Source organism: Serinicoccus shuyuelongi (genome assembly GCF_045032955.1).
GTDB lineage: Bacteria > Actinomycetota > Actinomycetes > Actinomycetales > Dermatophilaceae > Ornithinicoccus.
The window spans coordinates 170151-227821 of record NZ_JBJFZU010000011.1 but is presented as its reverse complement, the minus strand read 5'-3'; the positions used below and the strand labels follow the sequence as shown (position 1 = coordinate 227821).

The window sequence follows — 57671 nt, the reverse complement described above, 5'->3', positions numbered from 1 at the left end:
CTGGCGGCGGCCGAGGGGCTGGACCCGTCCACGATGAGTCGGCGCCTGGCCTCGCTCGAGGAGCGCGGGTTCATCCGCCGCAGCCCCGACCCCGACGACCGCCGGGCGCAGGTGCTCAGCCTGACCGACGCCGGCGAGGACGCCCTGCGGACCGAGCGTCGACGCCGGGTCGGGTCCGTCACCGACGCGTTGGCCGACTGGCCGCCGGAGGAGCAGGAGGAGCTGGCCCGGCTCCTCGGCCGGCTCGCCGACTCGCTCGAGGCCGCTCCCCGGCCGCGGTCCCCCGGCTGACGCCGCGCCGGACCCGCCCCCATCGCTCACCCTGCCCGACCCTGACAAGGAACTCCGTGACCACCGAGGTATCGACACCCAGCACCACCAGCAGCAGCACCCGCGACACCGGTCAGCCCGCCTCGACCGAGACGGCCGCCCCGCTCGCCTACCGGATGAGCGCCGCCGACCGACGGGTCTTCATCGGCCTCATGCTCGGCATGTTCGTGGCGTCCATCAGCCAGACCATCGTCGGGCCGGCGATGCCGCAGATCGTCGCCGACCTCGGCGGGATGCAGCACTACTCCTGGGTCGCCACCGCCGCCTTCCTCACCTCGGCGGTCACCGTCCCGGTCGTCGGCAAGCTGTCCGACCTCTACGGACGCAAGACCTTCTACGTCGGCGGGCTGGTCCTCTTCATGGCCGGCTCGGTCCTGGCCGGCCTGGCCCCCAACTTCTGGGTGCTGGTGGCGGGGCGGGCGATCCAGGGCGCCGGGATGGGCACCCTGATGCCGTTGTCCCAGACGATCATCGGCGACATCATCCCGCCGCGCGCCCGCGGGAAGTACCAGGGCCTGATGGGCGCCGTCTTCGGGGTCACCTCGGTCGCCGGCCCGCTGGTCGGCGGGGTGGTCACCGACAACGCCGGCTGGCGCTGGCTCTTCTTCGCGGCGCTGCCCATCGGTCTGGTCGTGCTGTGGTTCATCACCCGGTTCATGCACCTGCCGCACCAGCAGCGCAAGGCCCGGATCGACGTCGCCGGCATCGTGACGCTGACCGTCTCGATGGTGTCCATCCTGCTCGCCACCAGCTGGGGAGGCACCACCTACCCGTGGTCCTCGGCGCCGATCCTGGGCCTGTATGCCTTCGGAGCGGTCGTCCTCGCCGCCTTCGTCGCGGTGGAGCTGCGCGCCGAGGAGCCGCTGCTGCCGCTGCGCCTGTTCCGCAACAGCGTGTTCACCTGGTCCAACATCGCCTCGCTCGGGCTGGCGATGGTGATGTTCGGCTCGATCATCTACATCCCCGTCTTCGCCCAGGGCGTCCTCGGGGTGGGGGCCACCGAGTCCGGCCTGATCCTGATGCCGATGATGCTCGGGCTGATCGTGATGGGCATCGTCACCGGGTTGCTGGTGACCAAGACCGGCCACTACAAGCCGTTCATGCTGACCGGCGTGGTGCTGCTCGCCGTCGGCGTGTGGCTGATCACCCGGATCGACGCCGACGGCACCCCGACCCAGCTCTTCGCCGCGATGGTCGTGGTCGGGGTGGGCCTCGGGATGGCGATGCAGCAGTACACGCTGGTCATCCAGAACGTCGTGCGGCGCCGCGACCTGGGGGTCGCCACCTCGACCAGCCAGTTCAGCCGCAACATCGGCTCCACGGTGGGGATCGCGATCTACGGCTCGGTGATGACCGCCGGCCTGGGCGCCGCGATCGCCTCGCACCTGCCCGCGTCGATGCGGGACCAGGCGAGCCAGCAGGCGGAGGGCCTGGACGTGGGATCGGTGCTCGACCCCTCGGCCATGGTCGGGCTGTCCCCGGTGGTGGAGCAGGCCCTGCGCGAGGGCCTGGCCGAGCGTCTGCACGACGCCTTCATGGTGGGGCTGCCCATCCTGGCCGTGGTGTTCGTCGCGACGGCGATGATCAAGCACGTGCCGCTGCGGGAGACCCTCGAGGACCCCGAGGACGACTGACCCCCACCGCACCGCACCCCGCCCCCGGCCAGACCGGGGTGCGGGGTGCGGTGTGCGAGGAGAGAGCCGGTGCGGCAGGGGGTCGCCGCTGCCGGTGGGGGCTGACCGGCTACAGGTTGCTGACGATCTCCGCGTCCTCGCGCAGCTGCTCCACCAGCGCGTTCGCGGCCGCGTTCTCGTTCTCCGACTGCAGCTGCTGGGCGATCTGCTCCTCGACCTCCTCGAAGGCGGGGATCGCGGGCTGCTCCGGGCTGCCGGTCGCCGCCGCGCCGTCCTCACCCTCGGGGGCGGCCGCCTCCTGCTGCGCGACGATCTCGTCGTAGTAGGCGCGGACCTCCTCGTCGGTGGGCTCCTCGACGTCGGCCTCCTCGGCGATCAGCTTCTCGATCGAGACCTGCAGGCCGACCTCCTCGCGGACGGTCTCCTCGTCCATCCCCTGGGCGTCCAGCGCCGAGATGAACTCGTCGGTGGAGCCGAGGCCGTTGCTGGTCGCCAGCTCCTCGAGCAGGGTGTCGACCTCGTCCTCGCTGGCCTCGTGGCCGCCCTCCTCAGCCGCCTGCTCCAGCAGCGTGCCATCCACCAGGGTGTCCAGGGTGGCGGTCGACAGCTGCTCCTGGTCGACCGGCTGCCCGCCCATCTGGGCCTGGGCCGCCTGGGCCTCGAAGGCCTGGGTGAACTCGTCCTTGGTGATCTCCTGGCCGTTGACCTCGGCCACCGGGTCGGGCACGTCGGAGAGGTCCGCCCCGCCGGCCGTCCCGCCCTCCTCGCCGGCACCGGCGTCGCTGCTGACGGCCGCGTCGTCCGGCGCGGACGAGCTGCCGGCCTCGTCGGAGGTGCCGGTGCTGCAACCGGCGACGCCGGTCAGCGCGGCGGTCATGCTCGCTACCACGAGCCACTTCCTGGTGGACATCGTCAAACTCCAGACGCGTCGGGTGTGTGCGGAAGCGGTGGAACGTAGCACGCCCCGGTGGTCACGACACCCTGCCGACGTCCAGACTCCACCCAGGTCCGGGCCCGGGTCGGGCATCCCGGCCGGCACTAGGGTCCTGACATGCCCGGTGACCTGCACCTCCCGACAGCCCTGGTCGTCCTCCTCGTGGTGGCGCTGCTGCACGTGGGGTGGTGGTGGCGCCGGCGCCGGGCCGCGCGTGGCTTCCTGTCGGAGTCGGACCGGATCACCTACGAGACCCTGCGCTCCGGGGCCCAGGCGGGACGCTTCCTGCGGGCGGGCTTCACCGAGGACAACGCCGGTCGGGCGGCCCGGCACCTGCGCCAGATGCTGGGGGGCAGCGCTCTCGGCCTCTGCGACAGCCAGAGCCTGCTGGCCTGGGCAGGGCACGGCGAGCACCACGGGCCGCAGCTCCTCGAGCATGCCCGCCGGGTGCTCGAGGGGGGCGATGTGGTCGTGCTGTCCCGCGCCGACCTGGCCTGCCCCGCCCCCGAGTGCCTGGTCCGGGCCGGGGTGGTGGCCCCGCTCGTGGTGGACGACCGGGTGATCGGCGCGCTCGCGGCATACTCCCCGCGCCCCTCGGCCGGACTGGCGCGCGCGGCGGAGCAGGTCGCCACCTGGGTGAGCGGCCAGCTGGAGCTCGGCGAGCTGGACCGGGAGCGCACCCGGACGATGGAGGCGGAGCTGCGCAGCCTGCGGGCGCAGATCAGCCCGCACTTCATCTACAACTCGCTCGGCGCGATCGCCTCCTTCGTCCGCACCGACCCGGACCGCGCCCGCGAGCTGCTGCTGGAGTTCGCCGACTTCACCCGGTATGCCCTGCGCCGGGGCGGCGCGTACACCACCCTCGCCGACGAGCTGCGCAACATCGAGCGCTACCTGGTGCTGGAGCAGGCCCGCTTCGGCGACCGGCTGCGGGTCAACCTGCTGGTGGCGCCCGAGGTGCTGCCGGTGGCGGTGCCCTACCTCGCCGTCCAGCCGCTGGTCGAGAACGCGGTGCGGCACGGGCTGGCCAACAAGGAGGGCGTCGGCACCATCACCATCACCGCCACCGACCTGGGGGACCTGGCCGAGATCGCGATCGAGGACGACGGTGTCGGGTCGGACCCCGAGCTGGTGCGGCGCGCCCTGGACGGTGACCTCGGGGCCGGAGGAGGAGAGAACGACCCGGTCGGTCTGGGCAACGTCGACGCCCGGCTGCGCCAGGTCTACGGGGACGACCACGGCCTGGTCGTGGAGACCGCTCCGGGGCTGGGCACCAAGGTCACCTTCCGGGTGCCGAAGTACGCGCCCGGTGTGCACGTCGGCGACTGATCCCGCCCCTACCATGTGCTCATGCGCGCGCTCGTCGTCGACGACGAACCGCCGGCCCTCTCCGAGCTGACCTACCTGCTGGAGCAGGACGGGCGGTTCCGGGCGGTGCTCGGCGCCGGGTCGGCCACCGACGCGCTCCGGATCCTCGAGTCCGACGCCCTGGAGGCGGTCTTCGTGGACATCTCGATGCCCGGCCTGGACGGTATGCAGCTGGCCCGGGTCGTCGCCCGCTTCGCCCGCCCCCCGCTGGTGGTCTTCGTCACCGCCCACGAGCAGCACGCCGTGGACGCCTTCGCGATCCAGGCGGTGGACTACGTGATGAAGCCGGTCTCGCCGGCCCGCCTGGGGCTCGCGGTGGACCGGCTGGCGGCGGCGCTCGCCGCCCGTGTCGCCCCGGCCGAGCCGGGGGAGGCGGTCCCCCCGTCGGTGGCCGCGGCCGGGGACGGCGAGGACGAGCGCATCGCGGTGGAGCTGGGCGGCGTCACCCGGTTCATCCGCCGCTCCTCGATCCGGTACGTGCGGGCGCAGGGCGACTACGTGCGGTTGTTCACCGGCTCCGCCTCGCACCTGCTGCGGGTGCCGCTGAGCACGCTGGAGGAGCGCTGGTCGGACGCCGGCTTCGTCCGTATCCACCGCTCGACCCTGGTCAACCTCGCCCACGTCGGGCAGGTCCGGCACGGCCAGGGCCGGCTGAGCCTGGTGCTGGCGCCGGACGGTCCGGAGCTCGCCGTCGCCCGCCGGCACGTCCGCCCGGTGCGCGAGCGGGTGCTGGCGGCCGGCCGGTGAGCCTCGCCGACCCTCCTCGCGGTCCCGCCGCCGACTCACCCGGCGCACCAGGTGCTCGCGGCGCACCAGGTGGGCGGGTCCGGGTCACCTCCTCCCGGCGGGGCGCGACGACCGCCCGCCCCCGCCCGCTGGCGGACTCGCTGGTGCAGCAGACCGGCGCCGGCGAGCTCTACCTGCGCGGCCTGCTGCGGGCCCAGCTCCGGCTGGCGCTGGAGGTGCTCGGCGTCCTGGTCCTGGTGCTCGGCGGGCTGCCCCTGCTGTATGCCTTCGTCCCGGCCGTCCGGGAGGCCTCCTGGGCGGGGGTGCCGCTGGCCTGGCCGCTGCTCGCCGTGGGGCTCTACCCGGTGATGGTGCTGCTGGCCCTCCGGTACACCGGGAGGGCCACCCGCCTGGAGTCCCGGCTCTCCGCCGCAGCCCGGGAGCGCTGAGCCGTGGGCCCCTCGTCGTGACCCCCACCCTGGCCGGTGGCGCGGTGCTGCTGGTCTGCGCCATCACCGTCGCGCTCAGCGTGTTCGTGCTGCGCCTGTCCCGGCGCACCAGCGACTTCTACGTCGCGGGCCGGGCCGTGTCGCCGGCCCGCAACGCCGCCGCGATCGGCGGGGAGTACCTGTCCGCAGCCAGCTTCCTGGGGGTTGCCGGCCTCATCTACGACCAGGGCGTCGAGGCGCTCTGGTACCCGATCGGCTACACCGTCGGCTACCTGGTGCTGCTGGTGCTGGTCGCGGCCCCGTTGCGGCGCTCCGGGGCATACACCCTGCCGGACTTCGCCGAGGCACGGCTGGAGTCGCGGTTCGTGCGCCACCTGTGCTCGGTGCTGGTCGTCTTCATCGGGTGGCTCTACCTGATCCCGCAGTTCCAGGGGGCGGGGTTCACGCTGCGGCTGGTGGCGGGGGCACCGCTGTGGCTCGGGCCGCTGGTGGTGCTGGTCGTGGTGGTGCTCTCCGTGGCGGCCGGGGGTATGCGCTCGATCACGCTGGTGCAGGCGGTGCAGTACTGGGTGAAGCTGTCCGCGCTGGCGATCCCGGCCGGGGTGCTGGTCGGTGTCTGGTGGAGCACCCAGGGGCCCGGGCTGCAGGTCCCGGACGCCTGGCTGTTCCCGGCCACCCCGCACCGGGAGGACACCTACGAGCTGTACCGGACGATGTCGCTGGTGCTGGCCCTGGCGCTGGGGACCACCGGGCTGCCGCACGTGGTGGTCCGCTACTACACGAACCCGGACGGCGCCGCGGCCCGGCACACGACCGTCCGGGTGCTCTCGCTGCTGGCCGTCTTCTACGTGGTCACCGTCGTCTACGCGGTGCTGGGGCGGGCCTACCTGCCGACCCTGGAGGGTGGGGTGCGTCCGGACACGGTGGTGCTCCGGCTGCCCGCCGAGGTGGTCCCGGGGCTGGGTGCCGAGGTGCTGGTCGCGGCCCTGGCCGGCGGCGCCTTCGCGGCCTTCCTGTCCACCTCCTCCGGGCTCTCCCTCGCCGTCACCGGGGTGCTCAACCAGGACGTGGTGCGCCCGTTGCTGGCCCGCGCCTCGCACGGCGACCACTCCGAGGTCGCCGGCTTCCGGATGGCGGCGGTGATCTCGGTGGTCGTGCCCTACGCCCTGGTCGGGGTGTTCCCCGAGGTGCCGCTGGCGGCCTTCGTCACGCTCGCCTTCGTGGTCGCCGCCTCCACCTTCTTCCCGCTGCTGGCGCTGGGTGTCTGGTGGCCGCGGCTGTCCGTGCAGGGGGCCGCGGCCGGGCTGGTCACCGGCGCCGTGCTGGCCATCGGCGCGGTCGGGGTCACGGTGCTGACCGACGGCGACGCGGGGTGGCCCGCCGCCCTGCTGGCCCAGCCGGCGGCCTGGATCGTCCCGTCGGTCTGCCTGGTGATGGTGGCGGTGTCGCTGCGCACGCCGCACGGCATACCGCGGTCGGCGGGGCGCACCCTGGTGCGGCTGCACACCCCGGAGGACCTGACCGGGCACCGGTGAACGGCCGCTCGTCGCCTGCTCCCGACCGCTCGCCGCAGTCCCCGACCGCCCGTCGCACCCGCCCCTGCGAGGTCGCCGGGGGCACGGCATACTCGGTGGGACGACCCCCGAGCGAGGAGCAACGATGTCCAACGAGGGACTGTCCAACCTGCTGCACGAGGAGCGGACCTTCGCCCCCGGCGAGGAGTTCGTGGCCCAGGCGAACGCCACGGCCGAGCTCTTCGAGCAGGCCGAGGCCGACCGCGAGGGCTTCTGGGCCGACCAGGCCAGGAAGTACCTGCAGTGGGACACCGACTTCGACCAGGTGCTCGACTGGTCGCAGGCGCCCTTCGCGAAGTGGTTCGTCGGTGGCCGTCTGAACGCCTGCGTCAACGCCGTCGACCGGCACGTCGAGGCCGGTCACGGTGACCGGGTCGCCATCCACTGGGTGGGCGAGCCGGCGGACGACACCCGCGACATCACGTATGCCGAGCTGCACCAGCAGGTGCAGCGGGCCGCGAACGCGCTCGCCGACCTCGGTGTCGGGGAGGGTGACACGGTCGCCATCTACCTGCCCATGGTCCCCGAGGCAGCCGTCGCGATGCTGGCCTGTGCCCGCCTGGGCGCGCCGCACTCGGTGGTCTTCGGCGGATTCTCCTCGGACGCCCTGCGCAGCCGGATCGCCGACGCCGGCTCGAAGGTCGTCATCACCGCCGACGGCGGCTACCGCCGGGGCAAGCCCTCCGGGCTCAAGTCGGTCGTCGACGGTGCCCTGGACAGCGGCGACCACCCGGTCGAGAAGGTGCTCGTCGTCCGCCGCACCGGCCAGGACGTGGAGTGGGACGGCGACCGCGACGTGTGGTGGCACGAGGCCCTGGAGTCCGCCGACGCGACGCACGAGGCGCAGTCCTTCGACGCCGAGCACCCGCTGTTCATCCTCTACACCTCGGGGACGACCGGGAAGCCCAAGGGCATCTTCCACGCCACCGGTGGCTACCTGCTGCAGACGGCCTACACCTCGCACATCGTGCACGACATCCACCCCGAGAAGGACGTCTACTGGTGCACCGCCGACATCGGCTGGGTGACCGGGCACTCCTACATCGTCTACGGGCCGATGGCCCTGGGTGCCACCCAGGTGATGTACGAGGGCACCCCCGACACCCCGCACCAGGGCCGGTTCTGGGAGATCGTGCAGGACAAGAAGGTCTCGATCCTCTACACCGCCCCGACCGCGATCCGGACCTTCATGAAGTGGGGCAAGGAGATCCCGGAGAAGTACGACCTGTCCAGCCTGAAGCTGCTCGGCTCGGTGGGTGAGCCGATCAACCCCGAGGCGTGGATGTGGTACCGGGAGCACATCGGTGGGGGCAGCTGCCCGATCGTCGACACCTGGTGGCAGACCGAGACCGGCGCCATCATGATCTCCCCGGTCCCGGGCGTCACCCCGACGCGTCCCGGTTCGGCCCAGCACCCGATCCCGGGGATCAGCGCCGCGGTGGTGGACGACACCGGCCAGCCGGTGGCCAAGGGCGGCGGCGGCTACCTGGTCCTCACCGAGCCGTGGCCCTCGATGCTGCGCGGCATCTGGGGGGACCCGGAGCGCTACCGGGAGACCTACTGGAGCCGGTTCGAGAACCTCTACTTCGCCGGGGACGGTGCCAAGCTGGACGAGGACGGCAACATCTGGGTGCTGGGCCGGGTGGACGACGTGATGAACGTCTCCGGCCACCGGCTCTCGACCGCCGAGATCGAGTCGGCGCTGGTCAGCCACCCCAAGGTCGCGGAGGCCGCGGTCGTCGGGGCGGCAGACGAGACCACCGGCCAGGCGATCTGCGCGTTCGTCATCCTGCGCCAGGAGGCCGTCGCGGAGGCGGACGAGCAGGGTGAGGGCGGCGATCTCGTCGCCGAGCTGCGCCAGCACGTGGCCAAGGAGATCGGCGCCATCGCCAAGCCCCGTCAGATCATGGTGGTCGCCGAGCTGCCCAAGACGCGGTCCGGCAAGATCATGCGTCGCCTGCTCAAGGACGTCGCCGAGCACCGCGAGGTCGGGGACGTCACCACCCTCGCCGACTCCTCGGTGATGGACCTCATCAGCAAGGGGATGGACGACGGCTGAGCGTCAGCGGCTCTCCCAGGCGTCCGGCTGCCGCAGCAGCTCGGACACCGCGGCGGGCCAGTTCCCCGCGCGCAGCTGCGCCAGCGTCGTGCCGTCCAGGACCTGGCGCAGCGCCGCGCGGGTGGCGACCCACAGGGTCGGCAGGTGCTGCGCCTCGCCGGTGTAGGTGGTGTCGTGCGGGCGGAGCCCGCGGACCTCGGCCAGCGGGCCGTCCACCGCCCGGATGATGTCGCCCACCCGGATCTCGGCCTCGGGCCGGGCCAGCAGGTAGCCGCCGCGGGCGCCGCGCCGGGAGGTGATCAGCCCGGCCTTGCGCAGGTCGGCGACGATGGCCTCGAGGAACTTGCGGGGCAGGTCCTGGGCCTGGGCGAGGCTCTCGACGGAGACCGGCTCGCCGCGCGGGTCGACGTAGCTGCCGGTCCGCCCCTCGACCACGGTGGAGCTGGCCGCCAGCGTCAGCATGGTGCGGACGGCATACTCCGACCGCGCCGTGATGTCCATCCGCCCAGTGTGACGCACCGCGCTGCGGCACGGTCGCTTGACCAAAAGCATACTAAGAAGGCAGGATAAACAGGATATCGGGCGGATCGGCTGCCCGACCCGGTCCCGTGCGGAGTTCCCCTCATGCGTCAGCTCATCCTGCTCGGCCTCGTCGGCCTGGCCGCCCAGCTCGTGGACGGCGGCCTGGGCATGGCCTACGGCGTCACCACGACGACCCTGCTCCTGGTGCTCGGCACCAACCCCGCGGCCGCCTCGGCGACCGTCCACCTGGCCGAGATCGGCACCACCCTGGCCTCGGGGGTGTCCCACTGGAAGTTCGGCAACGTCGACTGGCGGGTGGTGCTGCGGGTCGGGGTCCCCGGTGCCGTCGGGGCCTTCGCCGGCGCCACCGTGCTGAGCAATCTGGAGACCGACGTCGCCCGCCCGCTGACCAGCACCATCCTGCTCGTGCTGGGCGTCTACCTGCTCGTCCGGTTCACCCGCTCCGGGGTGCGCACCGAACGGCTCGGCCAGCCCCTGCGCAAGCGTTTCCTCGCCCCGCTGGGCCTCTTCGCGGGCTTCCTCGACGCCAGCGGCGGGGGTGGTTGGGGTCCGGTCGGCACCCCGGCGCTGCTGGCCAGCGGCCGGATGGAGCCGCGCAAGGTCGTCGGGTCGATCGACGCCTCCGAGTTCCTGGTGGCGATCGCCGCCAGCGGTGGCTTCCTGCTGGCCCTGGGCAGCCAGGGCATCAACCCCTCGTGGGTGCTGGCGCTGCTGGTCGGCGGCGTCATCGCGGCCCCGGTCGCCGCCTATCTGGTGCGCATCGTGCCGGCCCGGATCCTCGGCGTCGCGGTGGGTGGGCTCATCGTCCTCACCAACTCGCGCACCCTGCTGACCAGCGACATGGTGGGCGCCGGCGAGCTGACCCGCACCGTGGTCTACAGCGTGCTGGTGGCGGTCTGGGTCGGGGCGGTGACGTATGCCGTCACGGCGCACCAGAAGGAGCGCCGGGCAGCTGCGCCCGAGCCCGAGCGGGTCGCACCGCCCGGATGAGCCGGGCTCAGCCCCCGAGGATCCGCTCGATGCTCCCCTGCAGCTGGGTGGCGGCGAGCCAGGCGAAGAGCGCCGCGCAGATGCCCATCAGGACGTTCACCACCGGGCCGTTGCGCCACTGCTCGGGGGTCCGCGAGGTGTTCAGGATCCACAGCAGGGTCACCGCCAGGAACGGCATGAAGAAGGCCCCCAGCACGCCGTAGGCCAGGATCAGCCAGACCGGCTGCCCGAAGAAGAGCATGATCATCGGCGGGAACGTCAGCCACAGGATGTACGCCTTGTACCAGGTGCCGCCGAGCCGGGTGCTGGGGTGGTCGGCCGGCAGCTTGCGCGCGTGCCCGACGAAGTCGGCGAACATCATCGAGACGCCGTTCCACACGCCGACCAGCGAGGACATGGCCGCCGACCAGAAGCCGACGAGGAAGATCGTGCCGGCCCAGTCGCCGTACCGCTCCTGCAGGACGTCCGAGAGGTCGAGCAGGCCCTGGTCGCCGGTCTGCACCGCGATGCCGGCGGAGTAGAGCAGCTCGGCGCCGACGATGAGGGTGGCGATGACGAAGATGCCGGTGACCGTGTAGGCGACGCCGTTGTCCAGGCGCATCACGCGCATGTGCCCGGGGGTGGTCCAGCCCTTCTCCCGGATCCAGTAGCCGTAGGCGGCCAGGGTGATGGTGCCGCCGACACCGCCCGCCACGGACAGCACGTTGACCAGGCCGCCCTCGGGGATCGAGGGCGCCAGCCCGGAGAGCAGCTCGGGGATGTTCGGCAGGGTGAGGGCCGCCGCGATCACCATCGTCACGAACATGATCCCGACCAGCGCCGCGCAGACCTTCTCGAAGAGGGAGTAGTGGCCGAACCACACCAGCGCCAGACCGATGAGGCCGGAGATGATGCCCCAGACGGTCACCGACAGGCCGGGGAAGAGGCTGTGCAGGGGGAGTCCGGTGCCGGCCATCGCCGCCGCGCCGTAGACGAAGCCCCAGATGACGATGTACGGGGCGAAGTACCAGGTCGTCCACTTCCCCAGGGTGGCCCATCCCTCGTAGATGGTCCGTCCGGTGGCCAGCGTGTAGCGCCCGGCGCCCTCCACCAGGACCACTTTCATCAGGCAGCCGACGACGACGGCCCACAGCAGCGCGTAGCCGTACTTCTGGCCGGCGATGACGGTGGCGACGAGGTCCGCGGCACCGACCCCGGTGGCGGCGACGATGAGGCCGGGCCCGACGAGGGTCCAGCCTTGCCGGTCGGGTTCGGTGGTGGTGCTCGGTGACGAAGACATGAGGGGTGTCCTACCACAGGGCACGGCGGGTGTGCGGGAGGTGGCGCTCCCGCTCAGGGCGATGCCGGGCCGGTCGGCCCGGGTGCTCAGTGCTGCTCGGGGAGCAGCTGTCGCCAGGGTCTGGACAGCCGGAACTGCCGGCCGCTGACCTCGGTGAGCGCGATCTCGACCACCACGTGCCGCTCGTCCCCCAGCCAGGGGCGGAGCCGGAGGTTGTCGGCGTCCACGGCAGCGCGTCCCTCCAGGATGCGCGCCCGTCCGCGACCGATCACGCTCCAGGCGGTCTCGCTGTCGTCGTCGACCTCGTCGATCTCGAAGGCGACGTCCCCGTGCATCACGACCCCCAGCAGCTTGGACCCCTCGATGGTGCGCAGCAGGATCCGGGAGCCGTCCGAGGCGTAGTTCACCGGCACGATGTGCACCTCGTCGGTGAGGTGGTAGGCGAGACGGCCGAACTCGTGGTCCCGCAGCCGCTGCCAGCAGTCGTCGGTGGAGAGGATCTGCATCGGCTCGCTCATGGCGACCTCCTGGGATGGGTCCGTACCACAGATTCTACTACTAATTGTCGTACATGCGTGTCCCGGTTGTGCGGGCCGAGGGAGGTCCTAGACTGACAAGACCCAAGGACGGGAGGCGCGGACGTGCCGCGAGGTCAGCGAGAGCGGGGACGGGCACCACAGGGTGCTCCGGCGCCCAGATCGCCACGGGCCGAGTCGGTCCGCAGGATCGCCACCGAGCGGGCGCCCGAGCGCGGGTCGCTGCTGGAGATCCTGCACGCGGTGATGGCCGAGCACGGGTGGGTCGCGGACGAGGACGTCCTCCAGGTCGCCGACGTGCTGAACCTCTCGGTGGCCGAGGTGCACGGGGTGGTCAGCTTCTACCACGACTTCCGTCGTACCCCGCCGCCCGCGCACGAGGTCGCGGTATGCCGCGCGGAGGCCTGCCAGGCCGTCGGTGCGGCCGCCCTGTACGCCGCCGCGCAGCAGCGGTTCGGGAAGCGGGTGGACGTCGGGGTGCGGGAGATCTTCTGCTTCGGCAACTGCGCCCTGGGCCCCACGGCCAGCCTCGACGGGGTGCTCCGTGGGCGGGTCACCGAGGCCGACCTGGCCCACGCCGAGCAGGAGTGGTCCCGGTGACGGTGGCCACGAGCGTCGTCTGGGTGCCCTGTGACTCCTCCGCCCGCGCGGTCGGGGCGGACGAGGTCGCGGCCGCGCTGGCGGCATACCCGGACGTGCGGGTGCGCCGCAACGGCTCCCGCGGGATGCTCTGGCGGGAGCCGCTGGTGGAGGTCGAGACGGACAAGGGCCGGATCGGGTATGCCGGTGTCACGGCGGCCGCGGTCGTCGACCTGGTGCGGGCCGGGATGCTGGACGGGGAGCCGGTCGAGCAGGGTGGCCAGGCCGTCGAGTTCGTCGGGGTCGTCGACGACGACCCGTGGCTGGCCCGGCAGCAACGGGTCAGCCTGGCCCGGCTGGGGCTGGCCGAACCGACCGACATCGAGGCCTACGAGGCAGGCGGCGGCTGGGCCGGGCTGCGCCGCAGCCTGCAGCTGGACCCGGCCGACGTGGTCGAGGAGCTGGTCACCTCCGGGCTGCGCGGCCGCGGCGGCGCCGGCTTCCCGACCGGCATCAAGTGGCGCACCGTGCTGCAGGCCCGGGAGCAGGGCGCCGAGCAGATCTACGTCGCCTGCAACCTGGACGAGGGCGACTCCGGCACCTTCGCCGACCGGATGCTGTCCGAGGGGGACCCGTTCACCCTGCTCGAGGGGATGGCGATCGCGGCGACCACGGTGGGCGCCACCCAGGGCTACATCTACTGCCGCAGCGAGTACCCGGACGCCGTCGCGACCCTGCGCCAGGCGATCGCGGTGGCGACCCGGCACGGCTGGCTCGGCGACGACGTGGCAGGCAGCGGCCGGGCCTTCCACCTGCAGGTGCGGGTGGGGGCCGGGGCCTACATCTGCGGCGAGGAGACCTCGATGCTGGAGTCCCTCGAGGGGCGCCGCGGGGAGGTGCGGGCCAAGCCGCCGATCCCCGCGCTCGAGGGTCTGTGGGGCTGTCCGACGGTCGTCAACAACCTGCTCACCTTCGCGGCGGTGCCGATGGTGCTGGCGCAGGGCGGCGAGGCGTATGCCGCCCGCGGCCTGGGCAGGTCGCGCGGCACCCAGATCTTCCAGCTGGCCGGCAACATCGCCCGCGGCGGGGTCTTCGAGGCCGACCTCGGGATCAGCCTGCGGGAGCTGGTCCACGACATCGGCGGCGGCACCCGCAGCGGTGCCCCGGTGCGGGCGGTGCAGGTCGGCGGCCCGCTGGGGGCCTACCTGCCGGACGACCGGCTCGAGGTCCCGATGGGCTACGAGGAGCTCGCCGAGGCGGGCGCGATGCTCGGCCACGGCGGGATCGTCGTCTTCGACGAGTCGGTCGACATGGCCGCGATGGCCCGGTTCGCGATGGAGTTCTGCTCGGTCGAGTCGTGCGGCAAGTGCACCCCGTGCCGGGTCGGGTCCACCCGCGGGGTCGAGACGATCGACCGGATCTGCGCCACCCCGTCCTCCGCGCCCGGGCGCGACCAGCTGTTCGTGCTGCTGGAGGACCTCTGCGAGACCATGACCACCGGGTCGCTGTGCGCGATGGGCGGGCTGACCCCGATGCCGGTCCGCAGCGCCATCAGCCACTTCCCGGAGGACTTCGAGAGGAGCCCGTGATGAAGCCGATCTTCACGCCCGAGCAGGCCGCCGCCCACGGGGGCATGCTGATGGACCCGACCGGAGCGGCCTACGAGCCGGAGCCGGACTACGGCACGCCCGCGGTCGAGGGGGCCGGGAGCGGGACGGTGACGCTGACCATCGACGACCGCGAGGTGAGCGTCCCGGCCGGGACCTCGCTGCTGCGGGCCGCCCGCGAGGCCGGCGTGCAGATCCCCAGCCTGTGCGCCACCGACAGCCTCAAGGCCTTCGGCTCGTGCCGGCTCTGCCTGGTGGAGGTCGAGGGCGGCAAGGGTGCCCCGGCCTCGTGCACCACCCCGTGCGCCGAGGGGGCGGTGGTGCGCACCGACACCGAGCAGGTGCGCCGGCTGCGGCGCGGGGTGATGGAGCTCTACCTGTCCGACCACCCGAGCGACTGCGCCGGCTGCGAGCGCGGGAGCTGCCAGATGCAGACGCTCGCCCGGCAGACCGGGGTCGAGCAGGTGCGCTACGGCCTGCCGGGTGGGCGGGGAGAGACCCCCACGCACACCCATGTCGACGGCGGTGCCGCCAAGGACACCTCCAACCCCTACTTCGACTACGACCCGCAGGCGTGCATCGTCTGCTCCCGCTGCGTGCGGGCCTGCTCCGACGTGCAGGGCACCTTCGCGCTGACCGTGGAGGGCCGCGGCTTCGACTCCCGGATCGCCCCGGGGCCGGGCGACTTCTTCTCCTCCGAGTGCGTCTCCTGCGGCGCCTGCGTGCAGGCCTGCCCCACCGACGCGCTCGCCGAGAAGTCCCTGGTCAGCCTGGGTATGCCGAAGCGCGTCGTGGAGACCACCTGCGCCTACTGCGGGGTCGGCTGCACCTTCCGTGCCGAGGTCACCGACACCCGCGCCGCTGACGGCACCCAGAAGACCGACGTGGTCCGCATGATCCCGCTGAAGGCGGGCAAGGCCAACGACGGGCACAGCTGCGTCAAGGGACGCTTCGCCTACGGCTACGCCAACCACGAGGACCGCCAGCTGTCCCCGATGGTCCGCGACTCGATCGACGACGAGTGGCGCGAGGTCGGCTGGTCGGAGGCGATCGACCGGGTCGCCCGCGGCTTCCTGGACATCCGGGAGCGCCACGGGGTGGGCTCGATCGGCGGCATCTCCTCCTCCCGGTGCACCAACGAGGAGGTCTACGTCGTCCAGAAGATGGTGCGGGCGGCATTCGGCAACAACAACATCGACACCTGCGCCCGGGTCTGCCACAGCCCCACGGGCTACGGGCTGAACCAGACCTTCGGCACCTCCGCCGGCACCCAGGACTTCGCCTCCGTCGAGGAGACCGACGTGGTGCTGCTGATCGGTGCCAACCCCACCGACGCGCACCCGGTCTTCGCGTCCCGGATGAAGCAGCGGCTGCGTCAGGGCGCCCAGATCGTCGTCGCCGACCCGCGCCGGATCGACCTGGTGCGCTCCCCGCACGTGGAGGCGGCATACCACCTGCCGCTGCTGCCCGGCTCGAACGTCGCCTTCGTCAACGCGCTCGCCCACGTGGTCGTCACCGAGGGGCTGCACGACACGGAGTTCCTGGCCCGGCGCTGCGAGGACGTGCAGGCATACCTGGAGTTCATCGCGGACCCGGAGAACAGCCCGGAGGCCACGGCGGCGGCCACCGGTCTGGACCCCGAGCAGGTGCGGTCCGCGGCCCGGCTCTTCGCGGCCGCCCCGAACGGGTCGATCTACTACGGGCTGGGCGTCACCGAGCACAGCCAGGGCTCGACGATGGTGATGGGGATGGCCAACCTGGCCATGATCACCGGCAACATCGGCCGGGCCGGGGTCGGCGTGAACCCGCTGCGCGGCCAGAACAACGTGCAGGGCTCCTGCGACATGGGGTCCTTCCCGCACGAGCTGCCCGGCTACCGGCACATCTCGCTGCCGGCGGTGCGCTCGATCTTCGAGGACCTGTGGGGCGTCACCCTGGACCCGGAGCCCGGACTGCGGATCCCGAACATGTTCGACGCCGCGATCGGGGGCAGCTTCAAGGGACTCTTCGTGCACGGCGAGGACATCGCCCAGTCCGACCCGAACCTGCACCACGTGCGGTCGGCGCTGCGCTCGATGGAGCTGGTCGTCGTCCAGGACCTGTTCCTCAACGAGACCGCGCGGTACGCCCACGTCTTCCTGCCCGGCAGCAGCTTCCTGGAGAAGGACGGCACCTTCACCAACGCCGAGCGGCGCCTCGGCCGGGTGCGACCGGTGATGCCGAGCGTCGTCGGCAAGGACGAGTGGCAGATCGTCTGCGACATCGCCACATCGATGGGCTACCCGATGGGGTATGCCTCCGCGGCGGAGATCATGGATGAGATCGCGGCCACCACGCCCACCTTCGCCGGGGTGAGCTTCGCCCGGCTGGACGCCGAGGGGTCCATGCAGTGGCCGGTGGACGACGCCGCACCGCAGGGCACCCCGACGATGCACGTGGACGAGTTCGTGCGCGGCAAGGGCCGGCTGGTGCCGACCGTCTTCGTGCCGACCACCGAGACTACGAACCGTCGCTTCCCGCTGATCCTCACCACCGGGCGGATCCTGTCCCAGTACAACGTGGGTGCCCAGACGCGGCGCACCGCGAACTCGACATGGCACGAGCAGGACGTGCTGGAGATCCACCCGGCGGACGCCGAGCTGCGGGGCATCCACGACGGGGACCGGGTCGAGCTGGCCAGCCGGGTCGGGGCGACGTCGCTGACGGCGGTGGTCTCGGAGCGGATGCAGCCCGGCGTCGTCTACACGACCTTCCACCACCCGGTGACCGGCGCCAACGTGGTCACCACCGAGAACTCGGACTGGGCGACCAACTGCCCGGAGTACAAGGTCACCGCGGTCCAGGTGGCGGTGCAGAACGCCGGGCCGCCGGAGGACCGGGTGGAGCTGCCCGCCGACCTGCGGATGGGCAACGACATCGCCCGGGCGATGGCGCATCTGCCGCCGGAGCGGGCCGCCGAGGAGATCGCCACCCACCTGCGCAAGTTCTGGGACCCCCGGATGCGGGCCGGCATCGTCGCCCGGGTGCAGCGCGGCGAGCAGATGGACCCGTTGCTGCGGGCCGGTGTCGAGTTCTACCGGCAGGGTGAGATCGACCGGGCCGAGGTCGCCGAGCCCTCCGGTGGCTGAGTCGTCAGCCGTGGGTCGGTCGACCTGCGGCACGCCTACCCGGGCCCAGCACCACTCGTAGGCACCCGTCGTCCTGATGTCGTGCTGCACGGCCGCAGCAGGACGACTACTGCGTACGGGTGGTGGGCTCGACGGCCGGGACCGCCTCCGCCGGGGCAGCCGTGGCGCGGCGGTGCCAGGCCCACAGCAGTGCACCGAGCACGGCGAAGCCGGCGCTGGTCAGCGCCGTCGTCAGCAGGCTGCCGGTGACCAGCGGCACGATGGCCCCGGCCAGCAGGGCGTTGAAGACGAGCGTGGCGAAGGAGGCCATCGAGGCCGCCGACCCGCGGTCGTGCGGGAAGAGGTCGAGCATGGCCAGCTGCAGCACCGGGAAGGCGACGCCGATCGCGATCCCGGTGGCGGCCGGACCGAGCACCACCCAGGGCAGGCTGGGCACCAGCGCGGCCAGCCCGACGTTGAGGCCCGCGGCGACCAGCAGGCCCACCATCACCACGTCCAGCATCCGGTCGGTGTCCACCCGGCCCGCGAGCCGGTTGGTCAGCATCGATCCGATGACCATGCCGCCGATCATCGGCACGAAGAGCATCCAGAAGTCCTGCTCGCCCTTGCCCAGCAGGTCGACGACGACGATCGGGGCGGCCACGACGTAGAGGAAGTAGGACGCGAAGGTGAACGCCGAGCAGAAGGCCAGCCGCTCGAAGCGACCGGAGCGGGCGACCCGCCACAGGCCCTCCACGACGGTGCCGACCCGGAGCGGGCGCCGGTCCTCGGGCGGCAGCGTCTCGGGCAGCACGGTCGCGGTGAGCAGCGCGGCCAGCAACCCGTAGCCGGCGACGAACCAGAACACCCAGTGCCACGGCCCGAAACGCAGGATCTCGCCGCCGATGACCGGCGCGATCGCCGGTGCCACGGCGAAGATCATCATCACCCGGGCCATCAGCCGCTGCGCCTCGGCGCCGGAGAAGAGGTCGCGGATGACGGCCCGGCTGACGATCGTCGCGGCCCCGGCGAACAGGCCCTGCGCAGCACGGGCCACCAGCAGCACCGTCAGCGACGGCGCCAGCGCGCACACGACGGAGGCGACGACATACCCCAGGAGCCCGCCGATCATCACCGGCTTGCGGCCCAGGGCGTCCGAGATCGGCCCGTGGAAGATGCTCATCACCGCGAAGCTGAGCAGGTAGACGCTGGTGATCTGCTGCAGCGCCGCGGTGTCCGCGTCGAAGTCGCGGCCGATCGCCTCGAACCCCGGGAAGATGGTGTCGATCGTGAACGGCCCGATCATCGCCAGCGAGGCCAGCGTCGTGGTGAGCAGCAGGGTCGCTCGGGTGGGGGTGACGATGCCGGCGCGGGGAGTCTTCGGCGGGTTCGACGTCACCGGCTCACGGTAGCCCGGCGCCGGTGGGGGGTGCTCGTCGGACAGGACATCCCGGCTCCCCGGACTACCATCGACAGCGGGCCCGGCCCCGTGCCCCACCCGAGAAGTCCAGCAGAAGGAGCCACGCTTGAGCGTCACCGGCATGGGAGCGATCCCGATCGAGGGTGGGTATGCCTTCCGCGTGTGGGCACCCCACGCCACCGCGGTGCACGTGGTCGGGGACGCGAACGACTGGGACGCCGACCGGTGCCCGATGGAGCACGAGGGCAACGGCAACTGGTACGCCGAGCTGCCCGGGGCGCAGATGTGGCAGCAGTACCAGTACGTCGTGACAGCCGGGGAGGAGCGCGTCCACCGGATCGACCCCCGCGCCCTGGCGGTGACCAACTCGGTCGGCAACGGCCTGCTCTACGACCACGGTGCCTTCGACTGGGAGGGTGACGACTTCACCCCACCCCGGCAGCACGAGATGGTCATCTACGAGACCCACATCGGCAGCTTCGTCGACACCCCCGACGGTGGACCGGCCGACCTGAACGACCTGTCCGGCAAGCTCGACTACCTGGTCGGCCTGGGCGTCAACGCGATCGAGCTGATGCCGCTGATGGAGTTCGCGGGTGACTACTCCTGGGGGTACAACCCGGCGCACATCTTCGCCGTCGAGTCGACCTACGGCGGCCCGGACGCGCTGAAGTCCTTCGTCCGGGAGGCGCACAAGCGTGGCCTCGCGGTCATCGTGGACGTGGTCTACAACCACTTCGGTCCCTCGGACCTGCCGACCTGGCAGTTCGACGGCTGGTCCGAGAACGGCAAGGGCGGGATCTACTTCTACAACGACCACCGCTCGGCCACCCCGTGGGGCGACACCCGGCCGGACTACGGACGCCCGGAGGTCCGCGACTTCATCCTCGACAACGCGCGGATGTGGCTGGCGGACTACCACTGCGACGGGCTCCGTCTCGACATGACGCCCTACATGCGGCGGGTGGAGGGCACCCACGGCGACGAGATCCCCGAGGGCTGGGAGATGATGCGCCAGGTCGGGGAGATGGTGCGCACCGAGTTCCCCCGGCACCTGGTGATCGCCGAGGACCTGCACAACGAGGCCGCCGTGACCTCCACCGAGGAAGGTGGGGCTGCCATGCACGCCCAGTGGGACAGCCAGTTCGTGCACCCCGTGCGCGAGGCCCTGATCACGATCGACGACGCGAACCGGTCCGTGCCGGCCGTCTCCGCCGCGCTCACCCACCAGTACCAGAACCCGTTCGACCGGGTGGTCTACACCGAGTCGCACGACGAGGTCTCCAACGGCAAGGCGCGGATCACCTCCGAGGTCGAGGGGGAGAACCCGAGCGGCTGGGACGCGCAGAAGCGGGCGACCCTGGGTGCCGCCCTGGTGCTGACCGCCGCGGGTATGCCGATGCTCTTCCAGGGGCAGGAGTTCCTGGAGGACGAGTGGTTCCGGGACACGGTGCCGCTGGACTGGGACCGCGCCTGGGCGTTCCGCGACATCACCCAGATGTTCCGCGACCTGATCCGGATGCGGCTCAACCTGGACGGGCGCACCGCCGGGCTGAGCGGGCCGCACACCACCGTCGTCGTCGAGGACGACGAGGAGAAGCTGCTGGCCTACGTGCGGTCCTCCGGCGACGGTCAGCACGTGCTGGTCGCGATGAACCTGTCGGCGCAGGCCGTGCAGCAGGAGGCCGAGCTCCCGGCGGGGGTGTGGCAGCTGCAGTTCAACAGCGACGCCCAGGCCTACAGCCAGCTGTTCGGGGACCACCCCAGCGGTGACATCGACGCCACCGACGGGACCGGGGTGCTGGACGTCGGGCCGTACTCGGTGGTGGTGTACACGCCCGCCTGAGCGGGCACGCCCCGGGGAACATCCGGCCTGTCGGCTGGGCGACGGTCACCCGGTGGGTCGGCGGATCAGTCTCCCGGTGTCGGGGCGCATGCCGTTCTCCAGCCCCCAGCGGACCGCCTGCGAGCGTCGGGTGACCCCCATCTTGCGGTAGGCGGTGCGGATGTAGGTCTTGACCGAGTTGATCGACAGGTAGGTGCGCAGGGCGATGTCCTGGTTGGTCAGCCCCTGCGTGATGAGGGCGACGATCTCGGACTCGCGGGCGGACAGGCCGTGGGCCCTGCCCGGCCAGTCGCCGGGGGCGTGCCCGGGCTCCGGGACCCGGAAGCTCGTCTGCGGGGCGACCACGACCTCACCGGCCGCGACCCGCTCGAGGGCGCTCACCAGCTCGGCTCCGCTGATGGACTTGCCGAAGTAGCCGCGGCACCCCTTGGCCAGGGCCGTCTCCACCAGTGTCGGCTCGACGTTCCAGGTGTAGACGACCACCGCACCGGGGTCATCGCTGGCGAGCACGTCGTCGAACTCCTCGCCATGGACCTGCGGCTCGGAGAAGGTGTCGTAGAGGGTGACGTCGACCGGGCTCGCGACCTCTACCTGGGCACCCAGCTCGACGACCGCGATGCGGTGGTCGAAGGGGGCGAGCATGGCCTCCAGGCCGCGAACCACGACCTCGTAGTCGTTGATCAGGGCGACGCGGAGCGGCTTGCCGGTGTCCATGCGTGTTGAGGCTATCGGCGCCGCCGCCTCGAGGCCAGGTGAAGTGACGTGCACCATACTGATCACCACCCCAAAGGATGTGGTCGCCTGTCAGTTGAACGGTCTACTATTCAGCCCGTGCCAGGGACCCTCGCCGTGCTGACGATGACGCGCGCGCACCACGATGCGCTGCTCGGCCAGGTGGATGGGCTCTCCGTCGGGTCGGTGCCCCCTGACCTGCACGTCGTGATCTCCATGGGGGATCGCGACCTCACCCGCGGACGACTGCCCCTCGGCACGGACAGATGGCGCACGGTGGTCCGGCCCGTCCCCACGGACCGCCGTGCGCTCCCGTACGCGGCGGCGCGCAACCTGGCCGCCGAGATCGCGATCGAGGAGGGCGCGCAGATCCTCGTCTTCCTCGGCGGGGGCGTGCTCCCCGGCCCGCGGACCCTGGAGCGCTACGTCACCGCGGCGACCGAGGGCGCCGCGGCTGCCGGCACCAGCGGGCCCGTCGTGTGGTCCGGGCCGATGCTCGACCTGCCCCCCGTGGAGAACCCGGCGGTCGGCTACCCGTTGCGGACCCTGCACGAGCTGGGCAGGCGCACCCCGGGTGCCCCCGACCTGGCGCCGGGCCAGTACCGGCGGGACGACCGGTGGCACCTCTTCTCCCCGGACGTCTTCGCGATGAGCGCCGAGGACTTCACCGCGGTCGGCGGGTTCTGCCCCGACTACACCGGCCCCGGGCTGGAGGCCTTCGACTTCGGGACCGTGGTCTCCGGGCACGGCGGGTCGCTGGTCTGGGTCGGCGGGACCGAGGTCTACCGCCAGCCGGAGGACCGGCTCAGCCCCGAGCAGGAGGTCAAGCACGCCCTCGCGCACACGAAGGTCTGGCGGGAGCGCTGGGGCGCCGAGCCGGGGAGCCCCTGGTTGACCCGACTGGTCGGCGAGGGTCTGCTGCGCCAGGACCGCAGCGGGCGGATCGCCGCCGGCTGAGCCGGGCCAGGCACACTGGTGCCATGAGCGCACCGGCACCACGGGTCGAGCCCGGCCCACCGCTGACCTCCGCCCAGGTCTCGCGCTACTCCCGCCACCTGCTGGTCCCCGGGATGGGCCTGGAGGCCCAGCGCCGGTTGCTGGCCGCACGGGTGGCCGTGGTGGGCGCCGGCGGGCTGGGCAGCCCGGTGATCGCCTACCTGGCGGCAGCCGGGGTCGGGCACCTGACGGTCATCGACGACGACGTCGTCGACGTCACCAACCTGCAGCGGCAGGTCATCCACCGCAGCGACGCGGTCGGGACCGCCAAGGGTGAGTCGGCCGCCGGCTTCGCGCGGGGGCTGAACCCGGACGTGACGGTGGCCGTGCGGCATACCCGGATCGACGCGGACAACGCGACCGAGCTGCTGGCCGGGCACGACGTCGTGCTCGACGGGGCCGACAACTTCCCCACCCGGTATGCCGTCTCGGACGCCTGCGTCGAGCTCGGTATCCCGATGGTGTGGGCCGCGGTGCTGCGCTTCGACGCGCAGGTGGCGACCTTCGTGCCGGGCGTGCCGGACGCCGTGTCGCTGCGCGACCTCTTCCCGGTCCCGCCGCGACCCGAGCACGTGCCCAGCTGCTCCGAGGCCGGGGTGCTGGGTGCCCTGGTCGGGCAGGTGGGCTCGATCATGGCGGCCGAGGCGGTCAAGCTGATCTGTGGGTTCGGGGAGCCGCTGGTCGGGAGGGTGCTGCTGATCGACTCGCTCACCCAGCGGACGCGGGAGATCCCCCTGCGCCCGGCGGGTGCGGTGCTGGCGCCGGTGGAACGGGAACCGGTGCGCGACGTCGTCCCGCTGCGCGAGCTGTCGCCCACGGACGTCCGCGACCTGCTCGCCGGCTCACCTCCCCCGCCCACCGGCCCTTCCCCTTCCCCACCGAGCGTCGCCCGTGGTTGCTCTCAGGGCGACCAGACGTCGTCTGTGGTTGCTCCGCCGGTCCTCCTGGACGTCCGGGAACCGGCCGAGCACGAGCTGGGCACGGTCCCCGGGGCGCTGCGGGTCCCGGTCGGGGAGGTCCTCAGCTGGGACGGGCTCGACCAGCTGCCCGAGGGCCCGGTCGTCGTCTACTGCAAGGCAGGCCCGCGGGCCGAGCGCGCGGCCGCGCATCTGGTGCGGCTGGGGCACCCGGACATCAGCGTGATGTCGGGCGGCATGCTGGGCTGGATCGAGCAGGTCGACCCGAGCCTGCCGACGTACTGAGATGGGTGCTCAGTCGTCCGTGGGTCCGTTCGACACCCCCTCCGGTATGCCCACCGCCGCGCCCACGGTCGACCTGATCGTCCTCGCCGGCGGGCGTGGTGAGCGGCTCGGCGGGCAGGACAAGGCCGCCCTCGTGGTCGAGGGCCGCAGCCTGCTGCAGCGGGTGCTGGCCGCCGGCCCCGACCTGGGCGGACGCGTGGTGGTGGTCGGTGACACCCCGGTGCCCGAGGGCATAGCGCAGACGAGCGAGGAGCCGCCCGGGGGCGGGCCTGCTGCCGGGATCGGTGCCGGGCTGGACGCGCTGGTCAGGCTCGCGGACGGTTCCGAGCCCGCGGTATGGGTGGCGGTCGCCGCGGTCGACCAACCCCGCGCGGCGCCGGTGCTGGCGGAGCTGCGGCGACACGTCGCACAGCTGCCCGCCCAGGTCGACGCCCTCTGCCGGCGCCATCCGGACGGGCGCCGGCAGTGGCTGCTCGCGATCTACCGTCGTACGGCGCTCGTGGCGGCACGGGCCCGGCTCGACGTCGAGCAGGGGGCGTCGGTCCGTTCGCTGGTCGAGGACCTGGCCTGGCGCGAGGTCCACGGGCCGGCGCAGGACCTCGGGGACGTCGACACCTGGGAGGACCTGGCCCGGTGGGGCGGGAACGCGCCGCCGCGCGTGCGGCCCGCTTCGGTGGAGGACGTCACCGCCATCGCGTCCGTGCGGGTCGCCGCCTGGCTCGTCGCCTACCGGGACCTGCTGCCGCCACCGCTCCTCGACCGCCTGGACGTCCCGAGCGAGGCGGCCAACCGGAGGAGGGCTTGGGATGAGCAGCATGCCGACGCGAGGGTCGCCGAGCTCGTGGCGGAGATGAACGGGGAGGTGGTCGGGTGGGCTGTCGCCGGCCCGTCGCGTGACGACTCCCACCGTGGCGAGGGGGAGCTGCTCGCGCTGTACGTCCGTCCCGAGGCGTGGGGTACGGGGGCCGGGCACCGGCTGCTGCTGGCGGCGCAGGCGCACCTGCGCGCGCACGGCTTCGGCCGGGCATACCTCTGGGTCCTGGAGGGGAACGAGCGGGCAGCCAGCTTCTACGAGCGACACGGGTGGCACGAGGACGGTGCGACGCAGCTCGATCGCCGCGGCGAGTACGTCCTGAACGAGCGGCGACGCGTGGTCAGCCTGGGGTGAGCCGGTCTGACACACTGCCGGTATGGCGACGGTGAGGTATTTCGCGGCGGCCGCGGAGGCCGCAGGCACGGAGAGCGAGCGGGTGGAGGCGGCCGACCTCGGCGCGCTGCTGGCGGACCTGCGGGAGCGGCACGGCGCCGAGCTGACCAGGGTCCTCGAGCTGAGCTCGGTCCTGCACGAAGGTCAGTACGTCTCCGACCCGCAGCTTCCCCTGGCGCAGGACGCCGTGCTGGACGTCCTGCCGCCCTTCGCCGGCGGCTGAGGGCAACCACGGGCGACGCCCGGTCGCTCTGAGGGCAACCACGCGCGACGCTCGGTGGGTGTGAGAGCAACCACAGGCGACGCTCGGTCGGGGAGTGGTCAGCCGCCGATGGCGCTCATCGGGCGGGGCGGCTGCAGGAAGTCGGGCTGGTTGATCCCGTGGCCGGGGAGCTTCCCGGCGATCGAGGAACGCAGCAGCGCCGCGAGCTCGTCGTCGGAGGCGCCCTCGCGCATCGGCGTACGCAGGTCGGTCTCACCGGTCGCGAAGAGGCAGTTGCGGATCATCCCGTCGGCGGTGAGCCGCACCCGGTCGCAGCTGCCGCAGAACGGCATCGTCACCGAGGCGATCACCCCGACCGTGGCCGGTCCGCCGTCCACCATGAAGAGCTCGGCGGGGGCGCTGCCGCGTTCCTCCGGCGTCTGCGGCGTCAGCTCGTGGGCGGTCCGCAGCTTGGCCAGGATCTCCTCGCCGGTGAGCATCTGGCTGCGGTCCCACCCGTGCTGGGCGTCCAGCGGCATCTGCTCGATGAAGCGCAGCTCGTAGCCGTGCTCGAGGGCGAAGTCGAGCAGTGCCACCACGTCGGCCGCGTCGTCGTTGACCCCGCGCATGAGCACGGTGTTGATCTTGACCGGGACCAGGCCCGCGTCGGCCGCCGCCCTGATCCCGGCGAGCGTGCCGTCCAACCGGTCCCGCTTGGCGAGCGCGATGAAGACGTCCCGGCGCAGCGTGTCGAGGCTGACGTTCACCCTGGTCATCCCGGCCGCGAGCAGGGCGGGCGCGTTCTTGTCCAGGCCGATCCCGTTGGTCGTCATCGAGATCTCCGGGGCCGGGTCCAGCGCCGCCATCCCGGCGACCACGTCCACCAGGTCCCGGCGCAGCAGCGGCTCGCCACCGGTCAGCCGGACCTCCTCGATCCCCATCGAGACCGCGACCCCGGCCAGGCGGACGACCTCCTCGGTGCTGAGCATGGTGGGCCGCGCCAGCCAGGGCACACCTTCCTCGGGCATGCAGTACGTGCAGCGCAGCGAGCACCGGTCGGTGACCGAGATCCGCAGGTCGCGGTGCACCCGGCCGTAGCGGTCGACCAGCGGGTCGCGCATCGCCGCGGCCGGCATCAGTGGTCGCCCCCGCAGATCTGGGAGAGCACGTGCGGCAGCAACGGGCCGATGATCTCCATCCCCTCCTCGACGGCGGACGGCCGTCCCGGCAGGTTGATCACCAGCGTCCCCCCGACGCCGCGCTCGGCGGGCCAGTCGACGACGCCGACCACCCCACGCGAGACCGCCGCGAACGGGGTATGCCGGGTCCCCTCCCGGCGCAGGTGCTCGGCCATCCCGGGGTTCTCCCGGGTGATGACCAGCCGGGTGCCCTCGGGAGTCAGGTCGCGCAGGCCCATCCCGGTGCCGCCGGTGCTCACCACCAGCCGGGCGCCCGAGTCCACGGCCCCGCGCAGGGCCTCGGCGACCGACTCGACCCCGTCCGGGACCACGACGGTGGAGGTGACGTCATACCCCTGGTCCTGGAGGGCGGCGAGCAGGAGGGCGCCGGAGGTGTCCTCGCGGCGGCCGGCGGAGCTGCGGTCGGACACCGTGATCGCCACGGCAGGGCGCCGCGGCGCTGCGGGCTGATCAGTACTCATCGTGCGAGTCTACGGACGCATCACAGCAGGCGCCTGATGGCCCGGTCCGCGGCGGTCAGGAAGCGGAGCACCACGGCGCGCTCCTCGGGCGTCATGTCGGCGTCGATCCGGGCCAGCTCGAGGAACATCGGCATCAGGTGCCCCATCAGCTCCTCGCGCCCGCTCGCGGTGCAGATCACCGCGGTCCGCCGGCGGTCGGTGGGGTGCGGCTGCCGCTCGACGTGCCCACGAGCCTGCAACCGGTCGACGATGCCGCTCATCGCGGCGGTCGTCACGCCCAGCCGGGCCGCCAACTCGCTGGGGCCGACCGGGGTCTCCATCACGTGCTCCAGCACCGCGACCTCGGTCTGGGTCAGGCCGGCGCGACGGGCGAGCGCAGGGTGCACGCGGTGGCCGGTGTCGAGCACCGTGCGCAGCATGTCCAGCATCTCGCTGCGCTCCCACTGGGCGACCCACTGGCTCTGCGGGTCCCCGGTGTGCGCGGAGGCCCCGTGCGTGCTATGTTCTGTCACGAACTTGCTCACTTAGTTAGGTAACTGCCTGACGACCACCCTAGCCTACGTCGAAGGACCGCCTCATGCAGCGCCTCGTGCAGATCCTCACCGGCCGTCGAAGCTGGATCATCGCCCTCGTCGCGCTCGTGCTCGGAGCCGCGGTCATCGGTGGCGTCGGGCAGGCCGAACGCACCGCCTCCCCGCTCGACTCGCTGCCGGCCGGCTTCGAGAGCACCGAGGGCCAGGCCCTGCTCGAGGAGCTGCCGGACGAGGACAGCCAGGCCGCGATCATCCTGTTCACCGTCGAGGACGAGGGGATCGAGCAGCAGCTACCGGGCCTGACCGAGGTGGTCACCGGGATCGCCGCCGACGTGGCCCCCGACCTCCCTGCCGACCAGATCCCGCTGATCCCGGCGGAGGACGGCAGTGCAGCCTTCAGCGTGCTCGAGGTCGAGGCGGCCACCGCGACCGACGCCCGGGACGCGGTGGTGCAGATGCGGACCGACCTGGCCGACGCCGCGCCGGAGGGGGTCACCACCCAGGTCACCGGGCCGCTGGCCATCCAGGCCGACCTGGCGTCCGTCTTCGACGGGGCCAACGTGACCCTGCTCGGTGCCACCGCGGCCGTGGTCGCCCTGCTGCTGATCATCACCTACCGCAGCCCCGTGCTGTGGGTCGTCCCGCTGACCGTCGTCGGCATCGCCGACCAGGCCGCTGCCAGCGCCGCCACCTACGTGCTCGCCGGCGTCGGCATCCCCTGGGACGAGTCGACCATCGGCATCCTCTCGGTGCTCGTCTTCGGCGCGGGGACGAACTACGCCCTGCTGCTGATCAGCCGCTACCGGGACGAGCTGCGCACGCACACCTCCCGGCACGCGGCGATGGCCGTGGCCCTGCGGCGCTCCTCCGAGGCGATCATCGCCAGCGGCAGCACGGTGGTCGTCGGTGTGCTCTGCCTGCTGCTCTCGGTCTTCCCGTCCACCCGCGGGCTGGGGCTGGCCTGCGCGGTCGGCATCCTGGTCGCGATGCTCGCCGTGATGGTCGTGCTGCCCGGGGCGCTGGTCACCTTCGGGCGGTGGATCTTCTGGCCGCAGGTGCCCCGTGAGGGCCAAGCGGTGCTGGCCGAGTCCCGCTCCCTGTGGCGGCGCATCGGCGACGGGGTGGCCAAGGCGCCGGCGGCCTACATCGGCGGCACCCTGGTGCTGCTGGTCGCGATGGCGTTCGGGCTCACCCAGATCCGCAGCGGCCTGGCACCCGAGGACCAGTTCCTGGAGACGCCGGAGGCGATCACCGCGTCGCAGCGGCTCGCCGAGTCCTTCCCGGCCGGGCTCTCCGACCCGCTGCTGGTGGTCGTCGACCTGCGGGACGTCGCGGACGAGGACGCCGGGACGGTGCTCGAGGACCTGGCCGGCGGCGTCGGCGAGGTGGACGGGGTCACCCAGGTGACCCCCGCGGAGCCGCAGGAGGGGATCGGCCAGGTCCAGGTGGTGCTCGCGGACGAGGCCGGCAGCGAGGCGTCGCAGGACACCGTCGCGCGGGTCCGTGACGTGGTCGCCGACAGCACGGCGGTCGCCGACGCGGGGGCGACCGCGGTCGTCACCGGAGGGGACGCCTCCGCGGTCGACGCGGACGCGGGCAACATCCGGGACCGCTGGGTGGTGATGCCGCTCATCCTCGGGCTGGTGCTGTTCTCGCTGATGGGGCTGCTGCGCTCGGTCCTGGCCCCGGTGATCCTCATCTCCTCGGTGCTGGCGACCTTCTGCGCCGCCCTCGGGATCTCCTGGTGGCTGTTCACCGGGGTCTTCGGCTTCGGGGCGATCGACGCAGGTATGCCGCTGCTCGCGTTCCTCTTCCTGGTCGCGCTCGGCGTGGACTACAACATCTTCCTGATCACCCGGACCCTGGAGGAGGCCGGTGTGCACGGCACCCGGGAGGGGGTGCTGCGCGCCCTGGGCGCGACCGGTGGCGTGATCACCAGCGCCGGGATCCTGCTGGCGGCCGTCTTCGCCGTGCTGGGTGTGCTGCCGTTGGTGGTGCTGGCCCAGCTCGGGGTGGTCATCTGCATCGGGGTGCTGCTGGACACCCTGGTGGTGCGCACCGTGCTGGTGCCCGCGATCGTCCGGGTGCTGGGGGAGCACTTCTGGTGGCCACGCAAGGTCGACCACGCCGGCCGGCACCGGGCCGACAGCGACAGCGACGCCCCCAGCGTTGACCCCACCACCGACCTCCACACCGACCGGGCGAGCGTCGTGTCCTGACCGGGCGCGCGTTGTGTCCTGACCGGGCGCGCGCTCAGGCGACGGGGTCGGCGGCGTGGTAGCGCCCGATGGGCAGGATCATCGGGCGCCCGGAGACCACGTCCGGGACGACCTCGCTACGCAGACCGAAGACGTGCTGCACCACCTGCGGCGTGAGCACCTCGTGCGGGGCGCCGCTGGCGTACAGCTCACCGTCGGCCATCGCGATCAGGCGGTCGGCATACCGGGCCGCGAGGTTCAGGTCGTGCAGCACCATCACGATCGTGGTGCCGCGCTCGCGGTTGAGGTCGGTGAGCAGGTCCAGCACCTCGACCTGGTGGCAGATGTCCAGGAAGGTCGTCGGCTCGTCCAGCAGCAGGATGTCGGTGCGCTGGGCCAGGGCCATCGCGATCCAGACACGCTGGCGCTGACCGCCGGACAGCTCGTCCACGGCCCGGTCGACCAGGTCGGCGGTGCCGGTCATCTCCAGCGCCTCGGAGACCGCGAGGTCGTCGGCGGCGCTCCACCGGCTCAGCATCCGCTGGTGCGGGCTGCGGCCCCGGGCGACCAGGTCACCGACGGCGATCCCCTCCGGCGCCGTCGGTGACTGCGGCAGCAGACCGAGGGTGCGGGCGACGACCTTGGTGGGCTGGCGGTGCAGCTCCTTGCCGTCCAGCACGACCTGGCCCTCGCTGGGGCTCAGCAGCCGGGCGAGCGAGCGCAGCAGCGTCGACTTGCCGCAGGCGTTGGCCCCGACGATGCAACTGATCCGGCCCGGCTCGACCGTCAGGCTGAGGTCGCGGACCACGGTGCGCTCCCCGTACCCAAGGGTGACACCTTGGGCGGCGAGGGTGTGGGCGTCGGTCACAGGGAACCTCCGGCTCGGTTGGTGCGGATCAGCAGGTAGACCAGGTACGGAGCGCCCAGCGCGCCGGTGATGACACCGACCGGGTAGCGGGTGCCGAAGAGGTACTGCCCAGCCAGGTCGGCGGTCAGCACCAGCAGGGCCCCGACCAGGGCGGAGGGGACCATCAGCGACCCGCCGGCGCCGACGATCCGGGCCGCGATCGGCCCGGACAGGAAGGCGACGAAGGCGATCGGACCGGCCGCAGCGGTGGCGAACGCGATCAGCCCCACCGCAGCGACGATCGCGACGAACCGGGTCCGCTCGACCCGGATCCCGAGCGCCGACGCCGCGTCGTCCCCGAGCTGCATGAGGCCCAGCCCCCGGGACTGCGCGAGCAGCAGCGGCACCAGCACCACGGTCGCGACCGCGAGCGGCACCACCGCCGACCAGGTTGCGCCGTTGACGCTGCCGGTCAGCCAGCGCATGGCGATCTGCAGGTCCCAGGTCGCCGCCTTGAGGATCACGTAGGCGACCACCGAGTCGAGCATCGCCGAGATGCCGATGCCGATCAGGATGAGCCGGGTCCCGAGGACGCCGTCGCGGTAGGCGAGCAGGTAGATGAGGGTGGCGGTGGCCAGTGCGGCGGCGATCGCCAGGGCGGAGACGGCCGGGCGCCCGAGGCTCAGCACGACGATCCCGACTACGGCCGCGGCGCTGGCGCCGGAGCTGATCCCGATGATGTCGGGCGAGGCCAGTGCATTGCGCAGCATGGTCTGGAAGGTGACCCCGGCCATCCCCAGCGCGGCGCCGGCGAGCAGCGCCAGGCTGGCCCGCGGCAGCCGCAGCTCACCGACGGTGAACGAGGCCCCGGGGACGTCCTGGCCGAGGACCACCCCGAGCACCTCCCCGGGCCCGTAGAAGGTCTGCCCGACCATCAGGCTCGCGCAGTAGACCGCCACCACCAGGGCACCCAGGACGAGCGCGGTCCGGCGACGGTATGCGCTGCGCCGGCGCCGCCCGGCGGCCAGCGCGGTCGCGGCGGGGGTCGGCGACCCGTCCGGGGTGACGTGCGACCCGGAGGCCGACGCGGAGGTCGTCACGGAGGTCGCGGGGGAGGTCACAGCGCCCTCGCCCTCATCCGGCGGACGATGACGATGAAGATCGGGGCGCCGATCAGCGCGGTGATGATCCCGACGTCGATCTCGCTGGGGCGTGCTACGACGCGCCCGACCACGTCGGCGGCGGTGAGCAGGGTCGCGCCGGTCACCACGGACAGCGGCAGCAGCCACCGGTGGTCGGTGCCGACCAGGAGCCGGCAGGCGTGCGGGACGACCAGACCGACGAAGGCGATCGGCCCGGCGACGGCGGTCGCCGCTCCGCAGAGCATGACCGCGCCCACGGCGGCCACCGCCCGGGTGAGCCCGACCCGCTCGCCCAGCCCGGCGGCGAGGTCGTCCCCCAGGGCCAGCGAGTTGAGACCCCGGGCGACCGCGATCGACAGCAGCGCCCCGACGGCGAGGAAGGGCAGCACGGTGAGGATCCGCGACGGGCTGGCCCCACCGACCCCACCGATCTGCCAGAACCGGAACGAGTCGAGCACGTCGATCCGGGGGAGCAGGGTGGCGCTGATCAGCGAGCTGAAGGCGGCCGACACCGCGGCCCCGGACAGGGCCAGCTTGAGCGGGGTCGCGCCCCCACGGCCCAGCGAGCCGATGGTGTAGACGAAGACGGCCGAGGCGCCCGCCCCGGCGATGGCGACCCAGATGTAGCCGGTGGGGGAGGTGAGGCCGAAGTAGACGATGCCGGTCACCACGGCCAGCGACGCCCCGGAGGTGACCCCGAGGATGCCGGGGTCGGCCAACGGGTTACGGGTGACGCCCTGCATGACGGCGCCGGCGAGTCCGAGGCTGGCGCCCACCAGCATCGCCAGGAAGGTCCGCGGTATGCGCTTGGCCACCGCGGCCTGGGACACGTTGTCCTGGCTCCCGCCCAGGGCCGCCCACAGGTCGGCGATGGCGATGTCGCGGGCCCCGAAGGTGACCGAGAGCATACCGACGGCCGCCAGGGCGACGAGGGCGACCAGCACCATCCCGGCACGGGACGCCACCACCGAGCGCCGCGGGGCGGCGGTCGGTGGTGGCGTCTCCGGTGCCAGGGTGAGCGTCATCGGCCGGTGACGGCTGCGTCCAGCAGCTCCACGTAGTCCTGGGTGCCCCACCCGATCGACAGCGGTGAGGGGTTCGTGGAGGCGGCCAGCGGTGTGCTGTCCTGCAGGATCACGATCTGGCCCGCCTCGACCGCCGGGATCTGCGACAGCAGCGGGTCGTTCTGGATCGTGTCGAGCATCGCCTCGTCGCCGTAGGTGATGAAGATGTCGGCGTCGTCGAACTGGTCGCTGTTCTCGGCGCTGACCGTCTCGTAGAACGCCTCGCTGTCCGCGGAGATGTCCGAGACGACCTGCGGGGTGCCCATCCCGAGGTCCTCCAGGAAGGCGGCCCGCGGGTCGTGCGTGGTGTAGAAGCCGATCTGGCTGAGGTCGTTGGGGTCCAGGTACGCGAAGACCGCGTTCTGTCCCTCCAGCTCGGGGTATGCCTCCAGGCTGTCCGCGATCTGCTGGTCCAGGTCGGCGATCAGCTCCTCGCCCTCCTCGGCCATCCCGAGCGCCTGGCTGTTCAGCTGGATCATCTCGTCCATCGTGGTGTTCCAGGCGGTCTCCGGGAAGGCGACGACGGGTGCGATCTGGCTGAGGGTGTCGTACTCCTCCTGGGTGAGACCGGAGTAGGCGGCCAGGATGACGTCCGGGTCGGTGTCGGCCACCGCCTCGAAGTCGATGCCGTCCGCCTCGTCGAAGAGGACCGGGGTCTCCGCGTCGAGCTCGGCCAGCGCGTCCTCGACCCAGGGGAGGACCCCGTTGCCGTCGTCGTCGCCCCAGGCGGCCTCCGACATACCGACCGGGACGACGCCGAGGGCGATCGGCACCTCGTGGTTGCTCCAGGCCACCGAGGCGACCCGCTCGGGCTGCTCCTCGATCGTGGTCTCGCCGAAGGCGTGGGTGATGGTGACGGGGAAGGCGCCGTCGGTGTCGCCGCCCGCAGCAGCGGTGTCGTCGCCGGCGTCGGCGTTCGTCCCGGAGCCCGTGCCGTCGCCGCTGTCGTCGCCGCACGCGGCGAGGGTCAGGGCCGCGGCGAGGCTCCCGGCGACGAGCAGGGTGCGCTTGTGAGGCATGTCTCTCCTTAGACGAGTTAGGTAAGGCGCACCTAATGTATATCCTGTTCCCGGAGGCGCCAACCACTCGGCGTCGGACCGCACGCACGTCACCGAGGAAGAGGCCATGGCCAAGACATCGGCACAGACCGCCCGCCGTAAGCCGGCGAACCCGCGACCGCTCCGGCTCACCGTGCTGCGGACCAGCCGGCCCGTCCCGTCGCTGGCGCGGGTCACCCTCGGGGGCGGCGACGTGGCCGACTTCGAGCCGATGGGTCATGACCAGTGGTTCCGGCTCTTTCTGCCGACCGGTGGGGTCGAGTCGCTGACCCACGTGCCGCGCCGGCTGACCACGGCGAGCTACGCGCGGTTCATGCTGGTGCCCGCCGAGCGGCGTCCGGTCATCCGCAACTACACGGTGCGTGCCTACCGCGCCGACGGGCCGGACGGTCCGGAGGTCGACGTGGACCTGGTGGTGCACGGCAGCGCCGCCGAGGGCACCGCCGGCCCCGCGTCGACCTGGGCACAGACCTGTGAGGCCGGCGACGAGGTGGCGATCATCGACGAGGGCACGATCTACGCCGGGTCGCCCGAGGCGACCGTGCTGCTGGCAGCGGACGAGTCCGGGCTGCCCGCGCTCGCCGGGATCCTGCGCGACCTGCCGCGCGCGGCCCGCGGCGTGGCCGTGGTGGAGGTGCCGCATCCTGACGACCGACAGCCGCTCGAGGGGCCGGACGGCGTCGAGGTGCGCTGGGTGGTGCGCGGCTCGTCGACGACGCAGCTGCGTCCCGGTGCGTCCGCGCTCGCCGAGATGTCAGGGGTCCCGGTGCCTGCGGACGAGCAGGTCTACGCCTGGGTCGCCGGGGAGTCCGAGCTGGCGACCGGGATGCGCCGGCACTGGGTGGGCCAGGGCATACCCAAGGCGCAGATCAGCTTCTGCGGCTACTGGAAGGCCGACGCCGACCACTGAGGCTCGAGGCCTCTTCTCCGACCGGGCGTCGCCCGTGGTTGGTCTCGGCCCACCAAGCGTCGTCTGTGGTTGCTTGACGACCTCACCGGGGGCGGTCGAACGCATACCGGTGCCAGGTTTGCAGTTGCTCCAGGTCCTCCTGCATCGGCATCTCGCCCTCGGCCAGGGTCCTGCCGCGCGGTCCGCGGAAGACGAGCAGGTCGGGTCGTCCAGGTGCTGGCCGGACCTCGTCGATGTCACGCCAGGGGATCCGTCGCCGCCCGTGCAGCAGGCTGCGGTGCAGGCCCTCCGCGTCGGCACGGAAGGATCGGATGCGCCAGATGGCCACGAACATCGTGATCGTGAGCAGCAGGACGGCGACCGAACCCGCGCGCGCCCAGGTGCCGTCCTCCCAGCGCAGGCTGGTCTGCAGGATCCAGACGATCACGATCAGGCCCCACGCCCCCGTCTGGAACCGTCGTCGCGCCCGTGGCAGTTCGACCTGGATGCTCTCCATGGGCGCACCCTGTCAACCAGGTCACGGTCGCGCAACCACCTCCTCCCCCAACCACACCCGACGCCTGGTGGGCCTGGGGGCAACCACAGGCGACGCTCGGTCAGAGGATGAAGCGGAAGAGCGGGCTGTCCGGCTGGATCGGCTCGATCTGCATCGACGCCTCCTCCATCCGGGCCAGCAGCGGCGCCAGGTCCTCCCGGGCACCCAGCTCGAGGCCGACCAGGGCCGGGCCGGTCTCCCGGTTGTTGCGCTTCACGTACTCGAACAGCGCGATGTCGTCGTCCGGCCCCAGCACCTCGTTGAGGAACTGTCGCAGCATCCCCGGCTCCTGCGGGAAGTCGACGAGGAAGTAGTGCTTGAGCCCCTCGTGGATGAGCGAGCGCTCCATCACCTCCGGGTAGCGCAGCAGGTCGTTGTTGCCCCCGGACACCACGACCACCACGTCCAGCCCGGCCAGCGAGCCCTGCAACGAGTCCAGCGCCGCCGCGGCCAGCGCCCCGGCGGGCTCGGTGATGATGCCCTCGCTCTGGTAGAGCCGGATCATCTCGGTGCAGATCCGCCCCTCCGGCACCGCCACCAGCTCCGGGGTATGCGCCGCCACCACCTCGTAGGTCCAGCTCCCGACCCGCTGCACCGCGGCGCCGTCCACGAACCGGTCGATCTCGGGCAGCGCCACCGGCTCCCCGGCGTGGGTGGCCGCGATCATGCTGGCCGCCCCGGCCGGCTCGGCACCGACCACCCGCACCCCCGGCGAACGCTCGGAGAACCAGGTCAGGCAGCCGGCCAGCAGCCCGCCCCCGCCGCACGGCACCACCACCACGTCCGGCCCCGAGGACGTCCCGGCCAGGTCCTCGCTGATCTCGCGGGCGATCGTCCCCTGGCCGGCGATGGTGTGCGGGTGGTCGAAGGGCGGCACCAGGGTCGCCCCGGTGCGCTCCACGTCGGCCAGAGCGGCGGCCGCCGCCTCGTCGTAGGTCCGGCCGCCGACGACGACCTCCACCCAGTCGCCGCCGATCGCGGCGACCCGGTCCCGCTTCTGCCGTGGGGTGGTGGCCGGCAGGTAGATCCGGGCCCCGACCCCCAGCGTCGCGCAGGCGTGGGCGACGCCCTGGGCGTGGTTCCCGGCGCTCGCGCACACCACGCCGGCCCAGATCTGCTCGCTGTCCAGCTGTGCGATGAGGTTCGCCGCGCCCCGCCCCTTGTAGGAGCGCACCGCCTGCAGGTCCTCCCGCTTCAGCCAGACCCGCGCACCGGTGACCTCGGAGAGCCGCGCGCTGCGCTGCAGCGGGGTCCGGGACACCCGGCCGGCGATCCGGTCCGCGGCCGCCTCGATGTCCCGCGCCCGGGGGAGGGCGAGGTCGGCGGCGGGCGCGGGGGCGTCGGGCTGGGACGGCATACCTGGATCCTAGGCGCCCTGACGCGGCGTCATCCGGGCGCCTGGGACTGGAAGAACAGGACCCCGACTGCGGCGCCGACGGCGAGCAGCAGCAGCCCGCCGACCACGAAGAACACGCCACCCCAGCCCGAGCGCGACCCGTCGGCGAGGACGAAGCGGGTCTCGTCCGCGGGGTCGACCAGGACCGTCACCGGGAACGGGAAGCCGCGCAGGGTGCCGTGCGAGGTGCCCATCTGGGACACGGTGCGGGCCACGGCTCCTGAGGGCGTCACCCGTTCGACCACCCAGTGCTGGGTGCTGCTGTCACCGGCCCCGCGCCACTGGTGGTCGACGACGGTGGCCTGCTCGCGTCGCCAGGTCCGCACCCGGACCAGGTGGCGGCGGACGGTGGTCAGGCCGATGACGGCCAGGACACCGCCGACGAGGACGAAGCCGGCGGCGAGCAGGTACGGGATGTTCTGCACGCGCGTCCGTCCTCAGCCGAACATGATGGCGGCTTCGTCCCACTGGTCACGGGGCACCGTCTTCAGCGCGCTGGTGGCGTCGCGCAGGTTGACGTTGGCGATGTCCATCCCGTGCAGGGCGACCATGGTGCCCCACCGCTTGGCGCTCACCGAGTCGATCGCGGCGGTCCCGAAGCGGGTGGCCAGCACCCGGTCGTAGGAGCTGGGCACGCCCCCGCGCTGCAGGTGCCCGAGGGTGGTGTTGCGGGTCTCCAGCCCGGTCCGCTCCTCCACCAGCCGGGTCACCGCCTCGCCGATGCCGCCCAGCAGCGGCCGCCCGAAGCTGTCCACCCGGTCGCTCTCGATCTGCTCGGTCCCGGCGAAGGTGAAGCCCTCGGCGACCACCACGGTGGGCGCGCGCCGCCGGTCCATGGCCCGCTGCACCCAGTCGCACAGCTCGTCCGGGGTGACCGGCACCTCGGGGATGAGGATGGCGTGCGCGCCGCTGGCGATCCCGGCGTGCAGGGCGATCCAGCCCACGTGCCGCCCCATCACCTCGACGACCATGCACCGGCTGTGCGCCTCGCCGGTGGTCCGCAGCCGGTCGATCGACTCGGTCGCGATCGAGACCGCGGTGTCGAAGCCGAAGGTGCGGTCGGTCGCGGACAGGTCGTTGTCGATCGTCTTGGGCACGCCGACCACGTTGATGCCGTCGTCGTGGAACATCCGGGCGACGGTCAGCGTCCCCTCGCCGCCGATCACCACCAACGCGTCGATCTCGTGCTTGGCCATCACCTCCTTGACCCGCTCGGTGCCACCGTGCGTGATCGGGCTGAACCGGGAGGTGCCCAGGATGGTGCCGCCGACCTTGGACAGCCCGCGCACCTTCTGCCGCGGCAGCGGCACGATGTCGTCCTCGATCAGGCCCCGGAAGCCGTCCTTGATCCCGACGAACTCGTGCTCATAGATGCGGTCGCCCTTGAGGACCACGCCGCGGATCACCGCGTTGAGGCCGGGGCAGTCGCCGCCGGCGGTCAGCAGGCCGATCTTCATGCGTCATCCTCCACGGGTAGCAACGAAGCGCGCCGGCCACCCAGGGACGGGGACCGGCGCCGATGCGCTCCCAGGGTATGACGTGGCGTCACCTCGGTGCCAACTCCGCCCGGTCCCGGCGCGGCTCGGTGGCCTCCGAGGGCTGTGGCAGGCTGTGCCCCATGTCGACCGCAGCCCTCTCCGCACGTCCCACCGCGACCGTCCTCGCCGACCGGTTGCTGACCCGCCGCAGCGCGCTCACCGACGTCGCCCTGGTGGCCGGTGGGGTCGTGGTGGTCTCGCTGCTGGCGCTGGCCGAGCTGCGGGTCGGGCCGGTCCCGATCACCGGCCAGACGCTCGGCGTGATCCTCGTCGGCGGAGCGCTCGGGATGCGCCGTGGTGCCGCCGCCCTGACGACCTACATGGTGGCCGGTCTGGCCGGAGCCCCGATCTTCGCCGGCGGGATGGGCGGTCCCGCCTACGTGGCGGTCCCGTCGTTCGGCTTCGTCATCGGCTTCATCGCCGCTGCCGCCGTCGCCGGCTGGGCCGCGGAGCGCGCCTGGGACCGCAACGTAGTGCTGGCGATGGGCGGGTTCCTGCTCGCCACCGCGGCGCCCTTCCTGGTGGGTGTGCCCTACATGGCCACCGTCCTCGGGATGACCGACCCGGGCGCGATCGTCGCCGCCGGCATCGCCCCCTTCGTGCTGCCGGGCGTGATCAAGGCCGGGGTGGCCGCCGCGGTCTTCCCGCTCGCCTGGTCCGTGGTGCGTCGCCTCGACGGCGGCCACGGCGCCGACGACCGCGACTGAGTAGACCGAGCCGACCCGGCCCGACCGACCCGGCCCGGCCGACCCCGCTCGCTCGACCGGCCGACCCCGCTCGGTCGACCCGACCTCAGGTCGCCTCCAGCACCTCCCGTGCGGCGCGCAGCTGATCCTCGGCCTCCGCCCGGGCGGTCACCGACTGCTCCAGGTCTCGTGCCGCCGCCTGCGCGGCGGACCGGGCCCGGTCCAGCTCGACGTCCGCCTCCGCGACCGCACGCTCGGCGTCCCGGTGGGCAGTCTCGGCGCGGCGCAGCGTCTTCTGCGCGGCCCGTTCGGCGGCCTTCGCTGCCGCCCTCTGCGCCGCCCGGTCGCGCCCGGCCTCCTCGTCGTCGCCACCGGCATCACCACCCGCGTCGGCAGCTGCACGGCCCGCGTCGCCGCTCGCCCCGCCATCGCCGGCGCCGCCCTCGATCCGGGTGAGCACCACCCCGGTGCTGGTCCGGGCCACCGCGTCGGCGACGTCGACCTCGCCGAAGCCGCTGTAGCCGAGCGCGCGGGTCAGGCTGCCGCTGAGCACGACCTCGGTGGCCGAGGCGTCCGCCAGCGCGGCCACCGCGGTGTCCCGCACCTCCGCCTCGACCGCCGCCGTCATCGGACGGGCGCTGACGCCGCGGCCGGCGTCCACCCACGCGGTCAGCAGCTCGTCGCGGTCCCCGCGCAACGTTCCCAGGGTGGCGGAGTCCATCGCGGACTGGGCCTGGCGGAGCCGGGCGCCCACCTCCCGCAGCCGCTCGACCACCGGGTCCTGGGCCCGCACCACGGCGTTGACCACCCCGGCCGCCGCGGTCGGTCGGCGCAGGGCCGCGACCTCGGCGGCGACCCCACGCATCCCCTCGCCGCGGAGCCGCTTCACCCAGGTGGTCCGGGCGGCGACGAACTCGGCCGGCAGGACGGCATACACCGCCGTCACCGCCTCACGCAGCGCGCGGGCCTCAGCAGTGTCGCCCTCGTTCTCGCCCTCCGCCCCTGCCCCGGTCTGCGCGTCCATGAGGCACGAGGCTAGCGACCACCGCCTAGAGTGATCGGCGTCCACGACCCGAGGAGCCCCACCCGTGCCCGTGACCACGCCCGTCCCCGCCCTGACCGTCGACCGCGTGCGCCAGGTCGTCCCCTACCTGGAGTCCTGGCTCGCCTGGCAGGTCGAGCACCGTGGGGTGCCCGGCGCCCAGGTCGCGATCCGGCTGGGCCGGGAGCTGGTGCACAGCAGCGCGCACGGGGTCGCCGACGAGCGGACCGGTGAGCCGCTGCGCCCCGACCACCTCTTCCGGGTCGCCTCGCACAGCAAGTCGTTCACCGCGACCGCGGTGCTGCGGCTGGTCGAGCAGGGCCGGCTCCGGCTGGACGACACGGTCGGTGAGCGGCTGCCCGGGATGGCCGGCTCCGACCTCGCGCAGGTCAGCGTCCGGGAGCTGCTCGGGCACACCGGAGGCATCGTCCGGGACGGCATCGACGCCGACTGGTGGCAGCTGGAGGCCGCCTTCCCGGACCGTGACCAGCTGCTCGCGCTGGCGCGGGAGGTCGGCAAGGTCTACGAGCCGCAACGCTTCTTCAAGTACTCCAACATCGGCTACGGGCTGCTCGGTCTGGTCATCGAGGAGGTCACCGGACAGGGGTATGCCGAGCACCTCACCGCCGACGTGCTGGGCCCGCTCGGGCTGGCCGACACGGGGCCCGAGCAGGACCCGGTGCGGGCCGGCGACTACGCCGCCGGGCACAGCCGTCCGCACGGCCGGGAGCGGGGCCGGGTCGGCGTCGACCACGTCGACACCGGTGCGCTGGCGGCCGCCACCGGCTTCGGGTCCACCGCGGTCGACCTGAGCCGGTTCTTCGCCGCGCACGTGCTGGGGGACGACGAGCTGCTCAGCGACCGCAGCAAGCGGCTCATGCAGCGGGCCGAGTCGAGCGTGGTGCGGGCCGGCAGCGCCGACGCCTACGGCCTCGGGCTGGTGATCACCTCGATCGGCGGGCGCCGCCTGGTCGGCCACTCCGGCGGCTACCCGGGGCACATCACCCGGACGATGGTCGACCCGGACAGCGGCCTCGGGGTCTGCGTGCTGACGAACGCGGTCGACGGGCCCGCCGAGCCGCTGGCCCGCGGGCTGGTGGAGCTGGTGGACCTGCTGCTGGGGGAGGACGGCGCGGCCGGACCGTTGCCCACAGGGGTCGGCGAGGCCGAGCTGGACCGGGTCTGCGGCCGCTACCACTCGCTGTGGTCGGTGGTCGACCTGGTCCGGGGCGGGGACCGGGTGGTCCGGCTCAACCCGTCGACACCCTCGCCGCTGGACGTGGCCGAGGAGCTGCACGTCGAGGACGCGACCACGCTGCGGGTCGCCGACACGCACAGCTTCGGCGCCCCCGGTGAGCAGGTGCGGATCAGCCTGGACGCCGAGGGTCGCGTCGAGTGCATCCGGTTGGCCGGGGTCAGCCACTGGCCCCAGGAACGCTACGACCGGCGCCGCGCCGAGCACTGGTCCCGACCGGGTGAGCGCCGACCGGGCTGACCACCATGACCCCCGCCCCCTACCTCGCACTGGTGCTCGGGGTCGCGGTCCTCTGCCAGCTGCTGGCATACCGGATGCGCGTCCCGTCGATCCTGCTGCTGCTCGTCGTCGGCTTCGGGCTCGGTCAGTGGGTGGCCCCCGAGGACGTGCTCGGGCGGGACCTGCTCTTCGCCGGGGTAAACATCAGCGTCGGGATCATCCTCTTCGAGGGGTCGCTGTCGCTGCGCTTCCGCGAGCTGCGGGGGCTGAGCACCGCAGTGCTGCGGCTGTGCTCGCTCACCGTGCTGCTGGCCTGGGTGCTGATCACCGCCGCCGGCATCGTGGCCGGGCTGGACTGGCAGCTCGCGCTGCTGGTCGGGGCGTTGCTGGTGGTCACCGGGCCGACCGTGATCGCGCCCATCGTCCGGCAGCTGCGGCCCACCCGCCGGGTGTCCTCGATGCTGCGCTGGGAGGGGATCGTCGTCGACCCGATCGGCGCGATCCTGGCGGTGCTCGTCTTCCAGGCGGTGATCCTCGGGCAGCCGGGCGGTGCGCTGGCCACCGCGGTGACGACCCTGGGCTGGACGCTGCTGGTCTCCACCGTGCTCACCCTGGCCTTCGGGGTGCTGCTCGAGGTGGCCATGCGCCGCCACCTCATCCCGGACTTCCTCGAGGGGGTGGCCTTCCTGGCCGCGGCGGTCGGGGCGCTGGTGCTCTCCAACCTGCTGCAGCCGGAGAGCGGGCTGCTCACCGTCACCATGCTCGGCATCTACCTGGCGAACCGCCCCGGACTGCGGCTGGAGAACGTCCGCGAGTTCAAGGAGAACCTGCAGGTCCTGATCGTCGGGGCCCTCTTCGTCCTGCTGGCCGGTCGGGTGAGCCCGGCCGAGGTGGTCGCGGTGGCCCCGACGGCGCTGGTCTTCGTGCTGCTGCTGGTGCTGGTGGTGCGGCCCGCGTCGGTGCTGCTCGGGCTGCTGGGGACCGAGGCCAGCCGGCAGGAGCGGACCCTGCTCGCCTTCATGGCGCCCCGGGGCATCGTGGCGGCGGCGGTGACCAGCATCTTCGCGCTGGAGATCGAGCACGCCGCCGGCAACGCGCGCGAAGAGGCGGCGCTCGGCGGCGCGGACCCGCAGGAGACCCTGGCGCTGCAGGCACAGGCGGAGCGGCTCGAGCTGCTGGTCGTGGAGTCCGCGGACCTGGTGCCGCTCGTCTTCGTCACCATCGTGGTCACCGTCGCGCTCTACGGGCTGGGCGTCGGGCGGCTGGCCGAGCGGCTGGGGCTGGCCACGACCACCCCGAACGGTGTCGTCTTCGCCGGTGCCCCGGTCTGGGCGCGGCAGGCGGCGGGGGTGCTGCAGGAGCTGAAGGTCCCGGTGCTGCTGGTCTCCTCGGCGCCGGGGGAGGTGGCCCAGGCCCGGATGGCCGGGCTGCGGGTCGAGCGCACGCACATCCTGTCCGAGTATGCCGTCGAGGACATGGAGCTGGCCGGCATCGGCTCCCTGGTCGCGGTGACGCACGACGACGACACCAACTCCACCGCGGCCCGGGAGTTCGCGCATACCCTCGGCGGTTCGCAGACCTACCAGCTGCGCCGGCAGGGGGACACCAGGCCGCGGCCGGGCCGGGCCGCCGCCAGCACCGAGGCCACCGCCAAGCGGCAGACCGCCAGCAAGCTCACCGCACGGGTCGCCTTCTCGCCGCCGATGTCGGCCCCGGAGCTGGACACCGCCACCCGGGAGGGGATGCAGGTGCGCCGCACCACGCTCACCGACCAGCACACCCTCGAGGACTTCCGGGCGCGAGAGCCCGAGGCCGTGCTGATGTTCCTGGTGCAGGGCGGCGCCGCGACCGTCGTCACCCCGCACGCGACCCTGCCGCAGACCGGGGCCACCCTGGTGGCGCTGGTCGGCCGCCGCTGAGCGCTCGCCCACCAGGCCCGCGCGGGTCTACGCTGGAAGCTCCCCCCCACCGTCGTGACCCTCGAGAACGAGGCCAGTGTGTCCACCATGCCCTCCCGCACCCTCCCGTCCACCCCCGGCGCCGCCGCCGACCGTCGCCCGCTGGCGTTCGTCGCGCTCGTCCTGGGCGGTGTCGGCATCGGCATCGCCGAGTTCGTCACCATGGGGGTGCTGCCCCAGGTCGCCGAGGGCCTGGGGGTCTCGATCCCGACCGCCGGGCACGCGATCTCGGCCTACGCCCTCGGGGTCGTCGTCGGCGCCCCGTTGGCCGCGGTCGGGGCCGCCCGCGCGCCGCGCCGGGCCCTGCTCATCGGCTTCATGCTGCTCTTCGCGGTGGCCAACGCGGCCGCCGCGCTGGCCCCCACGATGCAGACCCTGATCCTGGCCCGGTTCGTCGCCGGGCTGCCGCACGCCGGCTTCTTCGGGCTGGCGGCGCTCGCGGCGATCTCGCTCTCCCCGCCCGGACGCGGCGGCCGCGCGGTCGGGACGGTGATGCTCGGCATACCGATCGCGCTGGTGGCTGGGGTGCCGCTGGGCACCTGGGCCGGGCAGGCGTTCGGCTGGCGGGTGAGCTTCTGGGCGGTCGCCGGGATCGGGCTGCTGGCGGCCCTGCTGGTCCGCGCATGGGTGCCCCGCACCGCCGCTGACCGGCACGGCTCCCGACGGGCCGAGCTGCGGGCCTTCGCCGACCCGCAGTTCTGGCTGACCCTGATGATCGGCGCCGTCGGCTTCGGCGGGATGTTCGCGACCTACTCCTACATCGCGCCCACGATCACCGACGTCACCGGCCTCGGGGAGGGGTGGGTGCCGGTCTTCCTGCTGGTCTACGGGGTCGCCTCGCTGGTCGGGACCTACCTGGGCGGCCGGGCCGCGGACTGGTCGGTGCTGCGCACGCTGCTGCTGATGTCGCTGGGCTCGGCCGCCGCGCTGCTCACCTTCTACTGGACCTCGTCCTGGGCGGTGCCGGCGCTGCTGACGCTCTGCGTGATCGGGCTGACCAGCTCGGCGTGGGTGGTCAGCCTGCAGCTGCGGCTGATGCAGGTGGCCGGGGATGCGCGGACCATCGGGGCGGCGATGAACCACGCCTCGCTGAACGTGGCGAACGCGTTGGGCGCCTGGGTCGGCGGCCTGGTCATCGCCGCCGGGTACGGCTACCGGGCCCCGGCCCTGGTCGGTGCCGCGCTCTCGGTCGGCGGGCTGCTGGTGCTCGGCGTCTCGCTGGTGGTCGCGCACCGCCGCGCCGCACCTGCAAGACTGGGTTGACCCCATACCCCCCTCGGACAGGACACCCCCGGTATGCCCGACGCGCCGACCACCCTGCTCATCCTCGGCGCCTCCGGTGACCTGACCCGGCGGCTGCTGCTGCCCGGCCTGGGCACCCTGCTGCGCGAGGAGCCGGGCCGTCGGGTGCGGGTGCTCGGGGCGGACCGGGTGGAGGTCAGCGACGAGGAGTGGCGGACGAAGGTCCGGGACAGCCTGGCCGAGGCGGACGTCCCGCCGGACCTGGCCGAGGACGTGGTGGCGCACGCGCGCTACCTGCAGACCGACCTGCTCGAGAAGGATCAGCTCCAGCAGCTGCTGGCCGCCGCTCCGGACCCGCTGGTGCTGTACTTCGCGCTGCCGCCCTCGGTCACCGTGAAGGTGTGCGGGCTGCTGGAGGAGCTGCGGGTGCGGGAGGGCACCCGGCTCGCGCTGGAGAAGCCGTTCGGGGACAGCCTGGAGACGGCGCAGACGCTGAACCGCCAGCTGCTGCGGGTGGTGCCCGAGGGCGACATCTACCGGATCGACCACTTCCTCGGGGTCAACACGATCCTCAACCTCATCGGGCTGCGCTTCGCGAACCGGCTGCTGCAGCCGATCTGGTCGGCCGAGCACATCGAGAAGGTCGAGATCGTCTACGACGAGTCGCTCGCGCTGGAGGGTCGCGCCGGGTACTACGACCATGCCGGGGCGCTGATGGACATGCTCCAGAGCCACCTGCTGGAGGTGCTGGCGTTCTTCGCCATCGAGGCGCCGGCGACGATGCACGCCGAGGAGATCAGGGGCCTCAAGGCGCAGGCGCTGCGCGCCGTGCACCCGTGGAAGCACGACCCGGTCGCCGCGTCGCGACGGGCCCGCTACACCACGGGTGAGATCGAGGGGCGGACGGTGCCGGACTACGTCGCCGAGGACGGGGTGGACCCGGAGCGGGAGACCGAGACGCTGGCCCAGCTGACCGTGCAGCTGGACAACCTGCGCTGGGCCGGGGTGCCTTTCGTGCTCCGTTCCGGCAAGGCGATCGGCACCCAGTCCAAGCAGGTCGCCGTCACCTTCCGGCAGCCGGCGCACGTGCCGCTGGGGCTGCGGGACACCCCCGAGCCGGACCGGCTGGTGCTGCAGCTCAAGCCGGGCAGCATCAGCCTCGACCTGTCGATGAACGCCGAGGGGGACCCCTTCGAGCTGGAGCAGAAGGAGCTGCACGCCGAGCTCGGCAAGGCCAGGATGCTCCCGTACGGGGAGGTGCTCGGGGCGATCCTCGACGGCAACCCGCTGCTCACGATCCGCGGCGACGAGGCCGAGGAGCTGTGGCGGATCGTCGAGCCCGTGCTGGACGCGTGGCGCGCCGGCGATGTGCCGCTGGAGGAGTATGCCGCGGGCTCGGACGGCCCGCAGGGCTGGTCCCCCGCCTGACCGAGCGTCCCGACGTGCCGGACCGGGCGTCCCGAAATGCCCAACCGGGCGTCCCGGGTTGCCGGACCGGGCGTCTCGTCGTGCCAGAGCGGGCGTCTTGGAATGCCGGACCGGGCGTCTCGTCGTGCCAGAGCGGCACTCCGAGACGCTCGGAGCTACAACTCAAGACGCTCGGATGGGCAACGGGAGACGCTCTGAGTGACAACTGGAGACGCTCGGTCCGGCATTCCGAGGCGCTCGGTGCGGGCAAGCTGCGGCTAGAGTCCGAACCATGGGACTGAGGGGCATCGGGGGACTGAAGGGCGTCGGGGAGAGCGTCTGGCTGAGCAGGCCGTTGAAGGTGGCGCGTCGGGGGGCGCTGCGCGGGGGTGCCCGTGCGCTGACCGCCACCTACAGCCTCTACAAGGTGCACCCCGCGGCGTGGCGGCTGACCGCCACCCACTACCAGCCGTGGATGGGGGACTTCGCCCGCCTGCACGCCTGGATGACCTGCCAGCTCGGGTCCCTGCACGTGCCGGCCTACCGGGAGCACCTGGCCGAGCACGGGTGGACCTTCCGCTGGTGGGACCTGGCCAACTACCCGCCGACCGACAAGGCGTCCTACGTCACCCGCTACGACGAGGAGTCACGCACCCGCTCCGGGCGGTGGGAGCTGCGCGGGACCCTGGTGGACGAGTCCTCCGGCTCCTCGGGCAAGCCCTACAACTGGGTGCGCGGCCGGGACGAGCTCGCCGACATCCACCGCAACGTCGCCGGGTTCACCGCGCTGATGATGCGCGGCGAACCCCGGCTCTTCGTCATCAACGCCTACTCGATGGGCGCCTGGGCGACCGGCACCAACACCGGGATCGCGATGGCCAAGATCGCGATGGTCAAGAACACCGGGCCGGACCTGGACAAGATCGTCGACACGCTGCGTCACTTCGGCCCCGGCTTCACCTACCTGGTCTCGGCATACCCGCCGTTCCTCAAGGACCTGCGCGACCGGCTCGACGCCGAGGGCTGGGACTGGACCGGGTGGCGTATGCACGGGCTGGTCGGCGGGGAGGGGATGACCGAGGCGCTGCGCGACTACTGCGAGGAGCGCTTCCTCACCGTGCGTTCCGGCTACGGCGCCTCCGACCTGACCATCGGCATCGGCGGCGAGACCGACCTCACCGTCTGGCTGCGCCGGGCGCTGCTCGAGGACCACGACCTGCGCGAGGCGGTGCTGGGCGCGGGGGAGTCACGGACGCCGATGATCTTCCAGTACAACCCGCTGGAGACCTACCTGGAGACCACCGACCAGGGGGAGCTGCTCTGCACGCTGACCTCCACCTCGGTGCTCTCCCCGAAGCTTCGCTACAACATCGGTGACGAGGCCGCGCTGATGGACTGGCACGACCTGGCGTCCGTGCTGCGCGGCAACCCCCGGTGGCAGGGACCGGCCCGGGCGGCCTTCGAGCGGCAGGGGATGAAGCTGCCGCTGCTGCTGCTCTTCGGGCGGGCCGACGCGACCATCTCCTTCATGGGCGCCAACATCTACCCGCAGGACGTGGAGAACGGCCTCTACACCGACGAGCGCCGGGCCGCCCAGATCGGCTCGTTCACGCTGACGCTGGAGGACGACGCGGGCGACGCCACCAGCCAGCACCCCACCATCCACCTGGAGCTGCGCGAGCAGGAGACCCTCGACCCGGCCGACCGGGACGCACTCGCCGCCGACGTGCGCACCGGGATGGTCGCCTACCTGGCCCGGACCAGCCGCGACTTCGCCCAGTCGTTGGAGGAGAGCGACCGCACCGCCGAGATCGAGGTCCGGGTGCACGACGCCGGCACCGGCCCCTTCGCCGGCCGGACGGACACCCTGAAGCGCGTGTACCTGCGGCAGGAGCCGTCGTGAACGACGCGGCACGGTATGCCGACGCCGTGTTCGTCGGCGCGACCCGGTACACCGGGGTGCGGGCCTGGGCACGGCTGGCGCCGAGATGGCTGCGGCTGGTGCGCCAGATGAAGCGGATGCCCGGCTACCTCGGCCACCAGGTGTACTACCGGCCACCGTTCGTGCTGGGCACCCTGGGTTTCTTCGCCACCCGCGACGACCTGCTCCGGTTCGCCCGCTCGGGTGAGCACCGGGAGGTGATGGACTGGGTGCTGCAGGAGGGGAACGCCACCGCCGGCTACATCCGGCTCTACCACGCGGGGGAGCAGATCCGATGAGGACCCAGGACTTCTCCCGGGCACCGGACATCGCGCAGGCCGGGGCCATGTTCGCCGGGGGCACCCGGTGCGCCGGCCCGGCCTCCTGGGCGCGTCACGTCCGCCGCCACCGCACGATGGTCCGTGAGATGACGCGGATGTCCGGCTACCGCGCGCACCACACCTCCTGGCAGCCGCCGTCCACCCTCGGCACCCTCGCCTGGTTCGACACGATGGAGGACCTCGTGCGCTTCGCCCGCACCGGGACCCACCCACAGCTGAGGGACTGGGTGGTGGATGGCACCCGCGACGACACCGCCGGATGGATCCGGGTCTACACGGTCGAGGAATCCGGCTACACGAACGGTGTCTGGCGGGCCGAGGACCAGCAGATGCGCAACATCGAGACCTTCACCCCGGTCGGCACCGAGACGACCGGGCCACCGGTGCGGCGGGTGCGGCGAGGTCGCCGATGACCCTGACCGTGCACCCGGTCCGGACCCGGGCCGACCTGCGCGCGTTCCTGGCCGGCCTCGACGGGGACCGGCGCCGCCGGACCCACGGGGTGCCGCTGTGGCACAGCACAGTCCGCTCCTGGTGGCGTGGGACCGGTCCCCACCGGACGCACGGCCCGGTGAGGCTCTTCCTGGTGCGGGACAGGTCCGGGGCGGTGCGGGGCAGGACGACCCTGCACACGGACACCCGGATGGACGCGAAGCTGGGGGAGCGGACGCTGCTGCTGGGCGCCACCGAGTTCGCCGATGCGGGGGCGCTCGCCGTGATCGTCCGGCACGCGGAGGAGCGCGCACGCCTCACCGGCCGCAGCCGGCTGCTGGGGCCGGTGTCGCTGCTGCCGAACCAGGTCGGTGGGGTGGTGACCGCGGGCTTCGACGAGCCTGGGTTCCTGGACAGCGTGTGGAACCCGGAGCACTACCCCGGCGACTGGGAGGGCCTCGGGTTCCAGCGGGTCTGGGAGGGCGCCACCTGGCGGTGCGCCGGTCTCGGCGCGCTGGACCCGGCGGGCACCTTCGGGGTGGATCCCCTCCCCGAGGGGGTCCGGCTGCGGCACGCGGACCGGCGCCGGCTCGGCGAGCAGCTGCCGGTGCTGCGCGAGATGCTGAACGCCGCCTTCGCCGAGCTCGGGTACTTCACCCGGATCGAGGCCGACGAGCTGGCGGCCGCCACCGACGGGCTCGCGCACCTGCTCGACGAACGCCTGCTGCTGTGGCTGGAGCAGGACGACGCACCGGTCGCCTTCGTGCTGGTGGTCCCCGACCTCACCGCCTTCGTCCGCTCCACCGGCGGCCGACTGTCACCGGTGGACATAGTCAGGCTGCTGCTCACCCGGGGCCGGCACCGCCAGGACGCGGTCCTCATCATCAAGGGCACCGTGCCGGGTGCCCGCGGGCACGGGCTGATGCGGCACCTGTCCCGTGAGCTGCTGCAGGGCCTGCAGGCCGGCGGCTACGAGACCCTCCGGGTGACCTTCGTCGAGGACGACAACGCCGGCTCCCAGGCGCAGTTCCGGGCGATGGGTGGGGCGCCATTGCACCGGACCTGCTTCTACAGCAGGGCGATCGAGCCGGGGACCGGTCCGGAGCAGGACCAGGACACCCCGGCCGGCCGGGTGGTGGCGCGGGAGGCCGACTGGGGCCGGGCCCCGAGCGCGCACAACACCCAACCCTGGCGGGTGCGCGCGCTGGACGACCGGACCATCGGGCTCGGCTGGTATGCCGACCGCGAGCTCCCGGTGGCGGACGCCACCCGCCGGGACCTGATGCTGAGCCTGGGTGCGGTGGCGCTCAGCCTGCAGGTGGTGGCGGCGGCCCTGGGGCTGCGGACCGAGGTGGACTGGGACGTCCGGCCGGACCAGCGCGCCGCCGCCCGTCTCCGGCTGCTGGAGCTGTCCGCGAGTGCCGAGCCGGTCAGCGAGCTCCCCTGGCAGGTGTCCGAGCTGCACCACCGGGCCACCGACCGAGGACCCTTCGCGCGGCACCCCGACCCGGAGCAGATCGCCACCCTCGCCAGGCACGCCGGGCTCGGACCCGAGGCCGGCCTCCTCGACCTGCCGGACGACCTGGTGGACCGGCTGCTCCCGGGCGCGACCGCGCATACCCTGACCGGGCCCGCCGCCGAGGAGCTGAGCACCTGGCTGCGGCTGGACCCCCGACACCCCCGGCACGACGTCGACGGGCTCAGCGCCCGGGTGCTGCGGCTGTCCCGGGCCGAGGCGCGGGGGATGCGGCTGCTCACCGGGTCGGCCGCGCTGAGGGGTGCCCTGGCCCGCGGCCGCCTGGACCGGCTGGTCGCGAACGCCGCCGCCGTGCGGCCCCGAGGGGCCGTCGTCGCGCTCTGGTCCGAGCCGGGGCTGCCGCTCGACCGGCTCGGTCATCTGGGCGGGTCGCTGATGGCGGCGTGGCTGGCGGGGGAGCGCGCCGGCTGGTCCGCGCATCCCCTCAGCGAGCTCGTCGACGAGCCCGGGTCGGCGGCCGCGCTGCACCGGCACGTCAGCCACCGGACGGGCGGTCCGGCCCAGGTGTATGCCGTCTGGCGGTGGGGCCGGGGAACCACCGCGCCACCGCGCAGCCCCCGGCGGACTTGGTGAAGTTGTTATCTTCCAGCCCTATCTCCTGAGCATTCCCTGTGTGAGGATGAATGGGCCGCTTCGAGCCCCCACGATCCGTGGAATGGCTTGTCGCGCATGTCTTCCTGCCTGTGTCGTGGTGCGCCAGGGGCGCTGCCACACCCCGCCCGGGGATCGTCGTCAGGATGACGCACGGCCCGGACTTCTCGGGTTGCACGAGGCGTTCCCGGTGGGAAGCCCCACCGCCGGTGCGCCGTCAATCGACGAAGGAGTGACGCATGCGCCTGAATAGGCAGCGGTCAGCCCCGATCGTGAGTACGATCGCCGGGCTGACACTGGTCGCCGCCGGGATGTCCCCGGTCAGCGCCCAGCCGGAAGCACCCTCCGATGAGGGAGGTGCGCTCACCCAGGAGTTCGACCCGGCCTCTGCGGCCCCGGCCTCGACCGACTGGGAAGGTGTCGAGAGTGACACCGGTCTCTGGATCGTCCGCCTCGCCGGACCGTCCGTCTCCGCATACCAGGCCTCGTTGTCCGCCCAGGACGGCGAGGCCTCCGCGGCTGAGCTGGAGGCGTTCGACGCCGAGCTCGCCGACGAGCACGCCGCGCTCGAGCAGTCCATCGACTCGACCCTGGGCCGCGACGTCCCGGTCGAGTTCACCTACCGCAACGTGCTGAACGGCATGGCGGTCGAGGTGTCCGCAGCCGAGGCCGAGGAGCTCCGCTCCCTGCCCGGCGTCCTCGAGGTCTACCCGGACATCGAGCGTGAGATGGAGACCGACGTCAGCCACGAGGTCATCTCCTCCCCCTCCATCTGGGAGGGTGAGACCGCCGAGGGCATGGCCACCCGTGGTGAGGGCGTCGTCGTCGGTGTCATCGACAGCGGCATCAACCCGTTCCACCCCTCGTTCGCCGAGACGGACGGCACCGGCTACACGCACACCAACCCGTACGGCTCCGGCAACTACGTCGGTGTCTGCGCCGAGGGTGCCGCCGACTACGAGGACATCTGCAACGACAAGCTGATCGGCGCCTACAACCTCAACGCCGCCTCGCCGGACGCGCAGGACCGTGACAACCACGGCTCGCACACCGCGAGCACCGCAGCCGGTGGCGTGCACACGGCCGACGCCGAGATCGGCGGCACGGTCTTCGAGCGTGAGGTCCAGGGTGTCGCCCCGCAGGCCAACGTCATCTCCTACCTCGTCTGCTACCCCGGCTGCCCCGGTGCCTCCAGCATCGCCGCCGTGGACCAGGCGATCGACGACGGTGTCGACGTCCTGAACTACTCGATCTCCGGCAGCGACCTGCCGTGGAACGACCCGGTGGACCTCGCCTTCCGCGACGCCGCCGCAGCCGGCATCAACGTCGTCGCCTCGGCCGGCAACTCCGGCCCCGGCGCCAGCACGGTCGCCAAGACCGGGCCCTGGATGGCCTCGACCGCCGCCACGACCCACTCGCGGATCTTCGCCAAGGAGATCTCGGTCGACGCCCCGACCCCGGTCCCGGAGGAGCTGGCCAGCATCGCCGGGTTCCCGGGCGACGGCCCCTCCCCGGAGGAGGACGTCACCGCCGAGGTGCGTTCCGCCGAGGAGGTGGACCCGGGCAACTTCCGCGCCTGCAGCGCGCTGCCGGAAGGCTCTATGGACGGCGCGATCGCGTTCGTCGAGCGCGGTGACTGCACCTTCCCGGAGAAGGTCCAGTCCGCCGAGGACGCCGGCGCTGTCGCCGTCATCATCGGCAACAACTTCGGTGGTCCGCCGAGCGCCCCCGGTGGCCTCGAGGTCAGCGGCATCCCCGCCGTGATGATCGCGCAGAGCTCCTCGCAGGCGCTGATCGACTTCTTCGCCGGCACCGACGAGACCGTCACCGCCACCTGGGCGGCCGAGACCTCGATCGCCATCGACGAGAGCTGGGTCGACGTGATGGCGGGCTTCAGCTCCCGCGGTCCGAGCCAGTACGACATGGTCGCCCCGACCTACGGTGCCCCCGGTGTCAACATCCTGGCCGCGGGTGCGGCCGACGGTGAGGACGCCGACCAGTACGCGGTGCTGGCCGGGACCTCGATGTCCTCGCCGCACGCCGCCGGTGCGACCGCGCTGATGCGCGCGCTGCACCCGGACTGGACCCCGACCGAGATCCGTTCCGCGCTGGCCTCGTCGGCCGACGTGGACGGTCTGGTCAAGGAGGACGGCGTGACCGCGGTCGACCCGTTCGACATCGGCTCCGGACGGCTCAACCTGTCCGAGGCCGGCCGCGCCGGTCTGGTGCTCGACGAGAGCATCGACGCGATGATCGCCGCTGACCCGGCGGTCGGTGGCGACCCGGCGACGCTGAACCTGCCCGCGATGGTGGACCAGGAGTGCGCCGGAAGCTGCAGCTGGGAGCGGACCGTGACCAACGTGGTCGACGGCTCCGCCACCTGGACCGCCTCGGTGGACTCCCCCGACGGTATGGAGATCACCGCCTCCCCGGCCGAGGTCACCCTCGCCGCCGGTGAGTCGGCGACGGTCACCATCACCGCTACCGTCACCGGTGCGGTGGAGGAGGACTGGGCCTTCGGTCGCGTCACGATGAACACCGACGCCACCCACGCGGGTGGCGCTGCAGTGGCGAACACCGAGATGCCCGTCGCGGTCGTCCCGACCGCCGCCGTGGCCGACGTCACCGTCGACCCCGACGAGATCACCTCGACCCAGGCCCCGGACGAGACCACCACCCAGACGCTCACCGTCGGCAACGCCGGTGGCGCGACCCTGGAGTGGGAGTTCGCGGACGCCGCCGAGGGCGTCGTCTCCGAGCAGCTCGAGGGTGGCACCAGCGGGATCGTGAGCGACTACGGCAACAACGAGGAGACCGGTGTCTACGCGGCCGAGGACTTCACCGTCGCTGACGGTGCGTCCCTGACCGAGATCTACATCCCGGGCTTCTGGAACCCGCCGAGCTCGTTGGCCGACGCCACCGAAATCAGCTGGCGCATCTACGCCGACGAGGACGGCGCTCCGGCGAGCAGCCCGGAGGACGGTGACGACGCCCTGTGGTCGTTCGACGCCGCGCCGACGGCCGCCGGTGTCGACATCACCGACAACAACATCACGCTCGACGTGGTGGAGGCCACCGGCGTCGCCGGTGAGCTGCCGGCCGGGACGTACTGGCTGTCGGTCTTCCCGTCGATCAACAACCCGCCGACCAGCGTGGACCGGTGGAACTGGTACCAGGGTGCCGACGGCAGCGGGGCCGAGGCCCACCTGATCGACCCGAGCAACCTGTTCGGTGGCGGGACCGAGTGGACCCCGCTCGGTGACCTGGTCACCTTCGACGCCCTGGCCTACACCCTCACCGGTGACGTCAGCTGTGGCGCGGACTGGGTGACCCTGGACCCGACGAGCGGTGCCACCGCTCCCGGTGAGGGCACCGAGGTCGCCGTGTCGCTGGACTCCACCGGTGTCGAGGAGGGGACCTACACCACCCAGGTGTGCCTGTCCTCGAACGACCCGGACGAGCCCCTGGTCACCGTGCCGGTCACGATGACCGTCGAGGAGCCTGAGCTCTTCCCGGTGATCGGCGTCACGCCGGAGTCGGTGGAGTCGGAGCAGATCGCCGACGTCACCACCGAGCAGACGGTCACCATCACCAACAACGGTGACAGCGACCTGGACTGGGAGCTCTCCGAGGCGGAGTCGGCCCCGGCCGACAACTCGGGTGTCTCGTCCGAGGTCTCGCTGCCCCAGGGCAGCGACCGCAGCGCGGGCACCACCGACGTCGAGGGCGACCCTGCACCGCAGGCCGTCCAGCCGGCGGAGGTCCCGATGGCCGCCACCGACCTGACGGAGGGCTTCGAGGACATCGAGGCACTCCCCGGCGAGGGATGGGCATACATCAACAACAGCGAGCCGCTGGGCACCACCAGCTGGTTCCAGGGCAACCCGGAGACCACCTTCCCGGCGCAGGACGGCCCGGACGACTCCTACGTGGGTGCCAACTTCAACAACAGCGCCAGCCCCGGTGAGATCAGCAACTGGATGCTCACCCCCGAGGTCGACCTGACCGAGGGAAGCACGCTGTCGTTCTGGACCCGGGCCAGCGGTGACGGTCTGTATGCCGATCGTCTCGAGGTGCGCATGTCGACCGCCGGTGACAGCACCGACGTCGGCACGGGTGTCAGCGGTGTCGGTGACTTCGACACCACGCTCGAGGTCATCAACGAGGACCTCGCGCCCGACGGCTACCCCGGTGAGTGGACCCAGTACGAGGTCACCATCGAGGATGTCGACGACGACACCACCGGTCGCCTGGCGATGCGGTACACGGTGCCGGACGCCGGTCCGCTCGGGGCCAACTCGGACTACATCGGCATCGACACCCTGCAGTACGTCGCCGCCGACGTGGAGCCGAACGCCTGCGAGATCGGGACCGACATCCCCTGGATGTCGGCCACCCCGACCAGCGGCACCACGGAGCCGGGTGAGTCCAGCGACGTGACCGTCACGGTCGACTCCTCCGGCCTGGAGGTGGGCACCTACACCGGTGACCTGTGCGTTGCGAGCAACGACCCTGTCACCCCGCTGGTGCTGGTCCCGGTCAGCCTCGAGGTCGTCGAGACCCCCGAGGAGCCGCTCGAGGTCGTCCGCTGGTCGGGTGACGACCGGTACAAGACGGCGGTGGAGATCTCCTCCACCTACGAGCCCGGTGTCGACGTGGCCTTCGTGGCCACCGGCCTGGAGTTCCCCGACGCGCTGGCCGGCTCCGCCGTCGCCGGTGCCTGGGACGCTCCGGTGCTGCTGACCCGTCCGGGCGCGCTGCCGGGTGCCACCGTCAACGAGCTGGCACGGCTGCAGCCCGAGTCGGTCGTCGTCCTCGGCGGTACCACCGCCGTGAGCGACGCCGTGATGGAGCAGATCGCCGACGTCACCGGTGCGCCGGTGGATCGGTGGTCCGGTACCGACCGGTACCGCACGGCGGCAGCCGTCTCCGAGGCCTACGACAGTGCGGAGCGGGTGTTCGTGGCCACCGGCCTCGACTACCCGGACGCCCTGGCGGCGGCCGCGCGGGCCGGTGCGGTCGACGCGCCGGTGCTGCTGGTCCGGACCGACGGGATCCCGGGGGCCACCGCGGCCGCCCTGGACCGGTTGGACCCGGAGCGGATCACCGTCCTCGGTGGTGACGCCGCGGTCAACGACCCGGTCGTGCAGGATCTGCGTGACTGGGCCCCGACCACCCGTGTCGCCGGTCTCAACCGGTACGTCACGGCGGCGAAGCTGATGGAGGAGTACGTCTCCGCGGAGACGGTCTACATCGCGTCGGGGATGGACTGGCCGGACGCCCTCGCGGGCTCGGCCAAGGCCGGGACGGACGAGGCGCCGTTGCTCCTCACCCGCCCGAACGGCATCCCGCAGGTCCTCGCCACCGCGCTGCAGCGGCTCTACCCGGATCGCATCGTGATCCTGGGTGGCACCGAGGCGGTGTCGGAGGGCGTCGAGGACGACCTCGGCGACCTGCGCGAGTGGGAGTGATCCCTCAGCCCGCGTAGCGGCACATCGCAGACGCTGCCCCGTCGACCGTCACGGTCGGCGGGGCAGCGTCGTGCTGCATGCCGGGGAGGTGTCCTGCGGGGTCGGCCCGGTCAGCCCGGGCGGTCCGTCAGCCCCGGGTCGCCGCAGGCGCCGGGGTGGTGCTCTCGTCCTCGTTCCACGGCATCGTCCGCAGGATGTCACCAGGGCGGGCGAGGGTGAAGAAGACGACGACGGAGGTCAGCGCACAGCCCACCATCACGCCGGCCATCGGCACCGCGGAGGAGGCGTCGAAGAAGCCGCTGATCGGGGAGACCAGGGCGCCGAAGGTGAAGCTGCTGGCCCCCAGCAGGGCCGCGGCCGCACCGGCGCGCTCCCCGTGGTCGGCCAGCGCGATGACGGGCGAGTTCGGCATCACGAAGCCGACGACGCCCATCACCAGCACCACGCCGGCGACGATGAAGCCGACGCCGAGGTCGAGCAGAGCGGCGGCCAGCAGGCCCAGCGCCACGGCCAGGGCGACCGGCAGCGCGGTGCGCATGATCGCGGCCGGGTGCCAGCGCTGCACGAGGAAGCCGTTGATCTGGCTGGTGATGGTCAGGGCGCCGGCCCCGGCGGCGAAGACGAGGGCATACTGCTGGGTGCTCATTCCGTACAGGTCCTGGAAGATGAAGGTCGCCGAGGAGATGTAGGCGAACAGCGAGCCCATCGCCGTGCAGGCGGTGAGGACCAGCCCGACGTAGCGCCGGTCCCGCACCAGGACCCCGTAGGTGCCCAGCATCGTCGAGGGGCGCAACGTCGTGCGCCGACGCGGCGGCAGGGTCTCCCGGACGAGCAGTGACGCGACCACCACGAGCAGCAGCCCGAACACGGCCAGCCCCCAGAAGATGGACCGCCAGGTGCCGAAGTGCAGGAACTGGGCGCCCAGGGTCGGGGCGATGATGGGCGCGACCCCGACGATCAGGAACAACCGCGAGATGAAGGTCGCCATCACCGACCCGCTGTAGAGGTCGCGCACCATCGCCTGGCTCAGGACCATCCCGGCCGCTGCGGTCAGGCCCTGCAGGAAGCGCAGCGCCAGCAGTGCCTCGATCGACGAGGAGAGCGCGATCAGCGCCGAGATCACCACGTAGGCGCTCAACGACACGATCAGCGGCAGCCGTCGACCGAGGGCGTCGGAGACCGCACCGATCGCCAGCTGACCGGTGGCCAGACCCACCAGGGTGGCGGTCAGGGTGAGCTGCACCGTGGCCTCGGTGGTGGCCAGGTCGGTGACGACGGTCGGGAAGGCCGCGAGGTACATGTCGATGGTCAGCGGACCGATCGCCACGAGCGCGCCGAAGATCAGCAGCCGCACCAGGCGGGACTGCT

General features: G+C 72.5%; 47 protein-coding genes (2 of these 47 cut by a window edge). 28 read left to right on the top strand and 19 right to left on the bottom strand.

Annotated elements, in window-relative coordinates; all coding sequences use genetic code 11:
- On the top strand, positions 1-291 hold the 3' portion of the coding sequence (locus tag ACI3EY_RS13885; RefSeq protein ID WP_405036808.1) for a MarR family winged helix-turn-helix transcriptional regulator. It extends 138 nt beyond the left edge of the window; the window shows 291 of its 429 coding nt (coding positions 139-429); its start codon lies beyond the left edge, outside the window; it ends in the stop codon at positions 289-291.
- Between the two features lie 56 nt (positions 292-347).
- A complete protein-coding gene (locus tag ACI3EY_RS13880) occupies positions 348-1964 on the top strand; it encodes an MDR family MFS transporter (RefSeq protein WP_405040784.1) in 1617 nt (538 codons plus the stop codon).
- Between the two features lie 109 nt (positions 1965-2073).
- Here ACI3EY_RS13880 and ACI3EY_RS13875 read toward each other — a convergent pair whose 3' ends face one another.
- The gene (locus ACI3EY_RS13875) at positions 2074-2853 is read right to left on the bottom strand and encodes a SurA N-terminal domain-containing protein (protein ID WP_405036806.1); all 780 of its coding nucleotides are present in this window, start codon (positions 2851-2853) and stop codon (positions 2074-2076) included.
- A 162-nt stretch (positions 2854-3015) separates the two neighbouring features.
- Here ACI3EY_RS13875 and ACI3EY_RS13870 point away from each other — a divergent pair, with 162 nt between their 5' ends.
- The 5 genes from ACI3EY_RS13870 (at position 3016) to acs (ending at position 9074) form a co-directional block, all read left to right on the top strand.
- A complete protein-coding gene (locus ACI3EY_RS13870) occupies positions 3016-4227 on the top strand; it encodes a histidine kinase (protein WP_405036805.1) in 1212 nt (403 codons plus the stop codon).
- A 21-nt stretch (positions 4228-4248) separates the two neighbouring features.
- Complete coding sequence (locus ACI3EY_RS13865; RefSeq protein ID WP_405036804.1) at positions 4249-5013, top strand: LytR/AlgR family response regulator transcription factor; 765 nt, start codon at positions 4249-4251, stop codon at positions 5011-5013.
- Positions 5010-5441 (top strand): hypothetical protein, encoded by a 432-nt coding sequence (locus ACI3EY_RS13860; protein ID WP_405040783.1) that lies wholly within the window; start codon positions 5010-5012, stop codon positions 5439-5441. The genes ACI3EY_RS13865 and ACI3EY_RS13860 overlap by 4 nt, the downstream gene beginning before the upstream one ends.
- Positions 5442-5458: 17 nt before the next feature.
- The gene (locus ACI3EY_RS13855; RefSeq protein WP_405040782.1) at positions 5459-6976 is read left to right on the top strand and encodes a sodium/solute symporter; all 1518 of its coding nucleotides are present in this window, start codon (positions 5459-5461) and stop codon (positions 6974-6976) included.
- A 124-nt stretch (positions 6977-7100) separates the two neighbouring features.
- Positions 7101-9074 carry an acetate--CoA ligase gene (gene acs / locus ACI3EY_RS13850; protein WP_405036801.1) on the top strand — a complete coding sequence of 658 codons (1974 nt, stop codon included), beginning with the start codon at positions 7101-7103 and terminating at the stop codon, positions 9072-9074.
- A gap of 3 nt (positions 9075-9077) precedes the next feature.
- Here acs and ACI3EY_RS13845 read toward each other — a convergent pair whose 3' ends face one another.
- On the bottom strand, positions 9078-9575 hold the full coding sequence (locus ACI3EY_RS13845) for an RrF2 family transcriptional regulator (RefSeq protein WP_405036800.1): 498 nt from the start codon (positions 9573-9575) through the stop codon (positions 9078-9080).
- A 123-nt stretch (positions 9576-9698) separates the two neighbouring features.
- Between ACI3EY_RS13845 and ACI3EY_RS13840 the strand changes: the two genes are divergently transcribed.
- Positions 9699-10607 (top strand): sulfite exporter TauE/SafE family protein, encoded by a 909-nt coding sequence (locus ACI3EY_RS13840; RefSeq protein WP_405040781.1) that lies wholly within the window; start codon positions 9699-9701, stop codon positions 10605-10607.
- Between the two features lie 7 nt (positions 10608-10614).
- Here ACI3EY_RS13840 and ACI3EY_RS13835 read toward each other — a convergent pair whose 3' ends face one another.
- Both ACI3EY_RS13835 and ACI3EY_RS13830 read right to left on the bottom strand, forming a co-directional pair.
- Positions 10615-11886 carry an Nramp family divalent metal transporter gene (locus ACI3EY_RS13835; protein ID WP_405040780.1) on the bottom strand — a complete coding sequence of 424 codons (1272 nt, stop codon included), beginning with the start codon at positions 11884-11886 and terminating at the stop codon, positions 10615-10617.
- A gap of 86 nt (positions 11887-11972) precedes the next feature.
- Positions 11973-12404, bottom strand: a complete 432-nt coding sequence (locus ACI3EY_RS13830; protein WP_405040779.1) for a pyridoxamine 5'-phosphate oxidase family protein — start codon at positions 12402-12404, stop codon at positions 11973-11975.
- Between the two features lie 123 nt (positions 12405-12527).
- Between ACI3EY_RS13830 and ACI3EY_RS13825 the strand changes: the two genes are divergently transcribed.
- From ACI3EY_RS13825 to fdhF, 3 genes are read left to right on the top strand one after another with little or no spacing between them, the layout of a single operon-like run.
- Positions 12528-13022 (top strand): NAD(P)H-dependent oxidoreductase subunit E, encoded by a 495-nt coding sequence (locus tag ACI3EY_RS13825; protein ID WP_405040778.1) that lies wholly within the window; start codon positions 12528-12530, stop codon positions 13020-13022.
- Positions 13019-14590 carry an NADH-ubiquinone oxidoreductase-F iron-sulfur binding region domain-containing protein gene (locus ACI3EY_RS13820; RefSeq protein ID WP_405040777.1) on the top strand — a complete coding sequence of 524 codons (1572 nt, stop codon included), beginning with the start codon at positions 13019-13021 and terminating at the stop codon, positions 14588-14590. The genes ACI3EY_RS13825 and ACI3EY_RS13820 overlap by 4 nt, the downstream gene beginning before the upstream one ends.
- On the top strand, positions 14590-17736 hold the full coding sequence (gene fdhF, locus ACI3EY_RS13815; RefSeq protein WP_405040776.1) for a formate dehydrogenase subunit alpha: 3147 nt from the start codon (positions 14590-14592) through the stop codon (positions 17734-17736). Before ACI3EY_RS13820 ends, fdhF begins: the two co-directional genes overlap by 1 nt.
- A 106-nt stretch (positions 17737-17842) precedes the next feature.
- Here fdhF and ACI3EY_RS13810 read toward each other — a convergent pair whose 3' ends face one another.
- On the bottom strand, positions 17843-19114 hold the full coding sequence (locus ACI3EY_RS13810) for a multidrug effflux MFS transporter (protein WP_405036792.1): 1272 nt from the start codon (positions 19112-19114) through the stop codon (positions 17843-17845).
- A gap of 127 nt (positions 19115-19241) precedes the next feature.
- Here ACI3EY_RS13810 and ACI3EY_RS13805 point away from each other — a divergent pair, with 127 nt between their 5' ends.
- Entirely contained in the window at positions 19242-20981 is a 1740-nt protein-coding gene (locus tag ACI3EY_RS13805; RefSeq protein ID WP_405036791.1) for an alpha-amylase family glycosyl hydrolase, read from the top strand.
- Between the two features lie 45 nt (positions 20982-21026).
- Here ACI3EY_RS13805 and ACI3EY_RS13800 read toward each other — a convergent pair whose 3' ends face one another.
- Positions 21027-21695 carry a response regulator transcription factor gene (locus ACI3EY_RS13800; RefSeq protein ID WP_405036790.1) on the bottom strand — a complete coding sequence of 223 codons (669 nt, stop codon included), beginning with the start codon at positions 21693-21695 and terminating at the stop codon, positions 21027-21029.
- Between the two features lie 117 nt (positions 21696-21812).
- Between ACI3EY_RS13800 and ACI3EY_RS13795 the strand changes: the two genes are divergently transcribed.
- From ACI3EY_RS13795 to ACI3EY_RS13780, 4 genes are read left to right on the top strand one after another with little or no spacing between them, the layout of a single operon-like run.
- Positions 21813-22670: a hypothetical protein gene (locus ACI3EY_RS13795; protein ID WP_405040775.1), complete on the top strand. Its 858-nt coding sequence runs from the start codon at positions 21813-21815 to the stop codon at positions 22668-22670.
- Positions 22671-22693: 23 nt separating this feature from the next.
- Positions 22694-23911 carry a ThiF family adenylyltransferase gene (locus ACI3EY_RS13790; RefSeq protein ID WP_405036788.1) on the top strand — a complete coding sequence of 406 codons (1218 nt, stop codon included), beginning with the start codon at positions 22694-22696 and terminating at the stop codon, positions 23909-23911.
- Position 23912: 1 nt separating this feature from the next.
- A complete protein-coding gene (locus ACI3EY_RS13785; RefSeq protein ID WP_405040774.1) occupies positions 23913-25079 on the top strand; it encodes a GNAT family N-acetyltransferase in 1167 nt (388 codons plus the stop codon).
- 22 nt (positions 25080-25101) lie between these two features.
- A complete protein-coding gene (locus ACI3EY_RS13780) occupies positions 25102-25341 on the top strand; it encodes a MoaD/ThiS family protein (protein WP_405040773.1) in 240 nt (79 codons plus the stop codon).
- Positions 25342-25439: 98 nt separating this feature from the next.
- Here ACI3EY_RS13780 and moaA read toward each other — a convergent pair whose 3' ends face one another.
- From moaA to ACI3EY_RS13765, 3 genes are read right to left on the bottom strand one after another with little or no spacing between them, the layout of a single operon-like run.
- Positions 25440-26456: a GTP 3',8-cyclase MoaA gene (gene moaA, locus ACI3EY_RS13775; RefSeq protein WP_405036785.1), complete on the bottom strand. Its 1017-nt coding sequence runs from the start codon at positions 26454-26456 to the stop codon at positions 25440-25442.
- Positions 26456-26980 (bottom strand): MogA/MoaB family molybdenum cofactor biosynthesis protein, encoded by a 525-nt coding sequence (locus ACI3EY_RS13770; protein WP_405040772.1) that lies wholly within the window; start codon positions 26978-26980, stop codon positions 26456-26458. The genes moaA and ACI3EY_RS13770 overlap by 1 nt, the downstream gene beginning before the upstream one ends.
- Before the next feature lie 20 nt (positions 26981-27000).
- Positions 27001-27504, bottom strand: a complete 504-nt coding sequence (locus tag ACI3EY_RS13765; protein WP_405040771.1) for a MarR family winged helix-turn-helix transcriptional regulator — start codon at positions 27502-27504, stop codon at positions 27001-27003.
- 53 nt (positions 27505-27557) lie between these two features.
- Between ACI3EY_RS13765 and ACI3EY_RS13760 the strand changes: the two genes are divergently transcribed.
- Positions 27558-29732 carry an MMPL family transporter gene (locus tag ACI3EY_RS13760; RefSeq protein ID WP_405040770.1) on the top strand — a complete coding sequence of 725 codons (2175 nt, stop codon included), beginning with the start codon at positions 27558-27560 and terminating at the stop codon, positions 29730-29732.
- A 34-nt stretch (positions 29733-29766) separates the two neighbouring features.
- On the opposite strand, the gene ACI3EY_RS13755 is transcribed toward ACI3EY_RS13760, so the two are convergent.
- From ACI3EY_RS13755 to ACI3EY_RS13740, 4 genes are read right to left on the bottom strand one after another with little or no spacing between them, the layout of a single operon-like run.
- Positions 29767-30579, bottom strand: a complete 813-nt coding sequence (locus tag ACI3EY_RS13755; RefSeq protein WP_405036781.1) for an ABC transporter ATP-binding protein — start codon at positions 30577-30579, stop codon at positions 29767-29769.
- Entirely contained in the window at positions 30576-31679 is a 1104-nt protein-coding gene (locus tag ACI3EY_RS13750; protein ID WP_405040769.1) for a FecCD family ABC transporter permease, read from the bottom strand. The genes ACI3EY_RS13755 and ACI3EY_RS13750 overlap by 4 nt, the downstream gene beginning before the upstream one ends.
- Entirely contained in the window at positions 31676-32725 is a 1050-nt protein-coding gene (locus ACI3EY_RS13745) for a FecCD family ABC transporter permease (RefSeq protein WP_405040768.1), read from the bottom strand. Before ACI3EY_RS13745 ends, ACI3EY_RS13750 begins: the two co-directional genes overlap by 4 nt.
- The gene (locus ACI3EY_RS13740) at positions 32722-33783 is read right to left on the bottom strand and encodes an iron-siderophore ABC transporter substrate-binding protein (RefSeq protein WP_405040767.1); all 1062 of its coding nucleotides are present in this window, start codon (positions 33781-33783) and stop codon (positions 32722-32724) included. Before ACI3EY_RS13740 ends, ACI3EY_RS13745 begins: the two co-directional genes overlap by 4 nt.
- A gap of 106 nt (positions 33784-33889) precedes the next feature.
- Between ACI3EY_RS13740 and ACI3EY_RS13735 the strand changes: the two genes are divergently transcribed.
- Positions 33890-34732, top strand: a complete 843-nt coding sequence (locus ACI3EY_RS13735) for a siderophore-interacting protein (protein WP_405040766.1) — start codon at positions 33890-33892, stop codon at positions 34730-34732.
- Positions 34733-34814: 82 nt separating this feature from the next.
- Here ACI3EY_RS13735 and ACI3EY_RS13730 read toward each other — a convergent pair whose 3' ends face one another.
- The 4 genes from ACI3EY_RS13730 to ACI3EY_RS13715 all read right to left on the bottom strand — a co-directional run bounded on the left by ACI3EY_RS13730 (position 34815) and on the right by ACI3EY_RS13715 (position 38120).
- Positions 34815-35228: a hypothetical protein gene (locus ACI3EY_RS13730; RefSeq protein WP_405040765.1), complete on the bottom strand. Its 414-nt coding sequence runs from the start codon at positions 35226-35228 to the stop codon at positions 34815-34817.
- Between the two features lie 100 nt (positions 35229-35328).
- On the bottom strand, positions 35329-36624 hold the full coding sequence (gene ilvA, locus ACI3EY_RS13725; RefSeq protein WP_405040764.1) for a threonine ammonia-lyase IlvA: 1296 nt from the start codon (positions 36622-36624) through the stop codon (positions 35329-35331).
- A 29-nt stretch (positions 36625-36653) separates the two neighbouring features.
- Positions 36654-37088, bottom strand: a complete 435-nt coding sequence (locus tag ACI3EY_RS13720) for a DUF3592 domain-containing protein (RefSeq protein ID WP_405040763.1) — start codon at positions 37086-37088, stop codon at positions 36654-36656.
- A gap of 12 nt (positions 37089-37100) precedes the next feature.
- Positions 37101-38120, bottom strand: coding sequence for a 6-phosphofructokinase (locus ACI3EY_RS13715; protein WP_405036773.1), 1020 nt, complete (start codon positions 38118-38120; stop codon positions 37101-37103).
- Positions 38121-38281: 161 nt separating this feature from the next.
- On the opposite strand from ACI3EY_RS13715, the gene ACI3EY_RS13710 reads away from it, so the two are divergent.
- Positions 38282-38908: a biotin transporter BioY gene (locus ACI3EY_RS13710; protein ID WP_405040762.1), complete on the top strand. Its 627-nt coding sequence runs from the start codon at positions 38282-38284 to the stop codon at positions 38906-38908.
- 85 nt (positions 38909-38993) lie between these two features.
- On the opposite strand, the gene ACI3EY_RS13705 is transcribed toward ACI3EY_RS13710, so the two are convergent.
- Complete coding sequence (locus ACI3EY_RS13705) at positions 38994-39911, bottom strand: hypothetical protein (RefSeq protein ID WP_405040761.1); 918 nt, start codon at positions 39909-39911, stop codon at positions 38994-38996.
- Between the two features lie 64 nt (positions 39912-39975).
- Here ACI3EY_RS13705 and ACI3EY_RS13700 point away from each other — a divergent pair, with 64 nt between their 5' ends.
- The 9 genes from ACI3EY_RS13700 (at position 39976) to ACI3EY_RS13660 (ending at position 56303) form a co-directional block, all read left to right on the top strand.
- Positions 39976-41424, top strand: a complete 1449-nt coding sequence (locus ACI3EY_RS13700; protein ID WP_405036770.1) for a serine hydrolase domain-containing protein — start codon at positions 39976-39978, stop codon at positions 41422-41424.
- Positions 41425-41429: 5 nt separating this feature from the next.
- A complete protein-coding gene (locus tag ACI3EY_RS13695; protein WP_405040760.1) occupies positions 41430-43322 on the top strand; it encodes a cation:proton antiporter in 1893 nt (630 codons plus the stop codon).
- An 87-nt stretch (positions 43323-43409) separates the two neighbouring features.
- Positions 43410-44624, top strand: a complete 1215-nt coding sequence (locus tag ACI3EY_RS13690; RefSeq protein WP_405036768.1) for an MFS transporter — start codon at positions 43410-43412, stop codon at positions 44622-44624.
- Between the two features lie 33 nt (positions 44625-44657).
- Positions 44658-46031 carry a glucose-6-phosphate dehydrogenase gene (locus ACI3EY_RS13685; RefSeq protein ID WP_405040759.1) on the top strand — a complete coding sequence of 458 codons (1374 nt, stop codon included), beginning with the start codon at positions 44658-44660 and terminating at the stop codon, positions 46029-46031.
- A gap of 271 nt (positions 46032-46302) precedes the next feature.
- Positions 46303-47913 carry a phenylacetate--CoA ligase family protein gene (locus ACI3EY_RS13680; RefSeq protein WP_405040758.1) on the top strand — a complete coding sequence of 537 codons (1611 nt, stop codon included), beginning with the start codon at positions 46303-46305 and terminating at the stop codon, positions 47911-47913.
- The gene (locus ACI3EY_RS13675; protein ID WP_405036765.1) at positions 47910-48230 is read left to right on the top strand and encodes a monooxygenase family protein; all 321 of its coding nucleotides are present in this window, start codon (positions 47910-47912) and stop codon (positions 48228-48230) included. Before ACI3EY_RS13680 ends, ACI3EY_RS13675 begins: the two co-directional genes overlap by 4 nt.
- A complete protein-coding gene (locus ACI3EY_RS13670) occupies positions 48227-48685 on the top strand; it encodes a DUF4188 domain-containing protein (RefSeq protein WP_405040757.1) in 459 nt (152 codons plus the stop codon). Before ACI3EY_RS13675 ends, ACI3EY_RS13670 begins: the two co-directional genes overlap by 4 nt.
- Complete coding sequence (locus ACI3EY_RS13665) at positions 48682-50814, top strand: nitroreductase family protein (protein ID WP_405040756.1); 2133 nt, start codon at positions 48682-48684, stop codon at positions 50812-50814. The genes ACI3EY_RS13670 and ACI3EY_RS13665 overlap by 4 nt, the downstream gene beginning before the upstream one ends.
- A 290-nt stretch (positions 50815-51104) precedes the next feature.
- Positions 51105-56303, top strand: coding sequence for a cell wall-binding repeat-containing protein (locus ACI3EY_RS13660; protein WP_405040755.1), 5199 nt, complete (start codon positions 51105-51107; stop codon positions 56301-56303).
- 127 nt (positions 56304-56430) lie between these two features.
- Here ACI3EY_RS13660 and ACI3EY_RS13655 read toward each other — a convergent pair whose 3' ends face one another.
- On the bottom strand, positions 56431-57671 hold the 3' portion of the coding sequence (locus tag ACI3EY_RS13655; RefSeq protein WP_405036761.1) for a multidrug effflux MFS transporter. Its footprint extends 88 nt past the window's final position; the window shows 1241 of its 1329 coding nt (coding positions 89-1329); its start codon lies beyond the right edge, outside the window — the gene reads right to left on this strand; it ends in the stop codon at positions 56431-56433.

Excerpts from the sequence above, each read along its gene's own strand:
- moaA (WP_405036785.1), bottom strand. The coding sequence starts at position 26,456 with ATGCCGGCCGCGGCGATGCGCGACCCGCTGGTCGACCGCTACGGCCGG.
- ACI3EY_RS13715 (WP_405036773.1), bottom strand. The coding sequence starts at position 38,120 with ATGAAGATCGGCCTGCTGACCGCCGGCGGCGACTGCCCCGGCCTCAAC.
- ACI3EY_RS13870 (WP_405036805.1), top strand. The coding sequence starts at position 3,016 with ATGCCCGGTGACCTGCACCTCCCGACAGCCCTGGTCGTCCTCCTCGTG.
- ACI3EY_RS13730 (WP_405040765.1), bottom strand. The coding sequence starts at position 35,228 with ATGGAGAGCATCCAGGTCGAACTGCCACGGGCGCGACGACGGTTCCAG.
- ACI3EY_RS13745 (WP_405040768.1), bottom strand. The coding sequence starts at position 32,725 with ATGACGCTCACCCTGGCACCGGAGACGCCACCACCGACCGCCGCCCCG.
- fdhF (WP_405040776.1), top strand. The coding sequence starts at position 14,590 with ATGAAGCCGATCTTCACGCCCGAGCAGGCCGCCGCCCACGGGGGCATG.
- ACI3EY_RS13865 (WP_405036804.1), top strand. The coding sequence starts at position 4,249 with ATGCGCGCGCTCGTCGTCGACGACGAACCGCCGGCCCTCTCCGAGCTG.
- ACI3EY_RS13845 (WP_405036800.1), bottom strand. The coding sequence starts at position 9,575 with ATGGACATCACGGCGCGGTCGGAGTATGCCGTCCGCACCATGCTGACG.
- ACI3EY_RS13830 (WP_405040779.1), bottom strand. The coding sequence starts at position 12,404 with ATGAGCGAGCCGATGCAGATCCTCTCCACCGACGACTGCTGGCAGCGG.
- ACI3EY_RS13710 (WP_405040762.1), top strand. The coding sequence starts at position 38,282 with ATGTCGACCGCAGCCCTCTCCGCACGTCCCACCGCGACCGTCCTCGCC.
- ACI3EY_RS13690 (WP_405036768.1), top strand. The coding sequence starts at position 43,410 with ATGCCCTCCCGCACCCTCCCGTCCACCCCCGGCGCCGCCGCCGACCGT.
- ACI3EY_RS13665 (WP_405040756.1), top strand. The coding sequence starts at position 48,682 with ATGACCCTGACCGTGCACCCGGTCCGGACCCGGGCCGACCTGCGCGCG.
- ACI3EY_RS13780 (WP_405040773.1), top strand. The coding sequence starts at position 25,102 with ATGGCGACGGTGAGGTATTTCGCGGCGGCCGCGGAGGCCGCAGGCACG.
- ACI3EY_RS13770 (WP_405040772.1), bottom strand. The coding sequence starts at position 26,980 with ATGAGTACTGATCAGCCCGCAGCGCCGCGGCGCCCTGCCGTGGCGATC.
- ACI3EY_RS13785 (WP_405040774.1), top strand. The coding sequence starts at position 23,913 with ATGGGTGCTCAGTCGTCCGTGGGTCCGTTCGACACCCCCTCCGGTATG.
- ACI3EY_RS13800 (WP_405036790.1), bottom strand. The coding sequence starts at position 21,695 with ATGGACACCGGCAAGCCGCTCCGCGTCGCCCTGATCAACGACTACGAG.
- ACI3EY_RS13790 (WP_405036788.1), top strand. The coding sequence starts at position 22,694 with ATGAGCGCACCGGCACCACGGGTCGAGCCCGGCCCACCGCTGACCTCC.
- ACI3EY_RS13685 (WP_405040759.1), top strand. The coding sequence starts at position 44,658 with ATGCCCGACGCGCCGACCACCCTGCTCATCCTCGGCGCCTCCGGTGAC.
- ACI3EY_RS13840 (WP_405040781.1), top strand. The coding sequence starts at position 9,699 with ATGCGTCAGCTCATCCTGCTCGGCCTCGTCGGCCTGGCCGCCCAGCTC.
- ACI3EY_RS13705 (WP_405040761.1), bottom strand. The coding sequence starts at position 39,911 with ATGGACGCGCAGACCGGGGCAGGGGCGGAGGGCGAGAACGAGGGCGAC.
- ACI3EY_RS13760 (WP_405040770.1), top strand. The coding sequence starts at position 27,558 with ATGCAGCGCCTCGTGCAGATCCTCACCGGCCGTCGAAGCTGGATCATC.
- ACI3EY_RS13740 (WP_405040767.1), bottom strand. The coding sequence starts at position 33,783 with ATGCCTCACAAGCGCACCCTGCTCGTCGCCGGGAGCCTCGCCGCGGCC.
- ilvA (WP_405040764.1), bottom strand. The coding sequence starts at position 36,624 with ATGCCGTCCCAGCCCGACGCCCCCGCGCCCGCCGCCGACCTCGCCCTC.
- ACI3EY_RS13670 (WP_405040757.1), top strand. The coding sequence starts at position 48,227 with ATGAGGACCCAGGACTTCTCCCGGGCACCGGACATCGCGCAGGCCGGG.
- ACI3EY_RS13835 (WP_405040780.1), bottom strand. The coding sequence starts at position 11,886 with ATGTCTTCGTCACCGAGCACCACCACCGAACCCGACCGGCAAGGCTGG.
- ACI3EY_RS13735 (WP_405040766.1), top strand. The coding sequence starts at position 33,890 with ATGGCCAAGACATCGGCACAGACCGCCCGCCGTAAGCCGGCGAACCCG.
- ACI3EY_RS13680 (WP_405040758.1), top strand. The coding sequence starts at position 46,303 with ATGGGACTGAGGGGCATCGGGGGACTGAAGGGCGTCGGGGAGAGCGTC.
- acs (WP_405036801.1), top strand. The coding sequence starts at position 7,101 with ATGTCCAACGAGGGACTGTCCAACCTGCTGCACGAGGAGCGGACCTTC.
- ACI3EY_RS13695 (WP_405040760.1), top strand. The coding sequence starts at position 41,430 with ATGACCCCCGCCCCCTACCTCGCACTGGTGCTCGGGGTCGCGGTCCTC.